Annotated in this window: 50 protein-coding genes; 30 read left to right on the forward strand and 20 right to left on the reverse strand. The window is 72.3% G+C overall.

The genetic code is table 11. The annotated features are described in order from the left end of the window. Positions 1 to 113 precede the first annotated feature (113 nt). Positions 114 to 1,346 (reverse strand): MFS transporter, encoded by a 1,233-nt coding sequence (locus ADY59_RS21400; RefSeq protein WP_049564800.1) that lies wholly within the window; start codon positions 1,344 to 1,346, stop codon positions 114 to 116. 111 nt (positions 1,347 to 1,457) lie between these two features. Here ADY59_RS21400 and ADY59_RS21405 point away from each other — a divergent pair, with 111 nt between their 5' ends. The 6 genes from ADY59_RS21405 (at position 1,458) to ADY59_RS21430 (ending at position 7,147) form a co-directional block, all read left to right on the forward strand. After that, complete coding sequence (locus ADY59_RS21405) at positions 1,458 to 2,060, forward strand: ArsR/SmtB family transcription factor (protein ID WP_053175008.1); 603 nt, start codon at positions 1,458 to 1,460, stop codon at positions 2,058 to 2,060. Positions 2,061 to 2,298: 238 nt separating this feature from the next. Beyond that, the gene (gene rpsB, locus ADY59_RS21410; protein WP_049564802.1) at positions 2,299 to 3,258 is read left to right on the forward strand and encodes a 30S ribosomal protein S2; all 960 of its coding nucleotides are present in this window, start codon (positions 2,299 to 2,301) and stop codon (positions 3,256 to 3,258) included. Positions 3,259 to 3,913: 655 nt separating this feature from the next. After that, positions 3,914 to 4,747 (forward strand): translation elongation factor Ts, encoded by an 834-nt coding sequence (tsf, locus tag ADY59_RS21415; protein WP_049564804.1) that lies wholly within the window; start codon positions 3,914 to 3,916, stop codon positions 4,745 to 4,747. Positions 4,748 to 4,966: 219 nt separating this feature from the next. Further along, positions 4,967 to 5,665 (forward strand): UMP kinase, encoded by a 699-nt coding sequence (gene pyrH / locus ADY59_RS21420; protein WP_049564805.1) that lies wholly within the window; start codon positions 4,967 to 4,969, stop codon positions 5,663 to 5,665. 43 nt (positions 5,666 to 5,708) lie between these two features. Continuing rightward, positions 5,709 to 6,266, forward strand: coding sequence for a ribosome recycling factor (gene frr, locus ADY59_RS21425; protein ID WP_049564807.1), 558 nt, complete (start codon positions 5,709 to 5,711; stop codon positions 6,264 to 6,266). Between the two features lie 56 nt (positions 6,267 to 6,322). Further along, the gene (locus tag ADY59_RS21430) at positions 6,323 to 7,147 is read left to right on the forward strand and encodes a phosphatidate cytidylyltransferase (protein WP_231618822.1); all 825 of its coding nucleotides are present in this window, start codon (positions 6,323 to 6,325) and stop codon (positions 7,145 to 7,147) included. A 25-nt stretch (positions 7,148 to 7,172) separates the two neighbouring features. On the opposite strand, the gene ADY59_RS21435 is transcribed toward ADY59_RS21430, so the two are convergent. Continuing rightward, the gene (locus ADY59_RS21435) at positions 7,173 to 8,186 is read right to left on the reverse strand and encodes a suppressor of fused domain protein (protein WP_049564810.1); all 1,014 of its coding nucleotides are present in this window, start codon (positions 8,184 to 8,186) and stop codon (positions 7,173 to 7,175) included. A 112-nt stretch (positions 8,187 to 8,298) separates the two neighbouring features. On the opposite strand from ADY59_RS21435, the gene rlmN reads away from it, so the two are divergent. Then, positions 8,299 to 9,399 (forward strand): 23S rRNA (adenine(2503)-C(2))-methyltransferase RlmN, encoded by a 1,101-nt coding sequence (rlmN, locus tag ADY59_RS21440; RefSeq protein ID WP_049564812.1) that lies wholly within the window; start codon positions 8,299 to 8,301, stop codon positions 9,397 to 9,399. 60 nt (positions 9,400 to 9,459) lie between these two features. On the opposite strand, the gene ADY59_RS21445 is transcribed toward rlmN, so the two are convergent. Together ADY59_RS21445 and ADY59_RS21450 are read right to left on the reverse strand one after the other, a co-directional pair. Next, entirely contained in the window at positions 9,460 to 10,131 is a 672-nt protein-coding gene (locus ADY59_RS21445; protein WP_049564813.1) for a hypothetical protein, read from the reverse strand. Next, entirely contained in the window at positions 10,128 to 10,853 is a 726-nt protein-coding gene (locus ADY59_RS21450; protein ID WP_049564815.1) for an ATP-binding cassette domain-containing protein, read from the reverse strand. The genes ADY59_RS21445 and ADY59_RS21450 overlap by 4 nt, the downstream gene beginning before the upstream one ends. Before the next feature lie 119 nt (positions 10,854 to 10,972). Between ADY59_RS21450 and ADY59_RS21455 the strand changes: the two genes are divergently transcribed. Then, entirely contained in the window at positions 10,973 to 11,494 is a 522-nt protein-coding gene (locus tag ADY59_RS21455) for a DivIVA domain-containing protein (RefSeq protein ID WP_049564817.1), read from the forward strand. A 4-nt stretch (positions 11,495 to 11,498) separates the two neighbouring features. Here the strand turns inward: ADY59_RS21455 and ADY59_RS21460 are convergent, their stop codons facing one another. Beyond that, positions 11,499 to 12,137 (reverse strand): HAD family hydrolase, encoded by a 639-nt coding sequence (locus tag ADY59_RS21460; protein ID WP_156325635.1) that lies wholly within the window; start codon positions 12,135 to 12,137, stop codon positions 11,499 to 11,501. 18 nt (positions 12,138 to 12,155) lie between these two features. On the opposite strand from ADY59_RS21460, the gene ADY59_RS21465 reads away from it, so the two are divergent. After that, positions 12,156 to 12,641, forward strand: coding sequence for a GNAT family N-acetyltransferase (locus tag ADY59_RS21465; protein ID WP_197093771.1), 486 nt, complete (start codon positions 12,156 to 12,158; stop codon positions 12,639 to 12,641). On the opposite strand, the gene ADY59_RS21470 is transcribed toward ADY59_RS21465, so the two are convergent. From ADY59_RS21470 to iolC, 5 genes are all read right to left on the reverse strand, one after another. Next, complete coding sequence (locus tag ADY59_RS21470; RefSeq protein WP_049564821.1) at positions 12,604 to 13,617, reverse strand: AI-2E family transporter; 1,014 nt, start codon at positions 13,615 to 13,617, stop codon at positions 12,604 to 12,606. The two genes, ADY59_RS21465 and ADY59_RS21470, sit on opposite strands and share 38 nt — an antisense overlap. 96 nt (positions 13,618 to 13,713) lie before the next feature. Next, positions 13,714 to 15,570, reverse strand: coding sequence for a 3D-(3,5/4)-trihydroxycyclohexane-1,2-dione acylhydrolase (decyclizing) (gene iolD, locus ADY59_RS21475; RefSeq protein ID WP_049564822.1), 1,857 nt, complete (start codon positions 15,568 to 15,570; stop codon positions 13,714 to 13,716). After that, positions 15,567 to 16,406 carry a 5-deoxy-glucuronate isomerase gene (gene iolB, locus ADY59_RS21480; protein WP_049564825.1) on the reverse strand — a complete coding sequence of 280 codons (840 nt, stop codon included), beginning with the start codon at positions 16,404 to 16,406 and terminating at the stop codon, positions 15,567 to 15,569. The genes iolD and iolB overlap by 4 nt, the downstream gene beginning before the upstream one ends. Further along, entirely contained in the window at positions 16,403 to 17,308 is a 906-nt protein-coding gene (locus tag ADY59_RS21485) for a Cgl0159 family (beta/alpha)8-fold protein (RefSeq protein WP_049564827.1), read from the reverse strand. Before ADY59_RS21485 ends, iolB begins: the two co-directional genes overlap by 4 nt. Beyond that, positions 17,305 to 18,243: a 5-dehydro-2-deoxygluconokinase gene (gene iolC / locus ADY59_RS21490; protein WP_082310287.1), complete on the reverse strand. Its 939-nt coding sequence runs from the start codon at positions 18,241 to 18,243 to the stop codon at positions 17,305 to 17,307. Before iolC ends, ADY59_RS21485 begins: the two co-directional genes overlap by 4 nt. 272 nt (positions 18,244 to 18,515) lie before the next feature. Between iolC and ADY59_RS21495 the strand changes: the two genes are divergently transcribed. From ADY59_RS21495 to ADY59_RS21530, 8 genes are read left to right on the forward strand one after another with little or no spacing between them, the layout of a single operon-like run. Further along, positions 18,516 to 19,901 (forward strand): extracellular solute-binding protein, encoded by a 1,386-nt coding sequence (locus ADY59_RS21495; RefSeq protein WP_049564828.1) that lies wholly within the window; start codon positions 18,516 to 18,518, stop codon positions 19,899 to 19,901. Beyond that, positions 19,876 to 20,811: a carbohydrate ABC transporter permease gene (locus tag ADY59_RS21500; protein WP_082310288.1), complete on the forward strand. Its 936-nt coding sequence runs from the start codon at positions 19,876 to 19,878 to the stop codon at positions 20,809 to 20,811. The genes ADY59_RS21495 and ADY59_RS21500 overlap by 26 nt, the downstream gene beginning before the upstream one ends. Further along, the gene (locus ADY59_RS21505; RefSeq protein WP_049564830.1) at positions 20,808 to 21,626 is read left to right on the forward strand and encodes a carbohydrate ABC transporter permease; all 819 of its coding nucleotides are present in this window, start codon (positions 20,808 to 20,810) and stop codon (positions 21,624 to 21,626) included. Before ADY59_RS21500 ends, ADY59_RS21505 begins: the two co-directional genes overlap by 4 nt. Continuing rightward, positions 21,627 to 22,697: an ABC transporter ATP-binding protein gene (locus tag ADY59_RS21510; RefSeq protein WP_049564832.1), complete on the forward strand. Its 1,071-nt coding sequence runs from the start codon at positions 21,627 to 21,629 to the stop codon at positions 22,695 to 22,697. After that, positions 22,694 to 23,875 carry a CehA/McbA family metallohydrolase gene (locus tag ADY59_RS21515; RefSeq protein ID WP_049564833.1) on the forward strand — a complete coding sequence of 394 codons (1,182 nt, stop codon included), beginning with the start codon at positions 22,694 to 22,696 and terminating at the stop codon, positions 23,873 to 23,875. Before ADY59_RS21510 ends, ADY59_RS21515 begins: the two co-directional genes overlap by 4 nt. Further along, the gene (locus tag ADY59_RS21520) at positions 23,866 to 24,759 is read left to right on the forward strand and encodes a TIM barrel protein (RefSeq protein WP_049564835.1); all 894 of its coding nucleotides are present in this window, start codon (positions 23,866 to 23,868) and stop codon (positions 24,757 to 24,759) included. Before ADY59_RS21515 ends, ADY59_RS21520 begins: the two co-directional genes overlap by 10 nt. A gap of 49 nt (positions 24,760 to 24,808) precedes the next feature. Further along, on the forward strand, positions 24,809 to 25,888 hold the full coding sequence (locus tag ADY59_RS21525) for a Gfo/Idh/MocA family protein (RefSeq protein ID WP_049564837.1): 1,080 nt from the start codon (positions 24,809 to 24,811) through the stop codon (positions 25,886 to 25,888). Further along, a complete protein-coding gene (locus ADY59_RS21530) occupies positions 25,885 to 28,569 on the forward strand; it encodes a glycoside hydrolase family 38 C-terminal domain-containing protein (protein ID WP_049564838.1) in 2,685 nt (894 codons plus the stop codon). The genes ADY59_RS21525 and ADY59_RS21530 overlap by 4 nt, the downstream gene beginning before the upstream one ends. Here the strand turns inward: ADY59_RS21530 and ADY59_RS21535 are convergent. Then, a complete protein-coding gene (locus tag ADY59_RS21535) occupies positions 28,566 to 30,059 on the reverse strand; it encodes a PucR family transcriptional regulator (RefSeq protein WP_049564840.1) in 1,494 nt (497 codons plus the stop codon). The genes ADY59_RS21530 and ADY59_RS21535 overlap by 4 nt on opposite strands. A 69-nt stretch (positions 30,060 to 30,128) precedes the next feature. Here ADY59_RS21535 and speB point away from each other — a divergent pair, with 69 nt between their 5' ends. From speB to ADY59_RS21550, 3 genes are read left to right on the forward strand one after another with little or no spacing between them, the layout of a single operon-like run. Then, positions 30,129 to 31,061, forward strand: a complete 933-nt coding sequence (speB, locus tag ADY59_RS21540; RefSeq protein WP_049564841.1) for an agmatinase — start codon at positions 30,129 to 30,131, stop codon at positions 31,059 to 31,061. Then, the gene (locus ADY59_RS21545) at positions 31,058 to 32,566 is read left to right on the forward strand and encodes a purine-cytosine permease family protein (RefSeq protein WP_049564843.1); all 1,509 of its coding nucleotides are present in this window, start codon (positions 31,058 to 31,060) and stop codon (positions 32,564 to 32,566) included. The genes speB and ADY59_RS21545 overlap by 4 nt, the downstream gene beginning before the upstream one ends. Continuing rightward, positions 32,563 to 33,246: a cyclase family protein gene (locus ADY59_RS21550; protein ID WP_269433630.1), complete on the forward strand. Its 684-nt coding sequence runs from the start codon at positions 32,563 to 32,565 to the stop codon at positions 33,244 to 33,246. Before ADY59_RS21545 ends, ADY59_RS21550 begins: the two co-directional genes overlap by 4 nt. On the opposite strand, the gene ADY59_RS21555 is transcribed toward ADY59_RS21550, so the two are convergent. Then, positions 33,225 to 33,719 (reverse strand): Lrp/AsnC family transcriptional regulator, encoded by a 495-nt coding sequence (locus tag ADY59_RS21555; RefSeq protein ID WP_049564845.1) that lies wholly within the window; start codon positions 33,717 to 33,719, stop codon positions 33,225 to 33,227. The genes ADY59_RS21550 and ADY59_RS21555 overlap by 22 nt on opposite strands. A 202-nt stretch (positions 33,720 to 33,921) precedes the next feature. Between ADY59_RS21555 and ADY59_RS21560 the strand changes: the two genes are divergently transcribed. The 9 genes from ADY59_RS21560 to ADY59_RS21600 all read left to right on the forward strand — a co-directional run bounded on the left by ADY59_RS21560 (position 33,922) and on the right by ADY59_RS21600 (position 44,135). Continuing rightward, complete coding sequence (locus ADY59_RS21560; protein WP_049564846.1) at positions 33,922 to 35,355, forward strand: gamma-aminobutyraldehyde dehydrogenase; 1,434 nt, start codon at positions 33,922 to 33,924, stop codon at positions 35,353 to 35,355. Between the two features lie 24 nt (positions 35,356 to 35,379). Next, positions 35,380 to 36,465: an ABC transporter ATP-binding protein gene (locus ADY59_RS21565; protein ID WP_049564848.1), complete on the forward strand. Its 1,086-nt coding sequence runs from the start codon at positions 35,380 to 35,382 to the stop codon at positions 36,463 to 36,465. A 42-nt stretch (positions 36,466 to 36,507) separates the two neighbouring features. After that, entirely contained in the window at positions 36,508 to 37,701 is a 1,194-nt protein-coding gene (locus ADY59_RS21570) for an ABC transporter substrate-binding protein (protein WP_049564850.1), read from the forward strand. A 4-nt stretch (positions 37,702 to 37,705) separates the two neighbouring features. Beyond that, positions 37,706 to 38,557, forward strand: a complete 852-nt coding sequence (locus ADY59_RS21575) for an ABC transporter permease (protein WP_049564852.1) — start codon at positions 37,706 to 37,708, stop codon at positions 38,555 to 38,557. Next, positions 38,554 to 39,351: an ABC transporter permease gene (locus tag ADY59_RS21580; protein ID WP_049564853.1), complete on the forward strand. Its 798-nt coding sequence runs from the start codon at positions 38,554 to 38,556 to the stop codon at positions 39,349 to 39,351. Before ADY59_RS21575 ends, ADY59_RS21580 begins: the two co-directional genes overlap by 4 nt. A gap of 125 nt (positions 39,352 to 39,476) precedes the next feature. Next, a complete protein-coding gene (locus tag ADY59_RS21585) occupies positions 39,477 to 40,871 on the forward strand; it encodes an NAD(P)/FAD-dependent oxidoreductase (protein WP_049564855.1) in 1,395 nt (464 codons plus the stop codon). 52 nt (positions 40,872 to 40,923) lie between these two features. Beyond that, the gene (locus tag ADY59_RS21590) at positions 40,924 to 41,802 is read left to right on the forward strand and encodes an alpha/beta hydrolase (protein ID WP_049564857.1); all 879 of its coding nucleotides are present in this window, start codon (positions 40,924 to 40,926) and stop codon (positions 41,800 to 41,802) included. 60 nt (positions 41,803 to 41,862) lie between these two features. Beyond that, positions 41,863 to 42,783, forward strand: a complete 921-nt coding sequence (locus ADY59_RS21595) for a serine hydrolase (protein ID WP_156325636.1) — start codon at positions 41,863 to 41,865, stop codon at positions 42,781 to 42,783. A 137-nt stretch (positions 42,784 to 42,920) separates the two neighbouring features. Continuing rightward, on the forward strand, positions 42,921 to 44,135 hold the full coding sequence (locus ADY59_RS21600; RefSeq protein ID WP_156325637.1) for an MFS transporter: 1,215 nt from the start codon (positions 42,921 to 42,923) through the stop codon (positions 44,133 to 44,135). Here the strand turns inward: ADY59_RS21600 and ADY59_RS21605 are convergent. The 8 genes from ADY59_RS21605 to ADY59_RS21640 all read right to left on the reverse strand — a co-directional run bounded on the left by ADY59_RS21605 (position 44,098) and on the right by ADY59_RS21640 (position 53,611). Continuing rightward, on the reverse strand, positions 44,098 to 45,609 hold the full coding sequence (locus ADY59_RS21605; RefSeq protein WP_049564863.1) for a DHA2 family efflux MFS transporter permease subunit: 1,512 nt from the start codon (positions 45,607 to 45,609) through the stop codon (positions 44,098 to 44,100). The genes ADY59_RS21600 and ADY59_RS21605 overlap by 38 nt on opposite strands. 34 nt (positions 45,610 to 45,643) lie before the next feature. Beyond that, positions 45,644 to 48,454, reverse strand: coding sequence for a BTAD domain-containing putative transcriptional regulator (locus ADY59_RS21610; protein WP_049564865.1), 2,811 nt, complete (start codon positions 48,452 to 48,454; stop codon positions 45,644 to 45,646). Between the two features lie 7 nt (positions 48,455 to 48,461). Then, positions 48,462 to 49,214, reverse strand: coding sequence for an isocitrate lyase/PEP mutase family protein (locus ADY59_RS21615; protein WP_049564867.1), 753 nt, complete (start codon positions 49,212 to 49,214; stop codon positions 48,462 to 48,464). Next, positions 49,211 to 50,044, reverse strand: coding sequence for a cytochrome P450 (locus tag ADY59_RS21620; RefSeq protein WP_156325638.1), 834 nt, complete (start codon positions 50,042 to 50,044; stop codon positions 49,211 to 49,213). Before ADY59_RS21620 ends, ADY59_RS21615 begins: the two co-directional genes overlap by 4 nt. A gap of 127 nt (positions 50,045 to 50,171) precedes the next feature. Continuing rightward, a complete protein-coding gene (locus tag ADY59_RS21625) occupies positions 50,172 to 50,897 on the reverse strand; it encodes a DUF998 domain-containing protein (RefSeq protein WP_049564871.1) in 726 nt (241 codons plus the stop codon). Continuing rightward, positions 50,894 to 52,105 (reverse strand): glycosyltransferase, encoded by a 1,212-nt coding sequence (locus tag ADY59_RS21630; protein ID WP_082310291.1) that lies wholly within the window; start codon positions 52,103 to 52,105, stop codon positions 50,894 to 50,896. The genes ADY59_RS21625 and ADY59_RS21630 overlap by 4 nt, the downstream gene beginning before the upstream one ends. A gap of 47 nt (positions 52,106 to 52,152) precedes the next feature. Beyond that, positions 52,153 to 52,956, reverse strand: a complete 804-nt coding sequence (locus tag ADY59_RS21635) for a DMT family transporter (protein WP_049564873.1) — start codon at positions 52,954 to 52,956, stop codon at positions 52,153 to 52,155. Positions 52,957 to 52,993: 37 nt separating this feature from the next. Then, on the reverse strand, positions 52,994 to 53,611 hold the full coding sequence (locus tag ADY59_RS21640) for a DedA family protein (RefSeq protein WP_049564875.1): 618 nt from the start codon (positions 53,609 to 53,611) through the stop codon (positions 52,994 to 52,996). A gap of 382 nt (positions 53,612 to 53,993) precedes the next feature. Here ADY59_RS21640 and ADY59_RS21645 point away from each other — a divergent pair, with 382 nt between their 5' ends. Next, a complete protein-coding gene (locus ADY59_RS21645) occupies positions 53,994 to 55,124 on the forward strand; it encodes a sensor histidine kinase (protein ID WP_156325639.1) in 1,131 nt (376 codons plus the stop codon). Positions 55,125 to 55,126: the final 2 nt, after the last annotated feature.

The raw sequence follows: 55,126 nt of genomic DNA on the forward strand, positions 1-55,126 counted from the left end.
GCCCTGGGAACTGTCAGGGGGCGGTGAAGGGGATCCCGGGGCGGTGCGACGGGGAGCGCTCTGCGGTGGGTGTGGGGCTTCCGCCTGGTGAGCGTGAGCCGCCGGGGGGCGGGTCAGCGGAGGCGGAGTGGAGAGGTCCAGATCCACAGGGTGCTGAGGGCGATGCCGGCCGCGCAGATGAGGATGACAGGGCGCAGGCCGAGGAGTTCGGCGAGGAAGCCGCCCGTGAGGCCGCCGAGGGCCAGGACGCCCTGGACGGCGAAGGTCATGGTGGCGTTGATGCGGCCGCGGAGCTCCTGGGGCGAGTCGCGCAGGGTGATGGCACCCATGCAGGTGGCGAACGCGACGACGATGCCGCCGGTGAGGATGCCCATGGTGGCGAGTACGGCCAGGTTGAACCAGAGAGGGCCCTCCAGGAGGCCGACCGCCAGGATCTCCAGGGGGAAGAACAGCACTGCCGCGAGCAGGACCCGGTTCTCGCCGAAGCGCTTGGACAGACGGGTCGTGACCCAGGCGCCGAGCAGGCCGCCGGCGCCGCTGAGTGCGACGAGGACGCCGATCAGGGCTTGCGGGATGCCGAGGGTGTTCAGCATGTAGAGCATGTAGACGGCCGTGTAGGCCATGGCGAAGAAGTTGATGGTGACACCGGCGCCGAGCAGGGCGCGGAGGGTCGGGATGGTGATGCTGGCGCGCAGACCTTCGGTGATGTCGCGCCACATGCCCCGGGTGGGGGCGGGTTCGGCGCGTTCGGGGGTGCGGATGGAGCGCAGGAGGAGGGCCGACGCGAGGAAGGTGAGCGATTCGGCGAGGACGGCCAGGGGGGCGGTGAGGATCTGCACCAGCAGGCCGGCGAGGCCGGGGCCGGCGACGCACGCGGGCGAGTAGGAGGCGTGGAAGCCGGCCAGGGCGGAGGTCCGCTGGTTCTCGGGGACGATCGCGGCCAGGTGGGGGAAGTTCGCGGCCCGGAAGGTCACGCCGGCGGTGCCGATCACCAGGGCGACGATGATCAGCCACGGGACCGTCAGCACGCCCAGCAGCCAGGCCACAGGGACGGTCACGGCGGCGGCGGCCGAGACGAGTTCGCAGGCGATCATCAGGGGGCGGTGCCTGGTGAGGCGGTCGGTGATGGCGCCGGCCTGGAGGCCGAAGAGCAGGGCGGGGAGCGAGGCGGCGGCGGTCAGGAGACCCATCTCCGCCGGTCCGGCGGTCAGGAGGGTGACCGCCGTCAGGGGGATGGCCAGCTTGGAGACCTCGGAGCCGGTGATGGAGACGGTACGGGCCGACCAGAGCAGCCGGTAGTCGCGTTGCTTGCGCAGCGGTGATTCGGTGAGCGGCGCGGTGGCCATGGGGGACTCCAAGGAGGGACATAGTTGTGAAGGGATCCCTTCACAACTATGAAGATAGTCCTTCAGAGTTGTGAAGGCAACCTTTCATGAATGTCCCGGTACCGTTGGCGCATGGAGCTGGACGATCCGAAGGCGATGCGGGCACTGGCCCATCCAGCCAGGCTGGCGATACTGAACCGGCTCGGAGCCGGGAGGTCCGCGACCGCGACCGAGGTCGCGGAGGTCGCCGGGATCACGCCCAGCGCGGCCAGCTATCACCTGCGGATGCTGGCCAAGTACGGGTTCGTTGAGGACGCGCCGCCGCGCGGCGACGGCCGGGAGCGGCTGTGGAAGGCCGTCGACAGGCCACTCGCGATCGGCTTCCTGCCGGAGGACCGGCCGGACGTACGGGAGGCCAAGGACCTGCTCATCCGGGCGGTTCGCAAGGAGGCCGAAAGGGAGCTGGAGCGGGCGCTGTCCTCCGCGGACCGGGAGCCGGCGGAGTGGCGGGACGTGATGCAGTTCAAGCGGACCCTGCTGAGGGTCGATGCCGAGGAGATGGGGCGGCTCAACGCGGAGATCGACGAACTGCTCGCCCCGTACGTCGCCCGGCATCGCAGCGAGGAGGACGCGCCTCCCGGGGCGAGGGTGGCGGAGGCGCAGGTGAGCCTGTTCCCGCACGCGGACCGGCCCGTGCCCGGGCTGCCCAGCGAGGACCACGACTCCGGCGGATGAGCCGTACGTGCCGCCCGTTGACCTGAACGGTCAGGTGGGGGTGGCATGGGAGGTAGACTTTTCGATGGCCTGTGACCACAGGCCGACTTCGCATGCCTCACGAAGGACCGCGCCATCGGTCCGGGCCTCGGCCCGGCTGGAGCGGTTCCGGGGCATCAGGGCGGCAGCCCGCCGGCTGCCGCGTCACAACCGAGAATCGCGCCCACCCGCGGGGCGCCCCGACCTGGAGGACCAGCACATGGCCCCCGTCGTCACCATGCGACAGCTGCTCGAAAGCGGCGTTCACTTCGGCCACCAGACCCGGCGCTGGAACCCGAAGATGAAGCGCTTCATCTTCACCGAGCGCAACGGCATCTACATCATCGACCTGCAGAAGTCGCTGGCGTTCATCGACCGTGCGTACGACTTCGTCAAGGAGACCGTCGCCCACGGCGGCACGATCCTGTTCATCGGCACCAAGAAGCAGGCTCAGGAGGCCATCTCCGAGCAGGCCGCCCGGGTCGGCATGCCGTACGTGAACCAGCGCTGGCTGGGCGGCATGCTCACCAACTTCTCCACCGTGCACAAGAGGCTTCAGCGTCTGAAGGAGCTCGAGGAGCTCGACTTCGACAACGTCGCCGCGTCGGGGCTCACCAAGAAGGAGCTCCTCATGCGCCGCCGTGAGAAGGACAAGCTCGAGCGCACGCTCGGCGGCATCCGTGACATGGGCCGCGTGCCCAGCGCGGTGTGGATCGTCGACACGAAGAAGGAGCACATCGCGATCAGCGAGGCCAAGAAGCTTGGCATCCCGGTCGTCGCGATCCTCGACACCAACTGCGACCCCGACGAGGTCGACTACCCGATCCCGGGCAACGACGACGCCATCCGCGCCGTCGGGCTGCTCACCCGCGTCGTGGCCGACGGTGTCGCCGCCGGTCTGATGGCCCGCTCCGGCGCCGCTCGCGGCGACGAGAAGCCGGCCGCGGCCGAGCCGCTGGCCGAGTGGGAGCGCGAGCTCATCGAGCAGGGCGGTGGCGAGCAGGCGGCTGCCGAGGCTCCGGCTGAGGCTCCGGCCGCCGAGGCGCCCGCCGAGGCCCCCGTCGCCGAGGCCGCTCCCGAGGCCGCCGCTGAGGCTGAGGCCGCTCCCGAGGCTGAGGCGGCTCCCGCCGAGGCCGCTCCTGAGGCCGCGGCCGAGGGCGAGACCGAGCAGCAGGCCTGACGCCTTCCGCCCACGCCTTCGGGCTTGGACCGGCTTAGGCTCCCCGATCCGGCCGATCGAAAGGTCGGCCGGATCGCCGCCGGCCGGAGACCCTCCGAACCACCCCGACCAGGGGAATGGCCCGCAGGCCCACGCCGGTGGTCCAGGAGCCCGGGTCGGCGGGCCGGAAGCCCGGTCGGCGGCCCACAGGCTCACGCCGGTGGATCACCAGCTCGGGTGGACTGGCACAGGCCATCGGCTCCGGCCGGTGGACGGCCTGGGGGCCGGGTAGGCGGGCCGCCTCCGGAGACGGGCGGTGGACGACCACAGGCTCGGGCCGGTCGGTTGCCACAAGGCACGGGCCCGCCGGTCTTGGGCCGGGCGGACCACCGGGGCTCGGGCGGGCAAACCGCTTCACGCTCAGGCTGGTGGACCGCCACACGCTCAGGCTTGTGGACCGGGCGCACGCCGAGGCCGGTGGACCGGCGCAGGCCGGGGAATCGGTCCGGAGAAACCCGGAGCGAGGGTCGAAAGGGCACGGCTCGGGCAGAGGTAACGCTCCCGGGCTCATCGAGAGGCTTTCGTGCGGCACCCGGTGCCGTACCGACAAGCGGGTGGGCGGCGCCCACCCCTTCCACGACGAACAACCCACGACGACATCCCACGAGGAAACGTAATGGCTTCCGTGAACATGGCCGACGTCAAGCGGCTTCGCGAGATCACCGCTGCCGGAATGATGGCCTGCAAGAAGGCTCTTGAGGAGGCTGACGGCGACTTCGACCGCGCCATCGAGCTGCTCCGTCTCAAGGGCGCCAAGGACGTGGGCAAGCGCGAGGCGCGCACCGCCTCCAACGGCCTGGTCGCGCTCCAGCAGGACGGCGACTCCGCCGCGGCGCTGCTGGAGCTCAACTGCGAGACCGACTTCGTGGCCAAGGGCGAGCGCTTCCAGGAGCTGGCCGCCCAGGTCGTCGCGCACGTGCTGGCCAGCAAGCCGGCCGACGTGCCGTCGCTGCTGGAGTCGTCCTTCGACGGCAAGACCGTCAAGGAGCACCTCGACGCCGCCAACGCCGCGCTCGGCGAGAAGATCGAGATCCGCCGGTTCCAGGTGCTGGAGGGCGGCTACATCGGCGCCTACATGCACCGCACCGACCCGGCGCTGCCGCCGGCCGTCGGCGTGCTCGTGCAGCTCGACAAGGCCAACCCCGAGGTGGCCAAGGACGTCGCGCAGCACGCCGCCGCGATGGCCCCGCAGTACCTGAACGCCGACGCGGTGCCGTCCGAGGTCATCGAGAAGGAGCGCAAGCTCTTCGAGGAGATGACCCGCGAGGAGGGCAAGCCCGAGGCCGCGATCGGCAAGATCGTCGAGGGCCGCGTCAACGGCTGGTACAAGGACTTCACCCTGCTCCAGCAGGCCTTCGTGAAGGACAACAAGAAGAGCGTGGGCAAGTACGCCGAGGAGAACGGCGCGCAGGTCCTCGCTTTCGTCCGGTTCAAGGTCGGCCAGGCATAGGCTGGAGCGAAGTTCTCCGGCAAGCCCCGGGCACCCCGGCTCAGGCCGGGGCCGGTGCGATGCGATCCGGCCGGTGGGGCGTACGATCCCGATCGGCCGGAGCTAGTCCAACAGAACCGCCAATAGAGGGAGGCCGCCGCCGTGCAGGACAGTCAGGAGCCCGCCACGTCGGCGGCTTCTTCGTCCCGGAACCAGAGCCCGCTGCGCTGGAAGCGGGTGATGTTGAAGCTGTCGGGTGAGGCGTTCGCCGGTGGCGAGCCGCTGGGCATCGATCCCGCCGTGGTCGATCAGCTGGCTGATTCGATCGCCGAGGCCGTGCGCGAGGGTGTGCAGGTCGCGGTCGTGGTGGGCGGCGGCAACATGTTCCGCGGCGCGACCCTGTCCGAGGGGGGCATCGACCGCGCCCGCGCCGACTACATGGGCATGCTGGGCACGGTCATCAACTGCCTCGCGCTGCAGGACTTCCTTGAGCGGCGGGGCGTCGAGACGCGCGTCCAGACCGCCATCACCATGCAGCAGGTCGCGGAGCCGTTCCTGCCGCGCCGGGCGATCAGGCACCTGGAGAAGGGGCGCGTGGTCATCTTCGGCGCCGGGCTCGGCTCGCCCTACTTCTCCACCGACACCGCCGCGTCCCAGCGCGCCCTGGAGATCGACGCCGAGGCGCTGCTCAAGGGCACGCAGGTCGACGGGATCTACGACTCCGATCCACGGAAGAATCCCGATGCGGTGAGGTTCGACCACCTGGACTACGGCGAGGTGCTGATTCGTGACCTGGCGGTCATGGACGCCACCGCGATCAGTCTGTGCAAGGACAACGACCTGCCGATCGTGGTCTTCGACCTGATGGGCGAGGGCAACATCCTGCGTGCGGTCCGCGGTGAGAAAATCGGCACGCTGGTGAGTCCCGCAGGCAAATGAGGGTGCGAGCCCGACACCGCCAGCTAGAAGACAGGGAGCCGCTGTGATCGACGAAACCCTCCTCGAAGCCGAGGAAAAGATGGACAAGGCCGTTTCGGTCGCGAAGGACGACTTCGCGGGTATCCGTACCGGCCGGGTCACCCCCTCGATGTTCAACAAGATCAATGCCGACTACTACGGTTCGCCGACTCCGATTCAGCAGCTGGCCTCGTTCCATGTGCCCGAGGCCCGCATGGTCATCATCCAGCCGTACGACAAGGGCTCGATGACCGCGATCGAGAAGGCGATCCGCGACTCCGACCTCGGTGTCAACCCCGGCAACGACGGCCAGGTGATCCGCGTGTCGTTCCCCGAGCTGTCGGAGGAGCGCCGCAAGGAGTACATCAAGGTCGCCAGGAACAAGGGCGAGCACGCCAAGGTGTCGGTGCGCAACATCCGCCGCTCCGCCAAGGAGATCCTCGACAAGATGGTCAAGGACGGCGAGGCGGGCGAGGACGAGGTCCGGCGCGCCGAGAAGGAGCTCGACGATCTCACCCAGAAGCACGTCGCCAAGATCGACGAGCTGCTGAAGCACAAGGAAGCCGAGCTGCTCGAAGTCTGAGCGGCTCGCCGCGCGGCCCTCGCCTGATGGCGGGGGCCGTGGCTCATGGAGACTCTGTGGAAGAACGTACGGCCGGGACCAGCCGCACCGGCCGGAACCTGCCCGCCGCGATCGCGGTGGGCCTGGGGCTGGGCGCGCTGGTCATCGTCTCCCTCTACACCGTCAAGGAGCTCTTCCTCCTGGTGGTCGCGGGAGCCGTGGGCGTCGGCGTGGTGGAGCTGGTGCGGGCGTTCGCGACCCGCGGCATCCAGGTGCCCGCCGTGCCGGTGGTGGCGGCCGTGGCGGCCATGCAGGCGGGCGCCTACTGGGGCGGCGGCGTGTGGCTGCTGGGCACGTTCGTGGTCTTCGCGTTCGTGCTGCTGATCTGGCGGATGTTCAGCGCCGGCTCCGAGGGGTTCGTACGGGACGCGACGGCGTCGGTCTTCACCCTGTTCTATCCGCCGTTGCTGGCCGGGTTCGTGGCGTTGCTGCTGGCGCCGGACGACGGGGCGCACCGGGTGGTGGTGTTCGTCGCGGTGACGGTGGCCAGTGACGTCGGCGGTTATGTCGCGGGGGTGCTGTTCGGCAGGCATCAGCTCTCGCCGATCAGCCCGAAGAAGACCTGGGAGGGGCTGGCCGGGTCGGTGGTCGCGTGCACGGCCGTGGGGGCGTGGCTGGTGACGTGGCTGCTGGGCGGGGAGCCCTGGCAGGGGGCGATCATCGGGGTGCTGGCCGCCGTGCTGGCTACCGTGGGCGACCTCATCGAGTCGATGATCAAGCGCGATCTCGGCCTCAAGGACCTGGGCACGATCCTGCCGGGGCACGGCGGGCTGATGGACCGGCTCGATTCGCTGGTGACCACGCTGGTGCCCGTGTGGCTGCTCCTGACCCTGTTCGTCTAAGAAGCCCGGGAAGCCGGGAAAGGAGTCAGGACGTCAGCGCCTCGGCGGTGACGGGTGTGAGCCAGAGCCACCGGACGACCTCCCCGCCGAACGCGAATCCCGACATGTCGGGCATGTTGGGGGCGTCGGCCTGCATGAGCACCCCGGAGTACCCAGCGCCCAGCGGGAACGTCGACGGGTCGTGATACCACTTCGCGGTGTGCCCGTTGCCGAGCCAGGTGACCGAGTGCCACGGATACTGCGCCAGCCACACCAGCAGCAGCGCCGCGTCGCGCGGGTCGTCGCGGGTGGCGACCGCCAGCTCGATCCTGGCGTACGCGCCGGGCGTGTCGAGCCACTGCTCGACCGTCGGCATCCGCTGGCAGCTCATCCCGACCGTGGACAGCACGGTGAAGCCCCGCTCGCCGTGCGGCGGCCGCTCGGTGATGCCGACCGTAGGCAGCCGGTCGCCGCCGGCGTCCCAGTAGCGGCCCGCCGGGCCGAGCGCCCGTTCCAGATGGCCCATGACGAACTCCTGGAACGACGGCCACGACCCTTCCGCCCGGCGCCACCGCCAGTAGGAGTGCGCGTTGGAGATGCGCGGCCGCAGCCCCTCCAGCGCCTCCGACAGCGCCCACGCGAACGGTGACTCGCCCACGGCGTCGCGGGCGTAGCCGGGCATGCCGCGGTGCATGTCGGCCCAGCCGGGGATGACGGCCAGCAGGTCGTCCTCCTCGTAGAGCGCCACCCCGTCGCCCTCCTCGAACCAGAGCGGCGTGAGCTGCCCCAGCGGCCGCCGCCCCTGCGGGTGCAGGGTGCCGGCCCGGGGCATCAGCGGCGGCAGCCCCGCGTTGACGCGGGACAGGTCGATCACGGCCGGCGCGGGCCGGTGGTTGGCCAGCCACACCGCGCCCCGCACGCCTCCGTCGGGCGCGCACAGGTAAGCGACCGAGGAGTCCTCGTCCCGCTCGACCACGAGCGTCCGGCTTCCGTACGGATTGCCGGCGGTGAGGACGACCTCGGTATGCCCCTCGCCCGACGCAGACCGGAAAATCGCCATACGTGAGAACTGTAGATCGCCCGGTCGCCCTCGTGCGAGGCTCTCCGGAATGACGCCGCCGGGGCAGGCGTTCACTACCCTGGTCGGTAACCGTACGAACAAAGGCAGGAACGTGTCCCAGCAGCCAGGCCAGCTCACCTTCGTCGCGCCGCGCCGGGCCAAGCCGGCCAGGCATCTGGCGGACCTGTCCATGGCCGAGCGCAGGGCCGCCGTCACCGAGCTGGGCGAGAAGGCGTTCCGCGCCGACCAGCTCTCGCGCCACTACTTCGAGCGGCTGACGACCGACGTCGAGGCGATGACCGGCCTGCCCGCCGCCGCCCGGGAGAAGCTGGCGGCGCTGCTGCCGCCGCTGCTCACCTCCGTCAGGGAGATGACCACCGACGCCGGCACCACGCGCAAGACGCTGTGGCGGCTGTTCGACGGCGCTCTGGTGGAGTCGGTGCTGATGCGCTATCCCGACCGGGCCACGATGTGCGTGTCGTCGCAGGCCGGCTGCGGCATGAACTGCCCGTTCTGTGCCACCGGCCAGGCGGGGCTGACCCGCAACATGTCCACCGCCGAGATCGTCGAGCAGGTCGTCTCCGGCGCCCGCGCGCTGGCGGCCGGCGAGGTGCCCGGCGGGCCCGGCCGGGTCAACAACGTGGTCTTCATGGGCATGGGCGAGCCGCTGGCCAACTACAAGCAGGTGATCGGGGCGGTGCGCCGGATGGTGGAGCCCGCGCCGCACGGCCTGGGCATCTCGGCCAGGGGCGTCACGGTCTCCACGGTCGGCCTGGTGCCGGCCATCGGCAAGCTCGCCGACGAGGGCCTGCCGGTGACGCTCGCGCTGTCGCTGCACGCGCCCGACGACGAGCTGCGTGACACGCTGGTGCCGATCAACACCCGCTGGAAGGTGGCCGAGGTCCTCGACGCCGCCTGGGCGTACGCGGCCCGGACCAAGCGGCGCGTCTCCATCGAGTACGCGCTGATCAAGGACATCAACGACCAGGAGTGGCGGGCCGACCTGCTCGGCAAGCTGGTCAAGAACAAGCTGGTGCACGTCAACCTGATCCCGCTCAACCCGACCCCGGGCTCCAAGTGGACCGCCTCGCGGCCGGAGGACGAGCGGGCGTTCGTGCGGCGGCTGCAGTTCCACGGCGTGCCGGTGACGGTCCGCGACACCCGCGGCCGCGAGATCGACGGCGCCTGCGGCCAGCTCGCCGCCGCCGAATAACCCAGGGCCCCAGCCCGCCGCCGAATAAACCCAGGGCCCCGACCCGCCGCCGGACGAGGCTCAGGGGCGCGTACGGCGCAGCCAGGCGTACGCCGCCAGGCCGATCAGGCACCAGGCCAGGGAGGCGGCCCCCAGCGCGGGCAACCGGTCGGCCAGCAGGCCGGCGCTCGCGGCGCGCATCCAGGCGGTCACCGGCACGCTGAGCCAGTGCAGCGGCGACGCGCTCACCAGCAGCATCACCAGGAAGCCGCCGAGCAACGCCATGATCGACACGGCCGGCGACGGCAGGATCGCCCGGCTGGTGAGCGCGCCGAGCGCCAGGCCCGCGAGCACCGCCAGGACGTGCAGCGCCAGCACGGCGGCCAGCTCGGCGCCCTGCGGAGTGGCGCTCACCCCCAGCAGCACCCCCCAGGCCAGAGCGAGCGCGTCGAAGGTGACGCAGACGGCCAGGGCGGCCAGCAGCCCGGCCGCGAGCTCGCGCCGGCGCCCGCCCGCGATGGTGGCGGACAGCTCGCGCTGCCGGTCCGGCTCGGTGTCGAGCAGGCTCCTGGCGGCCCAGGCGAGGAACGGGATGATCAGCGCCGCCGAGTCGGTCAGCGCCGGCACCTCCAGCCCACGGGGCGCGCGGCTGCCGTGCACGATGGCGAGCAGCGCCAGGATCATGAGCAGCGCCTGGTAGACGCGGTGCGACCGGACGTAGGCGGCCACCCGGAAGGCGGCCAGGGCGATCATCGGCTCTCCTCGGTCAGTTCGCGGGCCGCGTAGCCCTCGGCGCGCATCCGCTGCACGAAGGTCGTGACCTCGCCGGCGGGCAGGGTCACCTCGACGGTGACGGATTCGGGCAGTGCCGGAGCGGCCTGCGCGGTCTCCCTGAGCACGCCGTCACGCAGGGACCAGTGCCGCACCGAGGGCAGGACACCCAGGCCGCCCTGGTGGTCGCTGGCCACGACGACGACGCCGCGCGCCGACAGGTCGGCGACGATCGGCGGCAGGGCGTCGCGGGTGTCGGCGTCCAGGCCGGCGAACGGCTCGTCGAGCAGCAGGAGCCCCGGCTCGGCCATCAGCGCCTGTGCCAGCCCCACCTTGTGCGCGCTGCCCTTGGACAGCTCGCCGAGCCGTACGTCCAGCAGATGGTTCATGGTGAGGCGCTCGGCCCACGGCTGCCAGCGGGCGCCGCCCCGCGCCCGCGCCATGTGGTCGAGGTAGCCGGCCACGGTGAACGGCTGCTCGATGGGGAAGCGGTCGGGGGCCAGGCCGACGACGGCCGGTCGTCCCGTGATCGTCCCGGTGGTCGGGCTGATCAGCCCCGCCAGCAGGCGCAGCAGGGTCGACTTGCCGGCCCCGTTGACGCCGCTCAGCTCGATCACGTCGCCGGGAGACACCTGGGAGTTGACATCCCGGATGACGGATTGATCACGTCTTCTGTAGCGGAAGGACACGTTGCTCAGGCGCATGGTGATGTAACGGTATAGCCCGGCTCGCATTGTCGTGATAAAGAGCTTCACAATGGGACGCGACCCCCCGGCAGAACTCAGGAGGACTGGGCTTGAACCGCTTTCCACGCGTCATGGGTATGCGTTCAGGCTATGACCCCGTCGAGGTCGACGCCCTGATCGGGCGCATCGAGGCGACGCTGGGCAGGGGCCCGCGTGACGTCGAGCGCGTCACCGCCGACGAGGTGCGCACGGCGACGTTCCGGGCCAGGCGGGGCGGCTACCAGGAGACGGCGGTCGACTTCGCGCTGGAGGCGTTCGTGGTGGCGCTGGAGACCATGGTCAAGGCGCCGGTCCGGCTGGCCATGGCCGAGCCGACGGGGGAGATGCTGCGCGAGGAGTGGTTCGAGGGCCAGGCCGCCCGGGTGGAGCGGGTGGCGTTCCGGCCCGGCCGGATGGGCACCGGCTACAACGAGGACGAGGTCGACGCGTTCCTGGACCGGATCGTGGCCACGCTCAGGGGCACCACCGACTATCCGGTGACGGCCGCCGAGGTCAGAGAGGCGAAGTTCGCCACCGTGATGTTCCGGGCGGGCTACCTGATCGCCGACGTGGACGAGTTCCTGGCCGGCATCGCGGACGTGCTGGAACAGCGGGCCTGACGGGTCACAGCGCCCGCACCAGGCCGCGCAGATCGGGCTGCGTCTCCTGCGGGATCGCGGGGTCGGCGGGCCGCTCGCCGTTCCGGTTGATCCACACGCGGTGCAGGCCGAGCTGGTGCGCGGGCACGAGATCGTGCACGTAGCTCTGCGCGACGTGCACCCAGCGCTCGGGCCGGTAGGCCCGTTCGAACGCGGTGAAGTGGGCGTGCGACGGCTTGTAGGCGGCCACGTCCTCGGAGGTCACCACGGCGTCGAAGGGCACCGGGAGCCGGCGGCGGGTTTGGGCGATGAGGTCACGGTCGCAGTTGGTGAGCAGCGCCAGGTTCCAGCCGGCCTCGCGCACGGCCGACAGCTCGGTGCCCACGTCGGGGAAGACCGGCCAGTACGGGAGCGTGTCGCCCAGCAGCGCGGCGTCGTCGGCGTTGAGCGGCACCTTCTCCTGCGCGCACGCCCGTCGCAGCGCCTCGGCCATCACCTCCCGGTAGCGCATCGCGGGCGACTCGGCCTGCACGTCGAGCTCGTGCCTGCCGTACGCCTCCAGCAGGCGCTCGCCGTGACCGGGCGCGATCAGCTCGGCGCTGGTGCGGATGCCGTGCCGCCAGTCGACGAGGGTGCCGAAACAGTCGAAGGTAACCCATCGCATACAGCTCATAATGGGCCCATGACGATCTCTGTGCGACCCATCGGGGCCGCGGATCTTCCTGTTGTCACCCGGGTCCTGACCGGGAGCTGGGGCGGCACCACGATCATGGCCCTGGGGCGGGGCGAGCTGATCGACGCGGCGACACTGCCCGGCTTCCTGGCGTACGACGGGGACGAGGTCGCGGGGGCGGTCACCTACGCCGGGCGTGACGGGTTCGTGGAGGTCGTCACGATCGACGCGCTCGTTCCGGGCCGGGGTGTCGGCACCCTGCTGCTGGACGCCGTCCGAGACGCGGCGGTCGCGCTCGGGGCGCCGGTCCTGCGGCTGACCACCACCAACGACAACACCGGCGCGCTGCGCTTCTACCAGCGCTACGGGTTCGATCTGATCGCGCTGCACCGGCACGGCGTGGACCGGGCAAGGAACCTCAAGCCGGACATCCCGGCCGAGTCGGACGGCATCCCGATCAGGCACGAGTTGGAGCTGGAGTACCGGATCTCCTGAGGTGGCCGTGGCTGAGCAGGGCCACGATGACCGAGGTCACCGGGGCGGCCAGGAAGGCGCCGGTGATGCCGGCGATCACGCTGCCGACCGTGATGGCCACCAGGATGACCGCGCCGGGCAGGTCGAGGGCCTTGCCGTAGATCTGCGGCGCCAGCACGTGCCCCTCGATCTGCTGCACGAGCACGGTCACCGCGACCACGATCAGCGCGATCAGCCAGCCCTTGGCCACGAACGCCACCACCGCCGCCAGCAGCCCCGCCATGAACGCCCCGACCACCGGCAGGAACGCGCCCACGAACGTGAGCACGGCCAGCGGCAGCGCGATCGGCACGCCGAGGATCCACAGCGCGAGGCCGATGAAGAACGCGTCGACCAGCCCCACGAGCGCCACCCCGCGGATGTAGCGGCCGATCACCGAGAACACCAGCTCACCGGTCTCCATCAGCCGCTGCCTGGCGGAGGCGGGGAACAGCTCCACCAGCCAGCGGAACAGCCGGTCGCCGCCGTGCGTGAAGTAGACCGCCAGGATGACGGCCAGCACGCCGCCCACCACGATCTCGCCCGCCGTCCGCACGCCGGCGATCGCGCCCGTGGTGATCTGGTGCTCCTGCTGGGCGAGATACTCGCGCGCCTGCTTGAGGAGCTGCTGGTCGTCCAGGCCGAACCAGGCGGTGAACCGGTGCAACTCGTCCAGCACCTTGCCTACGCTCGCGTGCATCTCCGCCACGCTGGCGATGGTGGGCGGCACGAGCAGCGCCCCCAGGCCGACGGCCAGCAGGAGGCCGCCGACGAAGACGACCGCGGTGGCCAGCGCCCGGTTGAGGCCGCGCCGTACCAGCCAGTGGGCGGGCGGGTGCAGCAGGGCGGTGATGAACAGACCGATGATCACCGAGAGGACCACGGTGCTCACGATGGAGTAGCAGTAGAGCACCACCGCGATGATCGCGATCCAGCCCAGCGCTCGCCATGGCCTCATCCCCGCCCCCTTTTTCCCTGCTCAGGGGCCTTCCCTCCGCCGCCGGGGGCAACCCCTCCCAGAGGTCTGGGAGGGGCCGGGACGGCTCAGGAGGGCCTAGGAGTGCGGGGTGAGGTGCGGGCGTTGTTCCCGCTTGTCCTTCTCGTACGAGCCGCGCGCCTCCTGGGCCGCCCGGGTGGTGGAGACCTCGGCGACCGGGACGTCCCACCACGCCTCGGACGACGGGGTGTCGACGAGCGGGTCGGTGCGCACGTGGATCACGGTGGTCGTGGTGGCGGCCCGCGCCGCGTCCAGGGCCTTGCGCAGGTCCGTGAGCGTGTCGGCGCGCACGACGGTGGCGCCGAGGCTGGCCGCGTTGGCCGCCAGGTCCACCGGCAGCGGCCCGCCGTCGTAGCGGCCGCCGCCCCGGTAGGCGTAGGCGGTGCCGAGGCGTTCGGCGCCGACGCTCTCCGAGAGGCGGCCGATGGAGGCGAAGCCGGAGTTGTCCACCAGGACGACGGTCAGCTTGATCCCTTCGGCGACGGCCGTGACCAGCTCCTGGGCCATCATCAGGTAGGACCCGTCGCCCACCATGACGAACACCTCGCGGGCCGGGTCGGCGAGCTTCACGCCGAGCCCACCGGCGATCTCGTAGCCCATGCAGGAGTAGCCGTACTCGACGTGGTAGCTGCCCGGCCCGCTGGGCCGCCACAGTTTGTGCAGGTCGCCGGGCATGGACCCGGCCGCGCAGATCACCACGCCGTCGTCGCCGGCCGCCGTGTTGACCGCGCCGATCACGGCCGGCTGCGGCAGGGGCGAGCCGTCCAGCGCGTACGCCTCGTCCACCAGCGCGTCCCAGGCGCGCGACAGCTCGGCGGCGCGTGAGCGGTGGGCCTCCGGGGTGGCCCAGCCCTCGCAGGCGGCGGACAGGTCGGCCAGGCCCTCCCGGGCGTCGGCGACGAGCTGCAGCCCGGACAGCTTGGCCGCGTCGAAGCCGGTCACGTTCAGGTTGACGAACCGGGCGTCCGGCGCGAACAGCGAGCGGGAGGCCGTGGTGAAGTCGCTGTAGCGGGTGCCGATCCCGATGATCACGTCGGCCTCGCGGGCCAGCGCGTTCGCGGCGGTGGTGCCGGTCGCGCCGACCGCGCCCATGGCCATCGGGTGCCCGTACGGCAGCGCGCCCTTGCCCGCCTGCGTCTCGGCGACCGGGACGCCGTGGGTCTCGGCGAACGCGCGCAGCGCGGCGGTGGCCTCGCTGTAGAGGACGCCGCCGCCGGCGACGATCAGCGGGCGCTCGGCGGTCCTGATCAGCTCGGCGGCGCGGGCCAGGGCGGCGCGTTCGGGCCGGGGCCTGGGGATGTGCCACACGCGCGGGGCGAACAGCTCGTCGGGCCAGTCGGCGGCCTCGGCCTGCACGTCCTGCGGCAGCGCCAGCGTCACCGCGCCGGTCTCGGCCGGGTCGGTGAGCACCCGCATGGCCGCCAGCAGCGCGGACGGCAGCTGCTCGGGCCGGTTGATCCGGTCCCAGAACCGGGAGACCGGCTTGAAGGCGTCGTTGACCGAGATGTCGTAGGAGCGGGCATCCTCCAGCTCCTGGAGCACCGGGCTCGCCACGCGGGTGGCGAAGATGTCGCCCGGCAGCAGCAGCACCGGCAGCCGGTTGATCGTCGCCGCGGCGGCACCGGTGATCATGTTGGTCGCGCCGGGCCCGATCGAGGACGTGCAGGCCAGCGTCGACAGCCGGTTGCCGGCACGGGCGTAGGCGGCGGCGGTGTGCACCATCGCCTGCTCGTTGCGGCTGAGGTAGTAGGGCAGCTCCGCGCCGGGCGCGGCGAGCGCCTGGCCGATCCCGGCGACGTTGCCGTGACCGAAGATGCCGAAGCAGCCGCCGATCAGCCGGTGCTCCACGCCGTCGCGCTCGCTGCGCTGGGCGGCGAGGAAGCGCACCACGGCCTGGGCCACGGTAAGCCTCATGAGGTCCTCCCGAAGGGCAGCCTGGGGTCGATCTCCTGGCCGGTCCAGGAGCCGCGGATCCAGGCGTGGCGGGGATCGTCGCAGAAGGCCATCGACCGCTCGGCGGCGGGGCCGGCCAGGACGTTCAGGTAGTACAGGTCGTAGCCGGGAGCGGCCATCGACGGCCCGTGGTAGCCGTAGGGCACCAGCACCACGTCACCGGAGCCGACCTCGGCCAGCGTGTCGGCGTGGCCCCGCTCGGAGCTGTAGACGCGCTGGTAGCCGAGGCCCTGGTCGGCCACCTCGAAGTAGTAGATCTCCTCCAGCACGGCCTCGCCGGGGCCCGCGGTGTCGTGCTTGTGCGGCGGGTAGGACGACCAGTTGCCGCCCGGCGTGAGCACCTCGACGGCCACCAGCTTGTCGCACTCGAACGCCTCGGGTGCGGCGAAGTTGTTCACCTGGCGGCTGGCCTGCCCGGCGCCGCGCAGCTCGACCGAGACGGCGGAGGCGGGCACGTACCGGGCCTCCAGGCGGCGGGTGGCGCGCGCGGACGGCAGCGCGATCCGGCCCGCGCCTTCCAGCACCACATGCTCGGAGATCGGCACGTAGGCGAAGTCGGATGGTCCGTCGAACACCGAGGGCCGCCCGGCCAGCTCGAACGTCCCCGACCCGCAGGTCACCGTGCACGAGCCCGACAGCGGCAGGACGAGCATCTCCTCGCCGCCGGTGTCGAAGGCGACCGGAGCGCCGGTCAGCTCGACGACCCGCAATCCGGAGTAGTCCCACCCAACCAGTCCCGGAGTGATCTCGACGGCCCACGGAGCCGCGGCGGCCTTGCCGTACGGAATGAAAGTCATGAACGTGCCTCTCGCACCAGGGTCGCGGCGCCGTCCACCGCGACGGCGACGTCGTCGTCCGGAGGGTAGAGCAGCGCGCGCCCGACCACGAGCCCCCGCACGCCGGGCAGGAGCAGCGCGCGCCCCCAGTCGGCGTAGGCGGCCGCCACGTCCGGCGGGTCGCCGCCGAGCAGCAGCGCCGGCAGGGTGGTGGCGGCCATGACGCGCTCCATCTCCGCCACCGCGGGGATCTTCAGCCAGGTGTAGGCGGAGGTCACGCCGAGCGCCTGGGCGACGCTGATGGCCCGGATGACCGCGTCGGGCGACAGGTCGTTGCGCACCGTCCCGCTCTCCGAGCGCACCGACCAGAACGGCTCCACCATCGCCAGGAGCTGCCGCCTGGCCAGGTCGGTGACCGCCCGGGCGCACGACTCCAGCGTGGCGACGCTGGCGTGGTCCCCCGGGTCGATGCGGCACAGCATCTTGCCGCCGTCGAGCCGCATCTCGCCGATGGAGGCCGCGTCGAAGCCGGTGAACCGGTCGTCCATCTCGAAGACCGAGCCCTGCAGCCCGCCGCGGTTCATCGAGCCGAAGGCCAGCTTGCCTTCGAGCGCGCCGAGCAGCAGCAGGTCCTCCAGCACGTCCGGGGAGGCGAGGATGCCGTCGACGCCGGGCCTGGCCAGCGCCACCTGCAGCCGGTCGAGCAGGTCGACCCGGCTGGCCATGGCCAGCGGCCGGTCGCGCACGGCCAGCGCGCCGCGCGCCGGGTGGTCGGCGGCGATGATCAGCAGGCGTTCGCCCTCGCCGGGCAGCCCGCGCCGCCGTCGCCGGGCCGCCGCCTGGGCGATCTCCTCCGGCCGGGTGGCGCGGATGTGGGTGAGCTGCTCGTAGCCGACGCTCCGGGGCAGCGTGATGTCGCTCAAGGACGGACTCCCGTCTGCAGCGCGAGCACCTCGTCGGTGGAGGGCATCGCGTCCGCGCAGGACAGGCGGGCGGCGACATGCGCGCCGGCCGCGTTGGCGAAGCGCACGGTACGTTCGAGCGGCCAGCCGCGCACCAGGCCGAGGCAGAGCGCCCCGCCGAACGCGTCGCCGGCGCCGAGCCCGTTGACCACCTCGACGGGCACCGGTTCGGCGACCACGTGCTCGTCCTTGGTGCGGGCCAGCACCCCGTCGGGGCCCATCTTCACCACGGCCACCTTCATCCCGGCGTCGAGCAGCGCCTGCGCCGCCTCCTCCGGGTCGCGGGTGCCGACGGCGATCTCCACCTCGTCGAGGTTGCCGACGGCCACGTCGGCGTGCCCGAGCGCGTGCCGCACCTCGCGGCGGGCGATCTCGGGCGACTCCCACAGCGTCGGGCGGTAGTCCAGGTCGAACACCGTCCAGCCGGACGTGCGGGCCTCCAGCGCGGCGGCGTGCGCCGACCGGCTGGGTTCCCGGCTGAGCCCGGTCCCGGTGAACCAGAAGACCGACGCCTCGCGGATCGCCGTCAGGTCCAGCGATTCGGGCGTCAGGCGCAGGTCAGGTGGATGCTCGCCCCGGTAGAAGTAGATCGGGAAGTGGTCGGGCGGGAAGATCTCGCAGAACGTGACCGGTGTGGGCGGCCCGTCGAAGGTGCCCACGAAGGCGTCGTCCACACCGAACCCGCGGATCGCCTGCCGTACCCATGCCCCGAAGGGATCCGCGCCCACGGCGGTGACCACCGCGGAGCGCAGCCCGTGCCGGGCCGCCGCGACCGCGACGTTGGTCGGGCTGCCGCCGAGGAACTTGCCGAAGGTCTCGACGTGGGCCAGGCCCACGCCGGTCTGCAGCGGATAGATGTCGACGCCGCAGCGGCCAATCGTGATCAGGTCGAACAACGCACCTCCAGAGATGGAGCCTTCCGGGCACACTATGGCATATTGTCATGACATTCGGATGTCCGCTATGTTACTCGTTGTGCCCCGGCCGTATCCCCGGTAGCCGGTCCCGCCCGTACATCGCATAGTGTCGGGCTGTCGGTCCGTCTCCCAACGGGCAAAGGCGCAGCATGTGGGCACGCTCCTGGTTATGGCAAGGTCTTTACGTCATATGGATGTCATGACATATTGGCCCTGACTTCCTCCCTTTTAGGACGTGTCGGAGGGTTTGCATGGTGTTGCGGAAAAGGTCGGTGGTCGCGGTTCTCGCCGCGTCCGCGCTGGGGCTCGCCGGGTGCGGCCAGTCGTCCGGCGGAGGCGGAGGTGACGCCATCGAACTGACGATCAGCCAGAACGCCATCGCCGGCGGCAAGAACGCGGCCGCCGCCGACCACATCGCCAACTGGGTGATCCCCAAGTTCGAGGAGGCCCAGAAGGCCAAGGGCAAGGACGTCACGGTCAAGTTCGTCCCCAGCGGTGTCGACGACGAGCAGTACAAGACCAAGCTCTCCCTGGACCTGAAGTCAGGCAAGGGCGCGGACGTGATCGACATCGACGGCATCTGGGCGGGCGAGTTCGCCGAGGCCGGTTACATCAAGCCGCTGGGCGAGCTGGTCGGCCCCGAGGCCGAGAGCTGGGACGGCTGGCAGCAGATCCCGGAGGCCGTGCAGGGCCTGGCCACCTTCGAAGGCAAGAAGTACGCGCTGCCCGTCGGTACCGACGGCCGCGTCCTCTACTTCAACAAGACGCTGTTCACCAAGGCCGGGCTGCCCGCGGACTGGCAGCCGAAGAGCTGGCAGGAGATCCTCGACGCGGCCGCCAAGCTCAAGTCGTCCGGCGTCCCGGTGCCGATCCAGATCAACGCCGGCACCGCCATGGGCGAGGCCACCACGATGCAGGGCGTGCTGCCGCTGCTCGCGGGCGCGGGCGGTGAGGTGCAGAAGGACGGCAAGTGGACCGGCGCCTCCCAGGCGATGAAGGACACCCTCGGCCTCTACCAGAAGATCTACGGCGGCGGCCTCGGCGACCCCAAGCTCCAGCAGGAGGCCAAGGGCCGCGACAAGGCGTTCCAGCAGTTCGCCGAGGGGAAGATCGGCATCCTGCTGGAGGGCGACTACTTCTGGCGCGGCGTGGTCAACCCCAAGGACGGCGTCGCCAAGATGGACGACCGTGACCAGGTCGTCGGCTACGCCAAGATCCCGGCCATCGAGCCCGGCAAGGGCATCCGGGGCCAGGACTTCGTCAGCATGTCCGGCGGCGCGCTGCGCACCGTCAACCCCGCAACCAAGCACCCGAAGGAAGCCTTCGAGCTGCTCGCCTTCACGCTCTCGCCCGAGGCGCTGAAGGAGGAGACCAAGGACGGCAACGTGCGCATCACCCCGCGCACCGACGTCAACAAGGAGATCCTCGCCGGCGAGCCGCTGCTGACCTACATCTCCGAAGAGGTGCTCCCGCTGACGGCCTACCGGCCGCCGGTCGCGGTCTACCCGCAGGTGTCGGTGGCGCTGCAGGAGGCCACCGCCGCGGTGGCCGGCGGCACCCCGGCCGACCAGGCCGCCGCGGACTACCAGAAGAAACTCGAAGGGCTCGTCGGTGGCGCAGGTAACATCGCCGCCTGAGCCGGCCGAGGTCGTCAGCCCGGCCCCCGCCCGCCGCTACAGCTCCGACGCGGCGGGCCTGGGCCGGCTGCGCGCGGGCGCCTTCGTGGCGCCCGCGCTGGCGCTGATCGCGGTCTTCCTGGTCTTCCCCGCGCTCTGGGTGATCTACTTGGGGCTGACGAACTACCGGCTGACCGGGGTCGCCGCGGCCGAGCCGCAGTTCGTCGGGCTGGACAACTTCGTCAAGGCCCTCACCGATCCGGAGTTCTGGGACTCCACCTGGCTGACCTTCCAGTTCGTGCTGGGCTCGGCCGTCATCGGGCAGGTCGTGCTCGGCTTCACCCTGGCCTGGATGCTGAAGGACCGGCGCGGCACGCTCAAGAGCGTGGTCGAGGGCCTGGTCATCCTGGCCTGGATCCTGCCGAGCGCCGTGGTGTCGTTCCTGTGGGTGGCGCTGCTCGACCGTGACGCCGGCACGCTCAACGCGCTGCTCGGCATCCCCGGCTTCGCCTGGCTGCTCGACTACCCGATGCTGTCGATCATCATCTTCAACACCTGGCGCGGCACCGCGTTCTCGATGATGCTGTACGGCGCGGCGCTCGGGAACGTGCCACCGTCGCACCTGGAGAGCGCCCGGCTGGCCGGGGCGTCCGGCTGGCAGCAGTTGCGCGACGTGGTGTTCCCGCACATCCGCGGGCACATCCTGACCAACCTGCTGCTGATCAGCCTGTGGACGTTCAACGACTTCAGCCCCTTCCTGCTCACGGCGGGCGGCCCCGACGGCAAGTCCGAGGTGCTGGCCGTGCACGTGTACAAGGTCGCGCTGCAGAACGGCGACCTGGGCTACGGCGCGGCGATCTCCACGGTGATCCTGCTCATCAACCTGGTCGTGGCGGTGTTCTACCTGCGGCTGCTCAGGAGCAAGAAATGACCCGCACGTGGGCCGGCCGGATCGGCTTCTACACGCTGATCGCGGTGCTTCTGGCCTTCTTCACGATCCCGCTGCTGTGGCTGGCGGCGGCGCCGTTCACCTCGGACCCGTCGTACGAGGTCCGGATGCCGGACTTCACGTTCGAGAACTTCCAGACGATCATCGAGCATCCGTACGCGCTCTGGTCGCTGGTGAACTCGCTGATCCTGGCGATCGGCACCGCGCTGCTCGTGGTGGTGCTGTCCGCGCTGGCCGCCTACGCGCTCAGCCGGGTCCGGATCCCGGGGCGTGACGCGCTGCTCTACGCGCTGCTGCTGCTCTCCTCGATCATCACCGGGACGGCCGCGATGGTGCCGCTGTTCCAGCTCGCCATCGAGCTCAACCTGATCGACTCGCACACCGGGCTGATCCTCATCATGACGGGCGGCCTGCTGCCCGCCGCGATCTTCATGATCAAGGACTTCATGGACGCCACGCCGAAGTCCTACGAGGAGTCCGCGCGGGTGTTCGGCGCCTCGCCGCTGCAGATCGTCCGCCACGTGGTCACCCCCGTCGTGCGGCCCGGGCTGGCGACGATCGCGGTGTGGACCATCGCCAACGTGTGGGGCAACTTCCTGATGCCGTTCCTGCTGCTCAGCGACGTGGAGAAGCAGCCCGCCGCGGTGATCATGTACACCCTCTACACCGAGGGCGGCCAGGCCAACCTCAAGGTGCTGTCCACCTTCGGCCTGCTCTACTCGGTGCCGGTGGTGCTCATGTACCTGTTCGTCAGCAAGAAGTACGGCTTCCGCTTCCACGGAGGGATCAAGCGCTAAATGGCCGCTATCGAACTTCGGGGCCTGACCAAGGTCTATCCCGGTGGGGTGAAGGCGCTCGACTCGCTCGACCTGACCGTCCCCGACGGCGAGTTCTTCGCCCTGCTGGGCCCCTCGGGCTGCGGGAAGACCACGCTGCTGCGCACGATCGCCGGGCTGGAGACCGCCACCGGCGGCGCGGTGGTGATCGGCGGGCGGGACGTGACCGGCGTGCAGCCGGGCGGCCGCGACATCGCCATGGTGTTCCAGGACTACGCCCTGTTCCCGCACATGGACGTCAGCGACAACATCGCCTACCCGCTGCGCATCAAGAAGGTCGCCAAGGCCGCGCGGCACGCCAAGGCCGCCGAGGTCGGCGCCCGGCTGGGCCTGGAGCAGCTGATGGACCGGCGGCCCGGCCAGCTGTCCGGCGGCCAGCAGCAGCGCGTCGCGCTGGCCCGCGTCATGGCCACCCAGGCGCAGGCGTTCCTGTTCGACGAGCCGCTGTCCAACCTGGACGCCCGGCTGCGGCTGGAGGCGCGCACGTTCCTGAAGAAGCTGCAGCGCGAGCTCGGCGTCACCACCGTCTTCGTCACCCACGACCAGGCCGAGGCCCTGGCCATGGCCGACCGGATGGCGGTCATGGAGGCCGGGCACATCCGCCAGATCGGCACCCCCGCCGAGGTGTTCCAGCGCCCCGCCAACACGTTCGTGGCCGGCTTCATCGGCTCCACCCCGATGAACCTGCTGGACGCCGTCGTCAGGGGTGACACGCTGGAGGTGGCCGGGTGCAAGGTGCCCGTCCCCGCCTCCGCGCGAGGACTCCTGACCGACGGGGAGAAGCTGGTGTACGGCGTGCGTCCCGAATACATGACCTACTCGGCGCAGCCGGCGGACGGCTCGCTGGCCGGCGACGTCGTCATCCTGGAGAACCTGGGCGCCTCCCACCTGGTCACCCTCGACGTGGACGACGTGCTGGTGCAGGCCGTCGTCCCCGAGGGGCACGAGCCCGCGCTGGGCGAGCGGGGTCACGCGGTGCCCCGCGCCGACCGGGCGCTGGTCTACCGCGACGGTGAGCTGGTGTCGGCATGACCGTGATCCGCGGCCACTGGAGCCTGGACGACCGGCTGGAGCGCATTCTGCGCGAGGTGCCCTTCGAGGTGCCCGCCGACGCCGCCGCCGTGACCGTCCGCCTGACGTACGACCGGTCCCAGGGGGTGCTCGACCTCGGCTGCGGTGCCCCCGGCGGGTTCCGCGGCTGGTCGGGCGGCGCCCGCGACACGTACACGATCACTGCCGACTGGGCCACCCCCGGCTACCTGCCGGGTGAGCCCGAGCCGGGCGAGTGGCAGGTGTGGCTGCGCCTGCACCGGATCCCGCCGCAGGGGCTCGACTTCACGCTGGAGATCGACACCGCGCCCGCGCCCCGGCCCGCGAGCGAGGAGCCGCCGCACGGGGAGCGGCCGCCGCGCCGGGACATCCCCGACGTCGGCGGGCTGCGCTGGTACGCCGGCGACTTCCACGCGCACACGCTGCACAGCGACGGGTCGCTCACCGTCGCCGGACTGGCCGAACTGGCCCGGGGACGCGGCCTGGACTTCCTCGCCGTCACCGACCACAACACCGTCAGCCACCACCCCGAGCTGGCCGTGGCCGGCCGGGGCATCGCGCTGCTGCCCGGCCAGGAGGTCACCACCGACCGCGGGCACGCCAACGTGTTCGGCGACGTCGGCTGGGTGGACTTCCGGCAGCCGGCCGACTCCTGGGTCCAGCACGCGGAGCGGGCCGGCGGGCTGATCTCCATCAACCACCCGCTCGGCGGCGACTGCGCCTGGCTGCAGCCGCTCACCGAGCGGCCCAGGATCGCCGAGGTGTGGCACTCCGGCTGGTGGGACCGGCGCTGGGGCGCCCCGCTGGCCTGGGCCGACGCCTGGCGGCCCGACCTGGTGGCGATCGGCGCCAGCGACTTCCACCGGCACGGCTCCGACGGGCTGCCCGGCTCGCCCACCACGTGGGTGCTGGCCGAGGACGCCGCCGCCGCGTTCGACGCCCTGGCGGCGGGCCGCACGGCGATCTCCGCCGGGCCCGACGCGCCGCTGCTCCTGCGGCTGGGCGACGAACTGCTCGCCCTCGACGCCGACGGGCTCATCCTGGTGCGCCCCGGCGGCGCCCGCCAGGTGATCCGCGGCGACCGTGTGCTGCTGCCCGCCGCCGAAGGGCGGCACCGACTGGAAACCTACGAGAACGAGGTGATGGCTCTATGCGCCTGACCAGTGTCGCCAACGCCCCGGTGAGCTTCGGCGTGTTCGAGCTGAGCGACGCGCCGCCGCCCCTGACCGCGGCCCGGATGGTCGGCGCGATCTCCGACGCCGGCTACGAGGGCATCGACCTCGGCCCCATCGGCTACCTCGGCACCAAGGACGACCTGGCCGAGCGGCTCGGCGGCCTGCTGCTCGCGGGCGGCTGGGCCGATCTGCGTTACAGCGACGCAGCCGAGTTCGAGCAGGGGCTGGCCGCGCTCGACGCGACGCTCGACGTGTTCGACGCGGCCCCGGCCGCGCCCGCGCACCTCGCGCCCCGGCCGACGCTCGGCTGCTCCGGCTCGCCCGCCCGATTCGCCAGGCCCGGCGGGAACGCTCCCGGGCTGGAGGCGTCCGAGTGGGCCGGCTACGCCTCCCGCGTCCAGGAGGCGGCCGGGCGCTGCCGCGACCGCGGCTACGAGCCCGCCTTCCACCACCACCTCGGCACGTACGTCGAGACGCCCGAGGACGTCGAGCGGCTGCTGGAGCTGACCGACGTGCAGCTCTGCCTCGACACCGGCCACCTGCTGCTCGCGGGCGGCGACCCGGTGACCGCGCTGCGCGACTGGTCGGGCCGCGTGGGCCACGTGCACATCAAGGACGGCGACCGCGCCATCCTCGCCCAGGCCCTGGCCGACGGCGTGGACCTGCGCGAGCTGATGGGCCGCGGCGGCTTCGCGCCGCTCGGCGAGGGCGAGCTCGACCTGCCCGGCGTGGTCCGCACACTGGACGAGATCGGCTATCAGGGCTGGGTCATCATCGAGCAGGACACATTGCCAGGACGCAGGTCAGTTGAGCGGAACATCGCCGATCAAGCTGCCAATCGCGAGAAGCTACGGGAACTCGGACTTTGAGGCCACGCCGGAGGGGCTGGCTGGTTGAGACCATGCTGGAGGAGCGGGTTTGAAGATCGCGCTTGTCGGGTGCGGAGCCGTCACGCAAGCGGTGTACGTGCCGCTGCTGTCGCGCCGCCGCGACCTGTTCGAGGTGACGGCCGTCTGCGACCTGTCGCGGACGCTCGCCGACGCCGTGGGTGACCGGCTGGGCGCCCCCGGCCGCTACACCGCGCTCGGCCAGATGCTGGACGCCGGCGGCTTCGACGCCGTGCTCGTGCTCGCCTCCGGCTCCCACGGGGAGACGGTACGGCAGGCGCTCGCGGCCGGATACGCCGTGCTGTGCGAGAAGCCGCTGGCGCTGACCCGCGCCGAGGTGGACGCGCTGCCCGAAGGCCGGCTCATGGTCGGCTACATGAAGCAGTACGACCCGGCCGTGCGCCGGGCCGAGGAACTGCTGGCCGAGCTCGGCGGCCCCGGCCGGATCCGGTCGGTCGAGGTGACCGTGCTGCACCCGAGCGGGGAGTCGCAGCTCGCCTTCGCCAACCTGACCCAGGCCCGCGACGTGTCGCCGGAGCTGATCGCCTCGCTGCGGGCGGCCGAGGACGGGCTGGTGTCGAAGGCGCTGGGCGAGTCCGCCCCCGCCGCCGTGCGCGGCCTGTACGCGGTGGCGCTCGGGTCGATCTGTCACGACCTGTCGCTGCTGCGCCGCTTCACCGGCTCGCCCGCCGAGATCGGGCACGTCGAGACGTGGGGGGAGGCGCCCGGCTCGATCGAGATCTCCGGGCCGCTGCCCGCCGCCGGTCGCTTCGCCATCCGCTGGCACTACCTGGAGGACTACCCCTCCTACCGGGAGACGGTGGTCATCCACCACGACAGCGGCTCTCTGGAGCTGGTCTTCCCCTCGCCCTACCTGATGAACGCGCCCACCACGCTCACCGTCGTGTCCGGCGGCGAGTGCCGCGCCGAGTGGCGTGACGTGACCGAGGCGTTCGAGGTGCAGCTGGCCGCCTTCCATGCCTTCGTCAACGACGGCAAGCCGCCGCTCACCGACGCGGCCGGCGCGCTGGAGGACATCGTCACCGCCCAGCGCATCGCCGCCCGCTACGCCGTACAGCACGACCTGCAGATCGGAGGCGAGGCCGCATGACCGCGGAGATCGTCGTCGTCCCGCACACCCACTGGGACCGTGAGTGGTACGAGCCGTTCCAGCGATTCCGGCTGCGGCTGGTGGCGCTGCTGGACGAGGTGCTCGACACCATGGAGAGCGACCCCGGCTACCACTTCACGCTCGACGGCCAGCTCGCCTGCGTGGACGACTACCTGGAGGTGCGCCCGGAGAACCGCGACCGGATCGCCGCCCTGGTCGAGTCCGGGCGCCTCGCGGTGGGGCCGTGGCAGATCCTGCTCGACGAGTTCCTGTGCTCAGGCGAGAACATCGTGCGCAACCTGGAGCTGGGCATGGCCAGGGCGGACAAGCTCGGCGGCGCGATGGCCGTGGGCTATCTGCCGGACATGTTCGGGCACACCGCGCAGATGCCGCAGATCCTCAGGCGGGCCGGGCTGCTGCACGCCTGCGTCTACCGGGGCGTGCCCTCGTCGGTCACCACCGACGCCTTCGCCTGGGTGGCGCCCGACGGCACCGCGATCCGCACCCAGTACCTGCCCGCCGGCGGCTACGGCAACGGCGCCCACCTGTTCGAGGACCCCGCCCAGCTCGACGAGCGCGGCGCGGCGTTCGTCGAGACCATGCGCGCCTGGCACGGCCCCGACGGGCCGCTGCTGGCCATGTACGGCACCGACCACTCGGCCCCGGTGCGCGGCCTGCCCGGCATGGTCAAGCAGCTCGGCGCCCGCATGGACACCCTGTCCGGCTACATCGAGGCGCACTCCGGCGACGTCGCCGGGCTGCCCCGCGTCACCGGTGAGCTGCGCTCGCACGCCCGGGCCAACATCCTGCCCGGCGTGATCTCCGTACGCGCCCACGTCAAGCAGGCGATGAGCCGCGCCGAGCGGATGGTCGAGCGTTACGCCGAGCCGCTGGCCGCGCTGTGGGGCGGCGAGTGGCCCGGCCGCTTCCTCGACATGGCCTGGTGGCGGCTGGTCGACGCCAGCGGGCACGACTCCGTCACCGGCTGCGGCGTGGACGAGACGGCCCAGCAGGTGGCGGCCCGCATCGCCGAGGCCGAGCATCTCGGGCAGGCCGTGCGCGACATGGTGACCGCGAAGCTGGCGGCCGCCGTGCCGTCCGGCGCCGTGCTCGTCGTCAACCCGACGCCCGCCCCCCGGCGCGGCGTCGTCGCGGTGAACGTGGCCGGCAACGACCCGCTGCTCGACGCCGACGGGGTCAAGGTCCCGTTCCAGCCGCTGGAGTACGCCCCGACGCTGCTGCTCGACGAGGAGATGGACCCGGCCACGGCGCTGACCTTCATCCACGGCACCGAGCTGTACGGCCAGCACATCACCGGCTGGTCCGTCGAGGACGGCGTGCTCACCTTCACCGTCGCCAGGGAGTCGCGCACGGCCTTCAACGTGGCGCAGGTGCGCGGCGCGCTGGAGGGCGTGACCCGCGTCCGGATCCTCGCCGAGGCGCGCCGGACCCTGGCCGCGTACGTGAGCGCGCCGCCGCTCGGTCACACCGGCGTGCGGACCGCGCCGCACTCGGAGGTGGCGCAGGCGCCGTCCGGCGACCCGTTCGTGCCCGTGCGGGCCGAGGAGCGGGTGCTCGACAACGGGCTGCTCAACGTCGAGGTGGCGCGCGACGGCACGCTCACGCTGACGAGCGCCGACGGCGTCACGCTGACCGGGGCCGGGCGGATCGTCGACGGCGGCGACGTGGGCGACAGCTACAACTACGCGCCTCCGGCGCACGACCGGCTCGTGCGGGACCCGGAGTCGGTGCACGTGTCCAAGGTGTGCTCGGGGCCGCTGGTCGCGGCGTTCGACGTGTGGCGCACCTACCAGTGGCCCGCCGCCGGTGACGGCGTCGACGGCGCCCCCGAGATCCCGGCGCAGACGCGTACCGAGGTCACCGAGGAGATCGCCGTCCGCACCCGGGTCGAGCTGCGCGCGGGCGAGCCGTTCGCGCGGCTGACCGTGGAGTTCGACAACCGGTGCGCCGACCACCGGGTGCGGCTGCACGTGCCGCTGCCCGAGCGGGCCGCCGAGTCGCACGCCGAGGGGCAGTTCGCCGTCGTCACGCGCGGCCTCGGCGCCGAGGGCGGCTGCGGCGAGGAGCCGCTGCCGACCTTCCCCGCCTCCTCGTGGGTGGCGGCCGGCGGGGTCGCTGCGCTGCTGGAGCACGTCACCGAGTACGAGCTGGTCGAGGAGGGCGGCGAGCTGGCGCTCACGCTGCTGCGCTCGATCGGCTTCCTGTCGCGCAACCGTCACGCCCTGCGCCCCGAGCCCGCCGGGCCGCAGCTGCCGACCCCGGCCGCGCAGTCGCGCGGGCTGCGCTCGGTGGAGCTGGCGCTGATGCCTTACAGCGGCACCTGGAAGGCGGTGCCGAGAGCGGCGGAGACGTTCCGGCACGACCTGCTGGCCGTGGCCGGGACCGGCGACGCGGCGCTGGCGCTGCCTCCGGCGGCCGCGGGGCTGTCGGTGTCCGGTGCCGGCGTCACCATGACGTCGCTGCGGGTCCGCGACGGCCGGCAGGAGCTGCGCGTGGTCGCCCTGACGGACGACGCCACCGAGGCGGTCGTCGAGGGCGGGTTCACCCGGGCCAGGCTCGCCGACCTGCGGGGCCGTCCGGGCGCCGAGGTGCCGGTGACCGACGGGGTGCTGCGGCTGCCGCTCGGCGCGTGGGAGATCGCGACCGTGCAGGTGTCCTAGCCGTGCAGGCCGAGCTGGCGGGCCGCCTGCAGGGCCAGCCAGACCTCGGCGAAGGCGGCGCTGGACGACAGGTCGCGGCCCGTCAGCGCGGCGAAGCGGCGCAGCCGGTAGGCCAGCGTGTTGGGGTGGATGTGCAGGGCGGCCGCCGCGTCCTCGGTGCGGCGGTCGCGTTCCATCCAGGTGCGCACCGAGGTGAGCAGCCGGGAGTCGTGCGCCTCGTCGTAGGCCAGCACCTCGCCCAGCACGTCGTCCACCAGCGCGGTGAGCGTCTCGGCGTCGTCGGGCAGCCACCGGCCGGTGGTGTCGTCGCCGTAGTGGACCAGCGGCTGGCCCGACTCGGCGGCCCGGTTGGCGGCCCAGACGGCCTCGCGCCGGGCCACCCGGGTGGAGCCGCCTGCCGGGAACGGCCTGCTCACGCCGGCGCGCACGTCCGTGAGCCCACCGGCGAGCCCTCCGGCGGGCCCACCGGCGAGCTCGGTGATCGGGCCGCCCAGCGTGGGTGAACCCAGCACGTAGTGGTCGGTGCCGCGCCGCAGCATCAGGTGCGGATGGTCGGCCAGCGCCCGGCGCAACGCGTCGTCGGCGGCGCCGCGTACCGCCATCAGGACCGTCTCCTGGTCCACCGCGAGGCCGAGCCGGGCCAGCCGGCGGCGGGCGGTGGCCGGGTCGAGCACGTCCTGCAGCAGCTCGGCCAGCGTCTCAGCGCCCTCGCGGCGCAGCGTCTCACGCTCGTGCCTGGCCATCGCCACCTGCAGGGCCGCGACGGTGGCGATGTGCTGCACCACGGCCAGCCCGGCGGGCCTGGCGCCCTCCCGCTCGAACGCCACCAGGAACCCGGCGGGACCGCCCGGCGCGGGCACCGGCAGCGCGAAGCCGCCGGGGATCGTCGGCGGCGCGTCCGGCGCCGACGGCAGCGCGTCGAGCGAGGGCACCGGCACCCCGGGCAGCAGCGGCCGCCCCTGCGGCGTGCACAGGTAGACGTCGTAGCCCGACAGCCGCTCCAGCCGCTTGAACAGCGTCGCCGTGTCGAGGTCCTCGGCCGCCAGCCAGCGCAGCGCGCCGAACACCTGCAGCTGCGCGCCCAGCCGGTGCCGGGCGTCCTCCTGCACGGCCGCGGCCACCTCCTGGGCGATCGCGATGAACGGCACCGCCAGCGGCACCTCCAGCACCGGCATCCCGCGCGCCTCGGCCGCCTCGAAGAACGCCTCGTGCAGCGGCGGCACGTGCAACTGCGCGGACAGCGCCAGCGCCGAGACGCCCGCGTCGTCCAGCCGCTCCAGGTAGGCCCGCTGCCTGGCCGCCGCACGCGGCACGCCGAGGCCCGTCGTCATGATCACCTCGGCGCCCAGCAGCCACGGCGTCGGGTCGTCGAGCTCGCTCACGTGCGCCCACGACACCGACCGCCCGACCCCGGCCTCCCCGGCGAGCAGGCGGAGCTGAAGGGCGGGCGAGCGGAGCAGATCCTCGACCGTCACCTTGTGCTCAGCCACAACGCCCACCGTAGTACTTCGTGACGCACCCAATTGCCGCAGGTCAGCGGCGTGACGTTGACTGCGTGCATGAACACAGGCCCCGTCGACTCAGCCCGGGTCCCGCGTTTCGCCGGACCCGCCACCTTCGCCCGCCTGCCCCGCCTCGACGAGGTGGGACGCGCCGACGTGGCCGTGGTGGGAGTGCCGTTCGACAGCGGCGTCTCCTACCGGCCGGGCGCCCGCTTCGGCCCCTCGGCGGTGCGCGAGGCGTCGCGGCTGCTGCGGCCCTACCACCCCGGCCTGGACGTCTCCCCGTTCGAGCGGGTCCAGGTGGCCGACGCCGGTGACATCGCGGCCAACCCCTTCGACATCGGCGAGGCCATCGAGAGCATCGAGGCCGCCGCCGACGCGCTGGACGCCCGCCTGGTCACGATCGGCGGTGACCACACGATCGCGCTGCCGCTGCTGCGCTCGGCCGCCAGGAAGCACGGGCCGGTGGCGCTGCTGCACTTCGACGCCCACCTGGACACCTGGGACACCTACTTCGGCGCCGAGTACACGCACGGCACCCCGTTCCGGCGGGCCGTCGAGGAGGGCCTCGTCGACACCGAGGCGCTCAGCCACGTCGGCATCCGCGGCCCCCTCTACGGCAAGAAGGACCTGGAGGAGGACCGCCGGCTCGGCTTCGGCATCCTCACCGCCGCCGACGTGCTGCGGCGCGGCCTCGACGAGGTGATCGACGCGCTGCGGCAGCGGATCGGCGACCGGCCGCTGTACGTGTCGGTCGACATCGACGTGCTCGACCCCGCGCACGCCCCCGGCACCGGCACCCCCGAGGCGGGCGGCCTGACCAGCCGCGAGCTGCTGGAGATCCTGCGCGGCCTGGCCGGGGCGAACCTCGTCGGCGCGGACGTGGTCGAGGTGGCCCCCGCCTACGACCACGCCGAGATCACCTCCGTCGCCGCCTCCCACGTCGCCTACGACCTCGTCAGCCTGCTCGCCCTGCGGGAGAAGCCATGAGCCCGAGCATCACCGAGATCGAGACCTTCGGCGTCGAGCGCATCCCCGACGCCGAGCGCACCGCCCGGCCCGCCGACCTGTTCCGGGTCGCGTTCGGCGGCGCGAACACCTTCGCCACCTGCGTCCTGGGGGCCTTCCCCATCCTGTTCGGGCTCTCGTTCTGGCAGGGGCTGGCCGCGACCGTGCTCGGGCTGGTCGTCGGGGCGCTCATCCTGGCGCCGCTGTCGCTGTTCGGGCCGCTGAACGGGACCAACAACGCGGTGTCCTCCTCCGCGCACCTGGGCGTGCACGGCCGGGTCGTCGGCTCGTTCCTGTCGCTGCTGACGGCGATCGCGTTCTTCTCCATCTCCGTGTGGTCCTCCGGCGACGCGCTCGTCGGGGGCGCGCACCGGCTGGTGGGGCTGCCCGACACCGACGTCACCCACGGCGTCGCGTACGCGCTGTTCGCCGGGCTCGTGCTGGTCGTGTGCGTGTACGGGTTCCGCTTCATGCTGTTCGTCAACAAGATCGCGGTGGCCGCGGCGTCACTGCTGTTCGTGCTGGGCGCGATCGCGTTCGCCGGGGACTTCGACCCGTCCTACCCGGGGACGCTGGCCGCCGGCGACCCGCTGTTCTGGCCGTGGTTCATCGGGGCGGCGCTCATCGTGCTGTCGAACCCGGTGTCGTTCGGCGCGTTCCTGGGCGACTGGTCCCGCTACATCCCGGCCTCGACACCGCGCTCGAAGGTGATGGCCGCGGCCTTCCTGTCGCAGGTCGCCACCATCCTGCCGTTCTTCTTCGGCCTGGCCACCGCGTCGATCATCGCCGCCAAGGCCGCCGGCTACCTGGACCCGGCCGCGCCCGACTACGTCGGCGGGCTGCTGGCCATCGCCCCGGCCTGGTACTTCGTGCCCGTCTGCCTCATCGCGCTGATCGGCGGCATGTCCACGGGCACCACGTCCCTCTACGGCACCGGGCTGGACTTCTCCAGCGTCTTCCCGCGCTTCTCGCGGGTCCGGGCGACGGTGTTCATCGGGACCCTGTCGATCGTGTTCATCTTCGTCGGCCGCTTCGCGGCCAACCTCACGCAGAGCATCTCCACGTTCGCCACCCTCATCATCACCTGCACCGCGCCGTGGATGGTGATCATGATGCTCGGGTACGTGACCCGCAGGGGCTGGTACGACCCGGAGGCGCTGCAGGTGTTCAACCGGAGGCAGAGGGGCGGGCGCTACTGGTTCGCCCACGGGTGGAACGGCCGGGGGCTGACCGCCTGGCTCGTCTCGGCGGCGCTGGCGCTGGCGTTCGTCAACCTGCCGGGGCAGTTCGTCGGGCCGCTCGGCGACCTGGCCGGCGGGGTGGACATCTCGCTGCCGATCGGGCTGGGCGTGGCGGCGGTGCTCTACCTGGCGCTGCTGACCGCCTTCCCCGAGCCGCGCGAGGTCTACGGACCCGGCGGGCCGCGCCTGGTGCGCTCGGCCGACACCCCGGTGCCGCCGATCGTCGGCGCCGAGGCGGCGGCGTGACGGAGCCCGTCGAGCCCGTCGAGCTCGTCGACCTGTCGGTGCCGGTGGTCACCGGGATGCCCGTCTACCCGGGCGACCCCGAGGTGGCGCTCACCCCGGCGCTCACCACCGGCCGCGACGGGGTCAACGTGCTGCGGCTGCACCTCGGGTCGCAGTCGGGCACCCATGTGGACGCGCCCTACCACGTCGACGACTCGCTGCCCCGGCTCGGCGCCCTGCCCCTGGAGCGGTTCGCCGGGCCCGCCGCGGTGGTGGACGCGCGCGGGCTGGGCCCCCGCGCGCCGATCACGCCGGAGCGGTTCGCCGCGCTGCCCGGCGGGGCGGCGATCGTGCTGGTGGCGACCGGCTGGTCAGCTCACTGGGGGAGCGAGGCGTACCTGGCGCATCCGTACCTGACCGAGGAGGCGGCGGCGCTGCTCGTGGCGGCGGGGGTGCGGACGGTGGGGATCGACGCGCTGAGCGTCGACCCGACGCCGGCGGCGGACTTCCCGGCGCACCGGGTGCTGTGCGGCGCCCACGCCGTCGTCGCCGAGAACCTCACCGGCCTCGACCGGCTGCTGGAGGCGCAGGCGGCGGGCCGGGCGATCGAGGTGTGGCTGATGCCGATCCGGCTGGACGGCGCCGACGGGGCGCCGGTGCGCGCGGTGGCCCGGGTGGGTCAGCGAGTGCCCCATGAGTAGGTCTGCTTGCGCAGCTTCAGGTAGACGAACGACTCGGTGGCGCGCACGGCCGGGATGGCGCGGATCTTGCTGAGGATCTCCAGCAGGTGGCTGTCGCCCTCGCACACCACCTCGACGATGACGTCGAAGGAGCCCGCCGTGAGCACCACGTAGTCGATCTCCGCGATCGCCGAGAGCTCGTCGGCGACGGCCTCCAGGTCGCCTTCGCAGGTGACGCCGATCATGGCCTGGCGGGGGAAGCCGAGCGTCAGCGGGTCGGTCACCGCGACGATCTGCATGACCCCGGCCTCCTGCAGGCGCTGGACCCGCTGCCGCACGGCCGCCTCCGACAGGCCGACCGCCTTGCCGATCGCGGCGTAGGGTTTGCGGCCGTCCGCCTGGAGCTGCTCGATGATCTGCTTGGCCAGGTCGTCGAGAACGACCGGTCCCGGCGCGGCGGCGGGGCCGCGGCGTACGCGAGGCGGCGTCGTCATGGCGAGGAATCCTCCTAGCGGTCCGGCGTTACGGGGGCGTTCCCGCCGGGTTGCCGTCCTGGTGCGACATGTTGTCAGTTCTCGGCGCTCTGTCAAGCGAATTCGTAGCAATTTGATATCTTCACCACGAAATCCCTTGTCCTGATGCAACTGCTCTGTAAGAGTCGCGGCATCTCAGCCACCTCACGAGGAGGTCATCACCTTGACCACCCGTCTGCAGAACTTCGTCAACGGTGAGTTCGTGGACGCCAAGAGCGGCCGATTCTCCGACGTCATCGATCCCTGCACCGGCGAGGCCTACCTTCAGGCCCCGATCTCCGGCGCCGAGGACGTGGACGCCGCCTACGCCGCCGCGGCAGCCGCGTTCGAGTCGTGGGGGCGCACCACCCCGGGGGAGCGGGCGAACCTGCTGCTCAAGGTCGCTGACGCGATCGAGGCGCGGGCCGACGAGATCAACGAGGCCGAGTGCCTCAACACCGGCAAGCCGCGCGCCCGCATGGCCGAGGACGAGACCCCCGTCGCCGCCGACCACTTCCGCTTCTTCGCCGGCGCCGCCCGCACGCTGGAGGGCCCGACGGCGGGCGAGTTCCTGGCCGAGCACACCAGTGTCATCAGGCACGAGCCGATCGGCGTGATCGGCCAGGTCACGCCGTGGAACTACCCGATGATGATGGCGGTCTGGAAGATCGCCCCGGCGCTGGCGGCCGGCAACACGATCGTGCTGAAGCCGTCCGACACCACGCCGGCCTCGACGCTCAAGATGGCCGAGATCCTCGGCAGCGTGCTGCCGCCCGGCGTGTTCAACGTCGTGACCGGCGACCGCGAGACCGGCGCGCTGGTGGTCGGCCACCCGACCGCCGCGATGGTGGCGATCACCGGCTCGGTCGGCGCGGGCATGTCGGTGGCCAGGAGCGCCGCCGACGACCTCAAGCGCGTCCACCTGGAGCTCGGCGGCAAGGCGCCCGTCGTGGTGTTCGAGGACGTCAAGGACCTGCGCAAGGCGGCCGCCGACATCGCCGTGGCCGGCCTCTACAACGCCGGCCAGGACTGCACCGCCGCCTGCCGGGTGCTGGTGCAGGAGAGCGTGCACGACGAGTTCGTGGCGGCGCTCTCCGACGCCGCCGCCGCGACCGTGACGGGCGACCTGTCCGACGAGGACGCCCTGTACGGCCCGCTCAACAACGAGAACCAGCTCGCCCGGGTGCAGGGCTTCGTCGAGCGCGCCCCGGCGCACGCCAAGGTGCTCACCGGCGGCCACCGGGTCGGCGAGAAGGGCTACTTCTTCGCCCCGACGGTCGTCGACGGGCTCAAGCAGGACGACGAGATGGTGCAGGACGAGATCTTCGGCCCGGTCATCACCGTCCAGACGTTCACCGACGAGGCCGACGCGCTGGCCAAGGCCAACGACGTGCGCTACGGGCTGAGTAGCTCGGTGTGGACGTCCGACCACGGCCGGGCGATGCGCATGTCGAACCGGCTCGACTTCGGCGTGGTGTGGGTCAACACGCACATCCCGTTCGTCTCGGAGATGCCGCACGGCGGCTTCAAGCACTCCGGCTACGGCAAGGACCTCTCGGTGTTCGGCCTGCACGACTACACGAGGGTCAAGCACGTCATGCACTACATCGGCGAATAACGCACAAAGGGATAAATCCTGGATATGGCCGAGCACGGTTTGATCGAGCAGAGTGCGATCGAGCTCGAGGGGGTCGTCAAGGAGTACCTCTCGCATGGCGAGGTCGTCCAGGCGGTGAAGGGCGTGACGCTGGACATCGCCGAGGGGGAGTTCTTCTCCCTGCTCGGCCCGTCCGGGTGCGGCAAGACCACGACCATGCGCATGATCGCGGGCTTCGAGGAGCCCTCCGAGGGCGTGGTCCGGCTGCACGGGCAGGACGTCACGAACGTCCCGCCGAACCGGCGCGACGTGAACATGGTCTTCCAGTCCTACGCGCTGTTCCCGCACATGAGCGTGTGGGACAACGTGGCCTTCGGGCTGAAGCAGAAGAAGACGCCGCAGGAGGAGATCAGGCGGCGGGTCGGCGAGATGCTGGAGATCGTCGACCTCACCGGCCGGGAGAAGCGCCGCCCGCGCGAGCTGTCCGGCGGCCAGCAGCAGCGGGTCGCGCTGGCCCGCGCGCTGGTCAACCGGCCGCGCGCGCTGCTGCTCGACGAGCCGCTCGGCGCCCTCGACCTCAAGCTCCGCCAGGCCATGCAACTGGAGCTCAAGCGCATCCAGCGCGAGGTCGGCATCACGTTCGTGTACGTGACGCACGACCAGAGCGAGGCGCTGACCATGAGCGACCGCATCGCGGTCATGAACGACGGCCTGGTCGAGCAGCTCGCCGGGCCGCGCGAGATCTACGAGCGGCCCGCCAGCACGTTCGTGGCGGGCTTCATCGGCACCTCCAACCTGCTGTCCGGCACCGCCACCGGCGGTGTGCTGGAGGCGGGTGGCGGCCGGGTGCTGGTCCCCGGCCACGACGGCGAGGTGTCGGTGACGATCCGGCCCGAGAAGATCTCCCTCTCCGCGGACGAGCCCGCCGGCGACCTCAGCGCGCTGCCGGGCACCGTGGCCGAGGTCGTCTACCTGGGCACCTACACCAGCTACGCCGTGACCCTCGCCGACGGGGCCGAGATCACGGTGTTCCAGCAGAACGCGCACGACGCGGCGACCACTGCGGAGCGGGGCGACTCCGTATGGCTGTCGTGGCAGGCGCGGCACTCATACGTGATGGAGAGTCGATAGCACACCATGAACCGCCTGCACACCCCCGCCCTCGTCAGAGGAATGACCCAGCCCCGCACCCGCCGCGACGCCTTCAGGCTGGCCGGACTGTCCGCCGCCGGGCTCGCGCTGGCCGCCTGCGGCGTCCAGGGCCAGAAGGCCGCGCCCGCCAAGCCCGACGCCGTCAAGGACTACTGGGCCAAGCAGAAGAAGAACGGCAAGGTCGTCTTCGCCAACTGGCCCGAGTACATGCCCGAGGACCACGGCCCGCTGAAGAAGTTCCAGCAGGAAACCGGGATCTCCTACGAGTACAAGGAGGTCATCAACGAGAACGCGGAGTTCTTCGGCAAGGCCGACCCGGTGCTCAGGGCGGGCCAGTCGCTGGGCTACGACATCGTCGTGATGACCAACGGCATCCAGCTCCAGCACATGATCGAGCTCGGCTACGCGGTGGCGCTCGACCAGACGAAGATGCCCAACTTCCAGGCCAACGCGGGCGCCAAGTACAAGGAGCGCTCCTACGACCCCGGCAACGTCCACACGATGCCCTTCGCCTCGGGCGTCACCGGGATCGCGTACAACACCAAGTACGTCAAGGACGAGCTGACCAGCATCGACGCGCTGTTCGACGCCAAGTACGAGGGCCGGGTCGGCATGATGGCCGACGCCCAGGAGATCGCCAACTTCGGCATGATCGCCCTCGGCATCGACCCGGAGAAGTCCACCGAGGACGACTGGAAGAAGGCCGGCGAGAAGCTCAAGGCGCAGCGTGAGGCCGGGCTGGTGCGCAAGTACTACGACCAGAACTACATCGACGCCGTCTCCAAGGGCGACGTCTGGCTGACCATGGCCTGGTCGGGCGACGTCTTCCAGCGGCAGCTCGCCGGGGAGCCGGTCAAGTTCTACGTGCCCGAGGAGGGCGGCACGATCTGGACCGACAACATGCTCATCCCCAAAGGCGCGGCCAACCCGGTGGACGCCATGGCGCTCATGGACTTCTTCTACAAGCCGGAGATCGCCGCCGAACTGGACGAGTACATCCAGTTCGTCACGCCGGTGCCGGCCGTGCAGCAGCTGCTGAAGGAGAAGGCCGGGACCGCCACGGGCGAGGACAAGCAGGCCCTGCTCGACATGGCCGAGAGCCCGCTGATGTTCCCGACCGAGGCCGACTACGCCAAGCTGCGCAACTACACGAAGCTGACCACCGCGCAGGAGCAGGTGTTCAACCCGATCTTCCAGTCGATCACCCAGGCCTAGGCCGATGCGACGTCTCACCCCCTACCTGCTCGCGCTGCCGAGCTGGATGTGGCTGGCGATCTTCCTGGTGGTGCCGCTGGCGGCGATGGCGTCGGTGTCGCTGCAGACGGGGAACGTGATCGACGGCTTCGTCATGACGTTCAGCGTGTCCAACTACGGCGACGCCATCGGCGGCTACAGCACCCAGCTCGTCCGCTCCCTGCTGTACGGGGGCTGCGCCACGGTGGCGATGCTGCTCATCGGCTATCCGGTGGCGTACTGGATCGCGTTCCGGGGCGGCAGCCGCAAGTCGGTCTACCTGTTCCTGCTGCTGCTGCCGTTCTTCGTGTCGTTCGTGCTGCGGACGATCTCGTGGGGCTTCCTGCTGGCCGACGACGGCATCCTGTTCGGCACGCTGAAGTCGTGGGGGCTGCTGCCGGCCGGCTTCCACGTGCTCGCCACGGCGTTCGCGGTGGTGGCGGGGCTGACGTACAACTGGCTGCCGTTCATGATCCTGCCGATCTACGTGGCGCTGGAGCGGGTCGACCCGCGCGTGGTGGAGGCGGCCCAGGACCTGTACGCGACGCGGGGGGCGGCCTTCCGCAAGGTGGTGCTCCCGTTGTCGCTGCCGGGCGTGTTCGCCGGGGTGCTGATGACGTTCGTGCCGGCCACGGCCGACCCGATCAACGCGCAGGTGCTCGGCGGCACCGGCAACACCATGATCGGCAACATCATCCAGACCGAATACCTGGTCAACAACGACTACCCGACGGCCTCGGCGCTGTCGTTCACGCTGATGGCGGTGCTGCTGGTGGGCATCTTCGTGTACGCCAGGGTGCTGGGCACCGAGAACGTGCTAGAGGCGGCGGCCCGATGAGGCCCCGCCGATCCCGCGGGCGGCTCGGCGACCGGCTGCTGCACGCCTACACGTGGCTGGTCATCCTGTGGCTGTCGTCGCCGATCGCGGTCATGGTGCTGTTCGGCTTCAACGACAAGCAGAGCAAGTCCAACGCCAGCTGGCAGGGCTTCACGCTGCGCTGGTACGGCGAGCTGTTCGCGATCCCGGGCCTGACCGAGGCGCTGAAGAACTCGCTGTACATCGCGCTGGTCAGCACCGCCATCACCGTGGTGATCGGCACGATGCTGGGGCTGGCGCTCGGCAGGCACCGCTTCCGGGGCCGCGGCGTGACGAACTTCCTGGTGTTCGCCGCGATCTCCACGCCCGAGCTGGTCATGGGCGCGTCGCTGCTGTCGCTGTTCGTCTCGGCCAACCTGCCGCGCGACGCGATCACGATCACGATCGCGCACGTGCTGTTCTCGCTGGCGTTCGTCACCGTGACGGTCCGGGCCAGGGTCGTCACGCTGGACCCGGCGCTGGAGGAGGCGGCCAGGGACCTCGGCGCGTCCGCGTGGGGCACGTTCCGGCAGGTCACCCTGCCGTCGATCATGCCCGGCGTGCTCGCGGGGGCGATGCTGGCCTTCGCGCTGTCCATCGACGACTACGTCGTCACGAGCTTCGTCAACGGCTCCACCCTGACGTTCCCGCTGTGGATCATCGGCTCGGTGAAGACGGGCATCCCCCCGCAGGTGAACGTGATGGGTACGCTGATCTTCGGCATCGGCGTGCTGATCGCGATCGTCAACGCGGTCGCGGCACGCCGCCGCGTGTGATCGAGACACTTACTCCTGACCAAGAACAGGGAGGCGAGATCGGATTCCGGCGGGGGGAACCCGCGCGTGATCACCATTTCTGGTCCCGCGATTTCACATGAAGACACCGTAGGGAAGTGGGATTTGTGGATCCGCTGAAGGCGCTGGCTGACGCGGAGCGCAAGCCGTACTGGCTGGACAGCCCGGCCAGACCGGAGCCGCGACCGCGGCTCACCGGAAACACCAGCGCCGACCTGGTCGTCGTCGGCGGCGGCTTCTCGGGGCTGTGGGCAGCCCTGATGGCCAAGGAGCGCGACCCCGCGCAGGACGTGGTCCTGCTGGAGGGCCGCCGGATCGGCTGGGCGGCGTCCGGCCGCAACGGCGGGTTCTGCATGGCGACCCTCACCCACGGCCTGTCCAACGGGCTGGAGCGCTGGCCGGACGAGATCGACCGGCTGGAACGCATGGGCGTGGCCAACCTCGACGAGATCGAGCGGACACTGGAGCGCTACGGCGTCGACTGCTCCTTCGAGCGCACCGGCGAGCTCAACGTCGCCACCGAGCCCTGGCAGCTCGACAGCCTGCACGAGAACCTCGACGTCATCGACCGGCTCGGCCTCGACTTCGTGACCCTGGACCAGGACCAGGTGCGCGCCGAGGTCAACTCGCCCACCTACCTGGGCGGGCTCTGGGAGCGCAGCGGGTGCGCCATGCTCGACCCGGCCCGGCTGGCCTGGGGGCTGCGCGACGCGTGCGTCCGGCTCGGCGTGCGGGTCTACGAGCGCAGCCCGGTCCGCTCGCTGGACGACGACGGCGCCACGATCGCGCTGCACACCCCGCAGGGCGCCGTGTCGGCCCACCGGGTGGCGCTCGGCACCGGGGTGTTCCCGCCGCTGCTGCGCCGCCTCAGGCACTTCGTGGTCCCGGTCTACGACTACGCGCTGATGACGGAGCCGCTCAGCGACGCCCAGCTCGCCGAGGTCGGCTGGCGCAACCGGCAGGGCGTGGGCGACTCGGCCAACCAGTTCCACTACTACCGGCTGACCGACGACAACCGGATCCTGTGGGGCGGCTACGACGCGGTCTACTACAACGGCGGCCACGTCAAGCCCGAGTACGACCAGCGCGACGAGACCTTCGTCAAGCTCGCCGGGCACTTCTACGCCACGTTCCCGCAGCTCGACGAGGTGCGGTTCACCCACAGGTGGGGTGGCGTGATCGACACCTGCAGCCGGTTCAGCGCCTTCTACGGGCAGGCGCACGGCGGCCGGCTCGCCTACGCGACCGGCTACACCGGCATGGGCGTCGGCGCCACCCGCTTCGGCGCGAACGTCATGCTCGACCTGCTCTCCGGTGAGCGCACCGAGCGGACCGAGCTGCGCATGGTCAAGGAGAAGCCGGTCCCGTTCCCGCCGGAGCCGGTGCGGTCCGGGGTGATCCAGTTCACCCGCTGGTCGATCGCCCAGGCCGACCAGCACCAGGGCAGGCGCAACCTGTGGCTGCGCGCCCTGGACCGGATGGGGCTCGGTTTCGACTCCTGATCGCGACGCCCGCGGCTCCCGTGCCGCGGGCGCTTCGCGCAGACTGGGGGGCATGAGAGTCGAGTTCGCCGTCGACGGCGTCGTGCTGGTGGGAGAGCTGCGGGTGCCGGACGGGCCGGGCCCGCGGCCCGCGCTCGTGTTCACCGGCCCGTTCACGGGCGTGCGTGACCAGGTGACCGGGCTCTACGCCGGACGCCTGGCCGCCGAGGGGTTCGTCACGCTCGCCTTCGACCACCGCAACTGGGGCGAGTCGGGCGGCGAGCCGCGCTGCCACGAGGACCCGCAGGGCAAGCTGCACGACCTGCGGGCCGCCGTGTCCTTCCTGCGCGCCAGGCCCGAGGTCGACGCCGGGCGGATCGGCGCGGTCGGCATCTGCCTGGGCGGCGGCTACGCGCTGAAGTTCGCCGCCTTCGACCCCCGGGTCAAGGCGTTCGCGGGCATCGCCGGGGCCTACAACAACCCGTACGCCATGCGGTCCGGCATGGACTACCAGGGCGCGCTGGGCTCGTTCACCGAGGTGCTGGAGGCCCAGGACCAGGGCGGGCCGGTGGCCTACCTGCCGGCGGTCGCCGAGGAGGGCGAGGCAGCCATGCCGGGCGAGGAGCCGTACGCCTACTACGGCACCGAACGGTCCGCCTCGCCGCACTGGGACAACCGGGTCACCCGGGCGAGCGTGCGCGAGCTGATCACCATGGACAACATGATGGGCGCCGACTTCCTGTCACCGCGCCCCGCGCTGATCGTGCACGGCGTGGTGGACCGCTTCTGCTCGCCGGAAGGCGCCGAGGAGGCGTACAAGCGGCTCGACGAACCCAAGCGGATCGTGTGGCTGGACGCCAAGCGGCACGTCGACCTCTACGACCGCGAGCCGTACGTCACGCAGGCCGTCGAGGCGACGGCCGGATTCCTGCGCGAACACCTCCAGGGTTGACCGGCGCGGCGGCTGGGCAGGAGATCGGCTGACCCCCGGTGAGATCACGGGGGGTTGGGCGTGCGTGCGCGATCGTGGGCCGCGGTGGCGGTCCTGGTGCTGGCGGCAGGGTGTGAGAGCGAGACGGCGGCGCCCGTGCGGGCGTCCGCGAACGCGGCCGCGCGCCTGCCCGCGAAGGCCGCGCGGTGCGTGCTGACGCTGCCCGACGCGAAGGCGGCCAGGGCGGCCAAGGCCCGGCTGGAGCGTCAGGTGGCCCGCTACGTCGGCGGCAAACCGGGGCGGATCGCCTACAGCGCGCTCGACCTGGTCTCCGGGGTCTCGTTCGGCCACCGCGAGCACGAACGCGGCATGATCACGGCCAGCGGGTCCAAGGTCGACATCCTCATGGCGCTGCTGGCCCGGCGCAAGGAGCTGCGCTCGGGGGAGCGCGACCTGGCCACGCGCATGATCAGGGAGAGCGACAACCACGCCGCCGACTCCCTGTGGTGGCGGGCCGGCGGCGGCGCCGGGCTGGCCGCCTTCTACCGCAAGCTCGGGCTGCGGGAGACGACACCCGGGCCGGGCCGCTACTGGGGAGGCACCACCACCACGCCCGCCGACCGCGTCAAGCTGCTGCAACTGCTGGCCGAGGGGGGCAGGGGACTGCGGGCCGCCGACCGGGGGCTGGTGCTCGCGCTGATGGGCCGCGTCCACCGCGACCAGGACTGGGGGGTCAGCGCCGCCGCCCGGCCCGGCGACCGCGTGGCGCTCAAGAACGGCTGGACGCCCCGGCCGTTCGTGCGCAACACCTGGGCCGTCACCAGCTACGGCCGCGTCACCGGTCCCGGCCGGGACCTGCTGCTGTCGGTCCAGACCGATCACCAGCCGAGCGAGGGCCACGGCATCGCCACCATCGAGGGCCTGGCGAAGATCGTCGGCACCCGGCTCGGCACCCTCACGCCCGGCAGGACCCGGGCCTGCGCGGCCGGACCGACCGCATAGGATGACAGCTGTCGCGTTCCAACGCGCCTGATTGACCGCTCGGCGGCCGGCCCTCCTGCCGGTATCACCCCGGTCGAAGCCCACCACGACGGTGCGCTCCTCCGGGACGGCTCCGTCTTGACCTGGACGGAGACCCGTTGAAGAGTTACCTCCCGGTGCTGGCCACGCCCGGCGCCTGGCGTTTCCTGCTGCCCGCGCTCGTGGCCCGCCTGCCGTTCGCGATGACCCAGCTGGGCGTCCTGCTGCTGGTGGAGTGGTCCACGAGCGCCTACGGCCCGGCCGGCGTCGCCGCCGCTGCGGCCGCCGTCTCGCAGGCGCTCGCCGGCCCCCGGATCGGGCGGCTCGCCGACCGCCACGGCCAGGCCAGGGTGCTCGTCCCGCAGGTGTGCGCGCACGCGCTGGCCCTCGGCGGGCTGGTGGCGCTGGCCGCCTCGCACGCCGCCGCGCCGCCGCTGGTCGTCGCCGCCGCGCTGACCGGCGCGACCGCCCCCCAGGTGGGGGCCATGGTCAGGGCCCGGTGGGCGCACCGCCTCAGCGGCCCGGACCTCAACACCGCCTTCGCCGTCGAGTCCGTCACCGACGAGCTCACCTTCACCCTGGCCCCGGTCATCCTGGTCGCCCTGTCGACGTCGTACTCGCCGGTCGTGGCCCTGCTGGTGGCGCTCGTCCTGGTCGTCACCGGCACGCTCACCTTCGCCGCCGTGAAGACCGCCGCCCCGGCGGGCTCGGCGGCGTCGGCGCGCCCGGTGGGGGTGCTGCGCCTGCGCGGCGTGGCACTGCTCGCGACGGCCTTCCTCGCCATGGGATCGGTGTTCGGCAGCCTCCAGGTCGGGATCACGTCGCTGACCGAGGCGCTGGGCGCCGCCGCCTCCGCCGGACCCGTGTACGGCGCGTTCTCGGGCGCCAGCCTGGCCGGCGGGCTGCTGTACGGCGCGGTCCGCTGGCGCGTCCCCGCCACCGTCCGGCTCGGCTGCGGGCTGGTCCTGCTCGCCGCCGCGACCAGCGCCCTCGTGCCGGCCGGGTCCCTGCCCCTGCTGTACGGCGCGGCGGCGCTGGCGGGACTGGTGATCGCCCCTGTCGTGATCACCGGTTACACCATCATCGACGGGCTGGTGCCCGCCGCCGCCAGGACCGAGGCGTTCACCTGGCTGAACGGCGCCATCGGGCTGGGCATCGCCGTCGGGTCGACGGCGGCCGGGCAGCTCGTGGACCGGTTCGGCCCGTCGCTCGCCTTCGTGGTGCCCCCGCTGATCACGGGCCTGGCGGCGGTGCTGGTGCTGGCCCGCCGCCGCGCCCTCCGGCCCCGCCCGGCCGTCACGAGTGAGCGCGCGCCAGCACTTCTTCCGGGATGACCTTCGGCACGCCGCGCAGCCCGACGAGCGCGAGGAGCGCGACCACGGCCAGCATGCCGGCCGTGGTCAGCGCGGTGACGTGCACCGCCTCGACGAACGCCGTCCTGGCCGCTTGCACGAGCTGCCCGGCCTGCTCGGCGGGCAGCGTCTCGGCCAGGGCCATCGCACCGGCGATCGACTCCCTGGCCGGTTCCTCCGGCACCCCGGCGGGCACCCGCACACTGCTGGTGTAGGTGCTGTTGAGCACGGTGCCGAGGATCGCGATGCCGAGCGCGCCGCCCAGCTCGAACGACGTCTCCGACACCGCCGCCGCCGCGCCGGCCCGCCGCGCCGGGGCCGTGGCCAGCACGTTGTCGTTGTTGACGGTGAACGCCAGCCCGATCCCCATCCCGCCCACCATCATCACGACGGCGATGACCGGGTAGCTCACCTCCGTGCCGAGCGTGCTGTAGTAGAAGAACGCCAGCGCGTTGAGCGCCAGCCCCAGGGCCACGACGCCGTTCCTGCCGATCACGCCGATCAGCTTGCCGGCCACGATGCCGCCGATGGCGCCGCTCAGCCCGCCCGGCAGTCCGGCGAGCCCGGCCTGCAGCGGCGACCAGCCGAGCACGAGCTGGAAATACCAGGCGAAGATCAGCGACATCGCCATCATCGTGAAGATGGCCAGCAGGTTCGTGCTGATGGAGGCGGTGAACGCGCGCCGCCGGAAGAGCCGCACGTCGATCAGCGGCTCGGCCAGCCGCGTCTGCCGCCAGGTGAAGACCACCAGGCAGGCGACGCCCAGCACGCCCGCGACCAGCACGTCCGCGTGCTCCGCCCCCCGGTGCGCCGCCTCCTTGACCGCGTAGATGACCGCCACGACCCCGGCGAACGAGAGCACCACGCTGGGCAGGTCGATCCGCCCGGCGTCCGGATTGCGAGACTCGGGCAGCACCCTCATGCCCCACACCAGTACCACGGCCATGATCGGCAGGTTGATCAGGAAGACCGAGCCCCACCAGAAGTGGTCGAGCAGCAGCCCGCCCACCACCGGCCCCACCGCGAACCCGGCGGCGCTCATCCCGCTCCAGATCCCGACGGCCGTGGTCCGCTCGGCCGCGTCGGTGAACACGTTGCGGATGATCGACAGCGTGGACGGCATGATCGTGGCCCCGGCCACACCCAGCAGCGCCCTGGCCGCGATCAGCAGCTCCGGGCTGGGCGCGTACGCGGTGACAGCCGAGGCGGCGGCGAACGCCACGGCCCCGATCAGCAGCAGCCGCTTGCGGCCGATCCGGTCGCCCAGGTTGCCCATGGTGATGAGCAGGCCGGCCAGCGCGAACCCGTAGATGTCGCCGATCCACAGGAGCTCGGTGGAGCTCGCCCCCAGGTCGCCGACCAGCCGGGGGAGTGCGAGATGCAGGACCGTCAGGTCCAGCGAGAGCAGGAGGGTGGCCAGGCAGGCGACGGCCAGGCAGGACCATTTCTTCGTCATGCCGCCACTGTCGCGGCGGCCGCTGACCGCGTGCCTACCGCCCGCTGACGGTCCCGCCGACCAGCGTCAGCAGGGCGGCGATGCGATCGCGCACGTCATTCGCGCTGTGCCACTCCTCGGGGCACTCCTGGTTCGCCTGCTCGGCCCACCGCCGGGCCGAGCCCAGGTCGCCCTCGGACAGGGCCAGCTCACCCAGCCCGCAGTGCGCCCTGGCCAGCGTGTCGGACGCGCCGATCCGCCGCGACAGGTCGGCCGCCAGCAGGTAGTCGGCGCGCGCGCCCGCCCGGTCGCCGACCCGGGCCAGAGTGTCGGCCCGGCGGCACAGGTTGTCGCTGGTGTCGGCCATCGCGCCCAGCTCACGCGACAACCGCAGCGCCTCGTCGGCCATCGCGCCCGAGGCCACGTAGTCGCCCTGCAGAAAGGCCACGTCGCTGAGCCCCGACACCACCAGCATGGCGCCCCAGCGCTCGCCCATCTCCCGGAAGATGGTGAGCGACCGCTCGAACTGGGCCTTGGCCTCCTCCAACCGGCCCTCGATCTGCATGATGAACGCCTCACCGCTGTACATGAGCGCCTGCTGCCAGGGCGGCAGCAGGTGGGCGAGCTGCCGGGTGACCTCCACCGAGCGATAGTCGGTGGGCGGGCCGGTGAACATGGGCAGGAGCAGCGTCAGGAACTCCAGCCGCCGCAGCAGGTATTCCTCGGGCAGCAGCCCGTGCAGCGCGGCCAGCCGCGCGGCCATCTGGTCGTCGACCGCACGCCCGGTCCAGGCGGCCACGAGCACGCACATCGCGTACTCCTCGTCCATGCCGTCCGGCACCTTGTCGTCCAGCCGCCCCAGCAGCTCGGCGGCCAGCGTGGCGCTGGTGACCCGGTGCCCGCGCATCCACCAGTAGCAGGCGGCGTAGGCGACCAGCCGCAGCGCCAGCTCGTTGCGGCCCGACTCCGTCGCCCACCGCACCGCCGCGTTCACGTCGTCGCTCGACTCGTCCAGCCGGGCCAGCCACTCCAGCTGCTCGGCCCGCCGCAGGTGCGCGTCGGCGGTGCGGACCAGCTCCAGGTGGTAGGCGGCGTGCCTGTCGCGCAGCTCGCCGATCTCACCCGACTCCTCCAGCCGTTCCGCGCAGAACGCCCGGATCGTCTCCAGCATCCGGTAGCGCCCGCCGACGGACTCGACCAGCGACTTCTCCGCCAGCGAGAACAGCACCTCCTCCGGCGCCCCGCACACCCGCTCGGCCGCCTCGGCCGTCGCCCCGCCCACGAACACCGTCAGCCGCCTGGCCAGCCGCTGCTCGGCCTCGTCCAGCAGATCCCAGCTCCACGCCACCACCGCGCGCAACGTCTGATGGCGGGGCAGCGCCGTCCGGCTCCCGCGCGCCAGCAGCCGGAACCTGTCGTCCAGCCGCGCCGCCACCTCCGGCACCGTCAGCGTGCGCAGCCGGGCCGCGGCCAGCTCGATGGCCAGCGGCAGCCCGTCGAGCGCCCGGCAGATGCGGATCACGTCCGCGGCGTTGCCGTCGTCGACCGCGAACGCCTGCCGTACGGCCGTCGCCCGGTCGGCGAACAGCCGGACCGCGGGGTAGGCGAGCGGGTCGGCGGCGGTGGGCGGCGGCAGCCGCAACGGCGGCACGGGCAGGATGCGCTCCCCGATGATGCCGAGCGCCTCCCTGCTGGTCGCCAGCACGCGCAGCCCCGGGCAGGACCCCAGTAGCAGATCGGCCAGCCCCGCCACCGCCTCGATCAGGTGCTCGCAGTTGTCCAGGACGAGCAGCAGCCTGCGGTCGGCGAGCGCGACGGCCAGGCGGGCGGCCGGCTCCACGGCGGGCAGTTCGGTGCCGTGCGTCCGGTCGCGGATGTCCAGCGCCGCGAGCACCGCCGCCGGCACCTCGGCGGCGTCGGACACCGGCGCGAGCTGCACGAAGCACACGTCGCCGTCGGCCCGCTCGGCCACCTCGCCCGCCAGCCGCGTCTTGCCGGCGCCGCCGGGGCCGATCAGCGTGACCAGCCTGGCCTCGGCCAGCCCCGCGTGCACCTGCAGCAACTCCTCGGCCCGGCCGACGAAGCTGGTGAGCTGGGCGCGCAGGCCCTGCCGGGTCACGCCCGCCGCCGGCGTGCCCAGCGACGGGTCGGCCCGCAGCACCGCCAGGTGGGCCGCGGCCAGCTCCGGACCCGGCTCGACGCCGAGCTCCTCGTCGAGGATGCGCCGCCCCTCCTCGAACGCGGCCAGCGCCTCCGCCTGGCGGCCGCTGCCGTACAGGGCGCGCATCAGCTGGGCCCGGGGCCGCTCACGCAACGGGTGATCGGCGGTCAGCCGGCTCAGCTCGGCGACCACCTCGCGGTGCCGGCCCAGCTCCAGATCCGCCTGGACCCGGTCCTCGACGGCGGCCAGGCGCAGCTCCGTCAGCCGGGCGGCGGCCGCCTCGGCGTGCGGCCCGTCGGCCAGCGCCGTCCCCCGCCACAGCTCCAGCCCCTCACTCAGCAGCGCCGCAGCCCGGCGCGGATCACCGGCCGCCAGCGCCTCCCGGCCCTCGCCGGCCAGCCGCTCGAACCGGTGCGCGTCCACGTCCAGCGGATCGGCGGCCAGCCGGTAGCCCGCCGGATGGAACTCCACCCGGTCACGCCCCAGCACCCTGCGCAGCCTCGACACCTGTGACTGCAGCGCGTTGGCGACCCCCTCCGGCGGCCGCGTCCCGTACAGCCCGTCGACGAGCTGCTCGGCGCTCACGACCCGGCCGGCCTCCAGCGCCAGCAGCGCCAGCAGCGCGCGCACCCGGGGCCCGCCCAGCGGCACCGGCGCGCCGTCATCGCCCAGCACCGAGCTGGGCCCGAGGATCTCGAAGCGCATGCCCCGATTATCGCGGCTCCGGCAGGATGGCGGTGATGTCCGCGTATGAGGGCAGCGCGGGCTCCTCCTGCCTCCGTACGGCCCGCACCGCCGACAGGGCGCCGTGCAGACTCGCCCGGTAGAGCAGCGACCCGGTGCTCACCCGGGCCACGCCCACCCCGGCCAGCTCGGCGAGCGACGGCCCGGCCGGCTGGTAGAGCACGTTCACCGGCAGCGGCGTGCTCTCCACCAGCCGGGCGATCCCGGCAAGGTCGCTCAGGCCGGGCACGAAGATCCCGTCCGCGTGCCCGTACGCCCTGACCCGCTCCAGCGTGTCGCCGGTCTTCAGCCAGTGGGTGTCGGTCCGCGCGTTCACGAACACGCCGTGCCCCCTGGCCGCCTCGATGACCGCCTGGTGGACGCCGATCGGCCGGAGCGTGCCGTCGGCCCGGCCGTCCTCCAGGTTGACCCCCGCCACGCCCAGCGCCGCCAGGCCGGCGACGAGCTCGGCCACCTCGCCGGGGTCGTCGCTGAACCCGCCCTCGACGTCCACGCTGACCATCACGTCCAGCGTCCGCAGCGTCGCGGCGAGCGCCACCGTCTCGTCCCTGGTCGCGCCGCCCGCGTCGGGTTTGCCGTGGACGGCGGACACGCCCAGGCTCGTCGTCCCCACGGCCGCGAACCCCTCCCGGGCCAGCATCGCGGCCGACCCGTAGTCCCACGCGTTGGGCAGCAGCAGCGGCTCGCCCGGCCGGTGCAACGCCCGGAACGCCTCGCTCATCGTCCCTCCCCGGAGGCCGAGGTGCCGGCCAGCGCGTCGAGCACCCCGGCGGCCAGCGCCAGCGCGTGCCGGGCCGCCGGACAGGGCCGCAGCCCGGCGCCGAACGTCAGATGCGGCGTCTCCCCGCGAGCCGCGTCGAACCGGTCAGGGGCCGCGAACACGTCAGGGTCGCGGTTGACGGTCACCAGATCGATCCCGACCTCGTCACCGGTCTCGCGGTCCACCCGCCGCGTGACCTTCAGCGGCGGATCGTGCCGCAGCGTCTCGTGCAGCAGGTCGTCCACGGGGACGCCGGGGGTGGCGTGCGCCAGCGCGTTCGCGACGAGCCCCTCGACGGCGGCGTGCGCCTGCAGCAGCAGCGTGATCCGCGCGATCCCGTCGTCCTCGGACCCCTGCCAGGACCCCTGCCAGGACCCCTGCCCGGCCAGCTTCACGAGCTCGGTCACGGCGGCGTCCGCGTCGGCGGACTCCTCGCCGGACAGGTAGCCGGGTGCGGCCGCGCGTACGGCCTCGACCAGGCGGTCGATCTCCGGGAAGCCGAGCGCTTCGCCCAGCACCGCCGTGGGCACGCCCCGCCAGTCGCCCCGCCGCTCCAGCGTCAGCCTCCTCGCGCCGGCCCGCAGCCGCGCCACGTCGGGCCCCGCGAGCTCCGCGAGCAGCGCGGTCAGCGTCGCCCGGCGGTCCGCGTGCACCTCCCCGGTACTGAACCGGGACACCAGGGCGCGCAACCAGGCGAGCGTCCCCACCGGGGCCCCCTGCCGCACCGGCGGCGGGACGTAGCGGGAGTCCGCGAGCACGGAACAGGCTTCGGTATGTCGTGTGACGAGCATGTGGTCACGCTAGCCCGGCATCGATTCGGCGCCCGTCTAACCATGCCGGCCCGCTGTGCCGGCCCGCTGTGCCGGCCCGCTGTGCCGGCCCGCTGTGCCGGCCCGCTGTGCCGGCCCGCTGTGCCGATCAGGCCACCAGCCGGGCACCCCGCTCGGCGCTCTCGCCTTGATTGCCCGGGTCGGCCGGTTCGGCGGCGGGGGCGGGAGCCTGGGCGCGTACGGCGCCGGTGCGCCGGCCGGCGGCCACCGCCATGGCGACGATCAGCGCGATCTCGGCCACCACCAGCGCCCGCTCCAGCAGGCCGTAGTAGGCGGCGCCGTCCATCCACGCCGAGGTGAACGAGGCGGGGTGCGCGGCCAGGTAGACGGCCAGCGCGACGACGGACGTCACGCTCAGCGCGCGGACCGCGTTCCAGCGCGGCCGCGCCTCCCGGCCCCGCGTCAGGGTCCACCCGGCGACCGGCAGCGTGGTGAACACGACGGCGGCGGCCCACCGGTGGATCTCCCCGGTCAGCGTGTCGATCTCCGACCCGCCGGGATCGGTGGGAAAGACCGCGCTCATCATCAGCCCGGCCGCCGCCGCCAGCAGCAGCACCCTGGTCGCCGCCGTGCGCCCCGGCTCCCGGACCGCCAGCCCGTACGCCAGCGTCAGGCACGCCCCCGCGAGCGCCAGCATGCCGGCCAGCACGGGCACCAGCCCGCCGGACACCAGCGCGTAGTCGCTGAGCAGCGGCTGCGCCGGCAGCGCGACCTGCGCGTAGCCGAGGGCGAGCACGGCGACCAGGGCCCCCGCCACCGTCGCGCCGACGGCGAACCCGATCGCGCCCTGCGGGGCGTCCTGCTGGGACGTCATCGCGTGACCTCGTCGTAGATCTGCTCGAAACGGGCGAGCGACGTCTGGTGGTCGTGGGTGAGCGCGAGATCGCGGCTGGCCCGGCCGAACCGCTCCCGCAGCGCGTCGTCGGACAGGATGCCCGAAAGGTGCCGGGCCAGCGCCATCACGTCGCCCGGCTCGTACAGGTAGCCGTTGCCCTCCACCAGGTGCGGCAGCGCCATCGCGTCGGCGGCCACCACCGGCAGGCCGGACGCCATCGCCTCCAGCGTGGCGATGCTCTGCAACTCGGCGATGCCCGGCATCGCGAACACGTCGGCGGCGGCGAACGCCTGCGGCATGCTCTCGTCCGGCACGAAGCCGAGGAAGAACGTCCGCTCGCCCACCCCGATGCGCCGGGCCAGCCGCTCCAGGTCGCCCCGCTGGTTGCCCTTGCCGACGAACGCCGCCTGCGCGTCGGTCTCGTTCAGGATGTACGGCAGCGCGCGCACGATCTCGTCGAGCCGCTTCTCCTCGTCGAGGCGGCCGACGAACAGGATCGTGGGCCGGTCGGGCAGGTCGAACGCCTTGCGCGCCCACGCCTTCGGCTCCGCCATGGGGTGGAACCGCGCCAGGTCGATGCCGCAGGACACCGGCTCGACCTCGCGGCCGAAGCCCTGCTCGGCCAGCAGCGTGGCGGCCAGCGGCGTCGGCGTGGTGATGTGGTCGGCCCTGCCGAAGACGCGGCCGAAGTCCCGCCAGGCCAGCCGCCCGGCCTTGGCGCGCAGGCGCTCCGGGATGTGGCCGAACTGGAAGAGGTTGTCCGGCATGAAGTGGTTGGTCGCCACCACCGGGATGTCACGGCGGCGGGCGGCGGCGATGGCGGCCCGGCCGACGACGAAGTGCCCCTGGGTGTGCAGCACGTCGGGCTCGATGGCGCCGATCAGCCGGTCCAGCCGCGTCGGGACCGTGACCCGCATGGTCGGGTGGACCAGCACCGGGGCCGAGCGCAGCCGGTGCACGATCACTCCGTCGACCACGTCGGCGCTCGCGGGCCCCAGGTCCGACTGGCAGACCACGTGCACCTCGTTGCCCCGCCCGGCCAGGCCGGTGGCCAGCCGGTGCGTGAAGACAGCCGCGCCGTTCACGTCGGGCGGGTAGGTGTCGGTGGAGATCAGGATGCGGCGCGGACGGGCGGGGACGGGGACGAGCGCGGCCGTGTCGTCGACTGCGCGCAGGGGCATGGCCATGGTGGTGACTCCGTTGTGTCGAGGGTGCGGAAGTTCGGTGCGGGTGGTCACGGCTGGGCTTCCAGCGGCGTGGTGCGGGCCAGGGCGACGGTGCCGGCGGCGGTCAGCGCCGCCGCGGCGATCGGCAGGATTCCCGTGGGCAGCGGCTCGCCGAGCAGCAGCGCGCCGAAGGCGACGGCGGTGACCGGGTCGGCGATCTGCAGGGAGGCGAAGGAGACCCCGAAGTGGCCGACGGCGTAGGCGCGCTGCAGCATCATGAGCGCGAGCAGCGCCGGGACGGGCAGCGCGAGCAGGTACCACCAGTTCCAGCCGCCGTCCACCAGCACCCGCAGGAGCGTGGCGGTGGCGCCGTAGAGGACGCCCGAACTGGTCGCCAGCAGCGCGGCCCGGCCGGCCGGTGAGGCCGCCTTCGAGCCGGCCCACAACAGCACGGCCGCGATGCCGGCGACGCCGAGCAGCGTGAACACGCCGGACGGTTCGAGCACGGTCGGGCCGTCGGACTCGGGCACGAGCAGCACCAGCCCGATCAGTCCCGCCGCGACCACGGCCGCCGCGCCCAGCTCCCGCCGGGCGGGCCTGCGGCCGTGCAGCGTGGCGGCGATCGGCAGCGCGAACAGCAGACTGGCCACACCCATCGGCTGGACGACGGTCAGCGGGCCGAGGCCGAGCGCCACGATGTGCAGCCCGCCTCCCGCCAGGATGGACGCGCCGCCGATCAGCCAGCGCGGCCGCCGGAGCAGGGCCAGCAGGCCGGGCTTGGCCGTACCGACCGCTTCGAACTGCTGCAACGCGGCTCCCAGCGCGAAGAACAGCGAACCGATCAGGGCGATCACCGCGGCCAGCACAGTCATGCCCACTCCCTTCAACCTGGATAGTCGCCAAATAGGGTCAAACGGACGTGTCTGCAGGAAGGCGCTCGGGCGAAGCCTTGGTGGCGCGCCGCTTCCTGACCCACCGGACGATCTCCACGACGGCCGTGACCGACAGCGCGATGCCCAGGCCGAGCAGCAGACCCTTGATCGGGTCGTTCTCGAACGCCATCCCGCCGAAGAACCCGATCAGCCCCGAATACACGCCCCACGACACCGCCGCGATCGCGTCGAAGAACGTGAACGTGCGCAGCGGATAGCGGACGGCGCCCATGGTGAGCGTCGTCGCGGTCCGCCCGCCCGGGATGTAACGGGCCACGACCAGCACCAGCCCGCCCCGCTCGGCCAGCGCGTCGCGCGCCCACACGAACGCCTTGCGCTCCCGCAGCCTGCCGCCGCCCTTGTGGCCGAGCAGGTACGAGATGTGGTCGCCGCAGAACGCGCCGAGCGCCGCCACCACGATGACCAGCGCCAGGTTCGTCTCACCGGTGGCCGCGAACACCCCCGCCGTGATGACGGAGGTCTCCGCGGGCACGACGGGGAAGAACCCGTCGAGCAGGGCCAGCGCGAACAGTGCGAGGTACAGCCACGGCGACGACATCACCTGCTGGAGCAAGTCCAGGATGGTGTGTGACATCAGTGTGTTCTCCGATCAGTCAGGAGCGCTCTCAAGCCTGGTGGCGTGAGGGACGACGGGACATCGGGGATGCCCCCGGTCGAACGCGGGCCCTTCCCCGAGCCGGGTCAGGGCCAGCGCACTCCGAAACTAGGAACCCCGCAGGTCGTGGCACATCGGCCGATCGGCACGCCCTACCCCCGACTTTCGTCAGGGTCCGGCCTGCGACCTGGTTCGATCAAACCGGTTCCAGCCGCCCGGCGCAGGAGTGGAGGTATCCACGTTTGTGGTGGTGCTAGCCCCACCTGGGCGGGGGACGAGGCCCCACCCTGACTTTCGTCAGGGTCCGCCGTCGACCATCGGCGGCATCGGACGGCCCGGAGCCGCCGGTACCTTCTGTTCCGTGAACCGACTGCGCCGCGAGAGCCGCCGCCAAGTGGTCCAGGACGTGCTGCTCTGGTGCCTGTTGTCCGTCGCGGTCTCCGTGATGGGCCCCGACCCGCTGGACGGCGTGGCCGACTTCGGCCTCGTCACCGTGCCCCGCATCGTGCTGATGGGCGTGATCGTGCTGGTCGGCAGGCCGTGGCCGCTCGCGGCGGTGGCGCTGCTGCTGCCGCTCGGCCCCTGGGACTTCCGTGACGGGTTCGCCACCACCGATCTGGCCTGGCTCTCGCCGCCGTCCACCGGCGTGAAGATCTTCCCGCTCGTGCCGGTCTCGCCGTTCGTCATCTGGTACGCGTACCTCTCCGGACGGCGGCTGCCCCGGGTGTGGCCCGCCCTCGCCCTGGCCGTCGTCGCCACGGCGATCGGCGTCGGCCTGGCGCTGTCCAGGGGCGGCACGCTCGCCCTGTGGGTGACCATGACCTCCGGCCTCGTCGGCACCTACGCGGTGCCGTACCTGCTGGGGCTGCTGCGCCGCAGGCTCCTGCAACAGCGCGAGCAGGCCCGCCGCTCCACCGCCGAGCAGGCGCGGCTGCGCGAGCGGGCCAGGATCGCCCGGCACATGCACGACTCACTGGGGCACGACCTCGCCCTCATCGCCGTACGCGCCGCCGGGCTGGAGATGTCGCCCAGTCTCGACCCCGCCCAGGTCAAGGCCGCGGGCGAACTCCGGATGGCGGCCGCCGACGCCACCGAGCGGCTGCGCCAGATCATCGGCGTGCTGCGCGACGACGCCGACGCCGCGCCGCTCGCCCCGGTGCACGAGGACGTGACGGCCCTGGTGGAACGCGCCCGCGACTCCGGCATGCGCATCGACCTCGACGTGACCGGCCCCGCGCCCGGCCTCGCGCACGCCGTCGTCCAGGAGGGCCTCACCAACGCCGCCAAACACGCCCCCGGTGCCCCCGTCACGGTCGAGGTCACCCCGAACCGGGTCACCGTCCGCAACGGCCCCGCCACCGGCTCCCGCCCGCCGCTCCCGTCCGGCGGCCTCGGCCTGGCCGGCCTCCGCGAGCGCGTCCGCCTCGCCGACGGCACCCTCACCGCGGGCCCCACACCCACCGGCTGGACCCTGACCATCACCCTCCCCTGACC

Source organism: Nonomuraea sp. SBT364 (assembly GCF_001083785.1).
Lineage (GTDB): Bacteria > Actinomycetota > Actinomycetes > Streptosporangiales > Streptosporangiaceae > Nonomuraea.

What these genes read in the sequence shown, in the direction of transcription:
- ADY59_RS21445 (WP_049564813.1), bottom strand. Translation starts at nt 10,131, where the DNA reads ATGATCGCCCTGGCCGCCTTCCGGGTGGCCGCCTACGTCCGGTCGCAC.
- ADY59_RS21630 (WP_082310291.1), bottom strand. Translation starts at nt 52,105, where the DNA reads ATGGCCATGCCCCTGCGCGCAGTCGACGACACGGCCGCGCTCGTCCCC.
- ADY59_RS21465 (WP_197093771.1), top strand. Translation starts at nt 12,156, where the DNA reads ATGACGATCTCTGTGCGACCCATCGGGGCCGCGGATCTTCCTGTTGTC.
- ADY59_RS21495 (WP_049564828.1), top strand. Translation starts at nt 18,516, where the DNA reads ATGGTGTTGCGGAAAAGGTCGGTGGTCGCGGTTCTCGCCGCGTCCGCG.
- ADY59_RS21545 (WP_049564843.1), top strand. Translation starts at nt 31,058, where the DNA reads ATGAGCCCGAGCATCACCGAGATCGAGACCTTCGGCGTCGAGCGCATC.
- pyrH (WP_049564805.1), top strand. Translation starts at nt 4,967, where the DNA reads ATGTTGAAGCTGTCGGGTGAGGCGTTCGCCGGTGGCGAGCCGCTGGGC.
- ADY59_RS21575 (WP_049564852.1), top strand. Translation starts at nt 37,706, where the DNA reads ATGCGACGTCTCACCCCCTACCTGCTCGCGCTGCCGAGCTGGATGTGG.
- iolD (WP_049564822.1), bottom strand. Translation starts at nt 15,570, where the DNA reads ATGAGGCTTACCGTGGCCCAGGCCGTGGTGCGCTTCCTCGCCGCCCAG.
- ADY59_RS21615 (WP_049564867.1), bottom strand. Translation starts at nt 49,214, where the DNA reads ATGAGCGAGGCGTTCCGGGCGTTGCACCGGCCGGGCGAGCCGCTGCTG.
- ADY59_RS21580 (WP_049564853.1), top strand. Translation starts at nt 38,554, where the DNA reads ATGAGGCCCCGCCGATCCCGCGGGCGGCTCGGCGACCGGCTGCTGCAC.
- ADY59_RS21505 (WP_049564830.1), top strand. Translation starts at nt 20,808, where the DNA reads ATGACCCGCACGTGGGCCGGCCGGATCGGCTTCTACACGCTGATCGCG.
- rpsB (WP_049564802.1), top strand. Translation starts at nt 2,299, where the DNA reads ATGGCCCCCGTCGTCACCATGCGACAGCTGCTCGAAAGCGGCGTTCAC.
- ADY59_RS21620 (WP_156325638.1), bottom strand. Translation starts at nt 50,044, where the DNA reads ATGCTCGTCACACGACATACCGAAGCCTGTTCCGTGCTCGCGGACTCC.
- ADY59_RS21435 (WP_049564810.1), bottom strand. Translation starts at nt 8,186, where the DNA reads ATGGCGATTTTCCGGTCTGCGTCGGGCGAGGGGCATACCGAGGTCGTC.
- ADY59_RS21570 (WP_049564850.1), top strand. Translation starts at nt 36,508, where the DNA reads ATGACCCAGCCCCGCACCCGCCGCGACGCCTTCAGGCTGGCCGGACTG.
- ADY59_RS21530 (WP_049564838.1), top strand. Translation starts at nt 25,885, where the DNA reads ATGACCGCGGAGATCGTCGTCGTCCCGCACACCCACTGGGACCGTGAG.
- ADY59_RS21400 (WP_049564800.1), bottom strand. Translation starts at nt 1,346, where the DNA reads ATGGCCACCGCGCCGCTCACCGAATCACCGCTGCGCAAGCAACGCGAC.
- ADY59_RS21455 (WP_049564817.1), top strand. Translation starts at nt 10,973, where the DNA reads ATGCGTTCAGGCTATGACCCCGTCGAGGTCGACGCCCTGATCGGGCGC.
- iolB (WP_049564825.1), bottom strand. Translation starts at nt 16,406, where the DNA reads ATGACTTTCATTCCGTACGGCAAGGCCGCCGCGGCTCCGTGGGCCGTC.
- ADY59_RS21515 (WP_049564833.1), top strand. Translation starts at nt 22,694, where the DNA reads ATGACCGTGATCCGCGGCCACTGGAGCCTGGACGACCGGCTGGAGCGC.
- tsf (WP_049564804.1), top strand. Translation starts at nt 3,914, where the DNA reads ATGGCTTCCGTGAACATGGCCGACGTCAAGCGGCTTCGCGAGATCACC.
- ADY59_RS21625 (WP_049564871.1), bottom strand. Translation starts at nt 50,897, where the DNA reads ATGACGTCCCAGCAGGACGCCCCGCAGGGCGCGATCGGGTTCGCCGTC.
- ADY59_RS21590 (WP_049564857.1), top strand. Translation starts at nt 40,924, where the DNA reads ATGAGAGTCGAGTTCGCCGTCGACGGCGTCGTGCTGGTGGGAGAGCTG.
- ADY59_RS21520 (WP_049564835.1), top strand. Translation starts at nt 23,866, where the DNA reads ATGCGCCTGACCAGTGTCGCCAACGCCCCGGTGAGCTTCGGCGTGTTC.
- ADY59_RS21460 (WP_156325635.1), bottom strand. Translation starts at nt 12,137, where the DNA reads ATGCGATGGGTTACCTTCGACTGTTTCGGCACCCTCGTCGACTGGCGG.
- ADY59_RS21610 (WP_049564865.1), bottom strand. Translation starts at nt 48,454, where the DNA reads ATGCGCTTCGAGATCCTCGGGCCCAGCTCGGTGCTGGGCGATGACGGC.
- ADY59_RS21510 (WP_049564832.1), top strand. Translation starts at nt 21,627, where the DNA reads ATGGCCGCTATCGAACTTCGGGGCCTGACCAAGGTCTATCCCGGTGGG.
- ADY59_RS21450 (WP_049564815.1), bottom strand. Translation starts at nt 10,853, where the DNA reads ATGCGCCTGAGCAACGTGTCCTTCCGCTACAGAAGACGTGATCAATCC.
- ADY59_RS21605 (WP_049564863.1), bottom strand. Translation starts at nt 45,609, where the DNA reads ATGACGAAGAAATGGTCCTGCCTGGCCGTCGCCTGCCTGGCCACCCTC.
- ADY59_RS21405 (WP_053175008.1), top strand. Translation starts at nt 1,458, where the DNA reads ATGGAGCTGGACGATCCGAAGGCGATGCGGGCACTGGCCCATCCAGCC.
- ADY59_RS21635 (WP_049564873.1), bottom strand. Translation starts at nt 52,956, where the DNA reads ATGACTGTGCTGGCCGCGGTGATCGCCCTGATCGGTTCGCTGTTCTTC.
- ADY59_RS21555 (WP_049564845.1), bottom strand. Translation starts at nt 33,719, where the DNA reads ATGACGACGCCGCCTCGCGTACGCCGCGGCCCCGCCGCCGCGCCGGGA.
- ADY59_RS21640 (WP_049564875.1), bottom strand. Translation starts at nt 53,611, where the DNA reads ATGTCACACACCATCCTGGACTTGCTCCAGCAGGTGATGTCGTCGCCG.
- ADY59_RS21470 (WP_049564821.1), bottom strand. Translation starts at nt 13,617, where the DNA reads ATGAGGCCATGGCGAGCGCTGGGCTGGATCGCGATCATCGCGGTGGTG.
- ADY59_RS21565 (WP_049564848.1), top strand. Translation starts at nt 35,380, where the DNA reads ATGGCCGAGCACGGTTTGATCGAGCAGAGTGCGATCGAGCTCGAGGGG.
- speB (WP_049564841.1), top strand. Translation starts at nt 30,129, where the DNA reads ATGAACACAGGCCCCGTCGACTCAGCCCGGGTCCCGCGTTTCGCCGGA.